This is a genomic window from Brevundimonas sp. DC300-4 (genome assembly GCF_049897365.1).
In the GTDB taxonomy this organism is placed as follows: domain Bacteria; phylum Pseudomonadota; class Alphaproteobacteria; order Caulobacterales; family Caulobacteraceae; genus Brevundimonas.
This window is the reverse complement of record NZ_JAFCWC010000002.1, coordinates 166,026-218,320: the sequence shown is the minus strand read 5'-3', so window position 1 is coordinate 218,320 and position 52,295 is coordinate 166,026. Positions and strand designations below refer to the sequence as shown.

The 52,295-nt window shown below is 66.9% G+C and carries 65 protein-coding genes, 1 tRNA gene and 2 pseudogenes (2 of these 68 cut by a window edge); 25 read left to right on the top strand and 43 right to left on the bottom strand.

Annotation, left to right across the window (positions count from 1 at the left end; translation table 11 throughout):
* The 28 genes and pseudogenes from ACP7AZ_RS04595 to ACP7AZ_RS04460 form a co-directional block, all read right to left on the bottom strand.
* Positions 1-2,342, bottom strand: partial view of a phage tail length tape measure family protein gene (locus tag ACP7AZ_RS04595; protein WP_426036511.1) — the 5' portion only. It extends 79 nt beyond the left edge of the window; the window shows 2,342 of its 2,421 coding nt (coding positions 1-2,342); its start codon is at positions 2,340-2,342; its stop codon lies beyond the left edge, outside the window.
* On the bottom strand, positions 2,329-2,565 hold the full coding sequence (locus ACP7AZ_RS04590) for a hypothetical protein (protein ID WP_426036509.1): 237 nt from the start codon (positions 2,563-2,565) through the stop codon (positions 2,329-2,331). The genes ACP7AZ_RS04595 and ACP7AZ_RS04590 overlap by 14 nt, the downstream gene beginning before the upstream one ends.
* 107 nt (positions 2,566-2,672) lie before the next feature.
* Positions 2,673-2,984: a hypothetical protein gene (locus ACP7AZ_RS04585; protein WP_426036507.1), complete on the bottom strand. Its 312-nt coding sequence runs from the start codon at positions 2,982-2,984 to the stop codon at positions 2,673-2,675.
* Positions 2,985-2,986: 2 nt separating this feature from the next.
* Entirely contained in the window at positions 2,987-3,424 is a 438-nt protein-coding gene (locus ACP7AZ_RS04580; RefSeq protein WP_426036505.1) for a phage tail tube protein, read from the bottom strand.
* A gap of 11 nt (positions 3,425-3,435) precedes the next feature.
* On the bottom strand, positions 3,436-3,831 hold the full coding sequence (gene gp17 / locus ACP7AZ_RS04575) for a tail completion protein gp17 (protein WP_426036503.1): 396 nt from the start codon (positions 3,829-3,831) through the stop codon (positions 3,436-3,438).
* On the bottom strand, positions 3,831-4,076 hold the full coding sequence (locus ACP7AZ_RS04570) for a hypothetical protein (protein WP_426036501.1): 246 nt from the start codon (positions 4,074-4,076) through the stop codon (positions 3,831-3,833). The genes gp17 and ACP7AZ_RS04570 overlap by 1 nt, the downstream gene beginning before the upstream one ends.
* 3 nt (positions 4,077-4,079) lie before the next feature.
* On the bottom strand, positions 4,080-4,502 hold the full coding sequence (locus ACP7AZ_RS04565) for an HK97-gp10 family putative phage morphogenesis protein (RefSeq protein WP_426036499.1): 423 nt from the start codon (positions 4,500-4,502) through the stop codon (positions 4,080-4,082).
* A gap of 7 nt (positions 4,503-4,509) precedes the next feature.
* On the bottom strand, positions 4,510-4,848 hold the full coding sequence (locus tag ACP7AZ_RS04560; protein WP_426036497.1) for a phage head closure protein: 339 nt from the start codon (positions 4,846-4,848) through the stop codon (positions 4,510-4,512).
* A 4-nt stretch (positions 4,849-4,852) separates the two neighbouring features.
* Positions 4,853-5,440, bottom strand: coding sequence for a head-tail connector protein (locus ACP7AZ_RS04555; RefSeq protein WP_426036495.1), 588 nt, complete (start codon positions 5,438-5,440; stop codon positions 4,853-4,855).
* A 4-nt stretch (positions 5,441-5,444) separates the two neighbouring features.
* The gene (locus ACP7AZ_RS04550; RefSeq protein ID WP_426036493.1) at positions 5,445-5,831 is read right to left on the bottom strand and encodes a hypothetical protein; all 387 of its coding nucleotides are present in this window, start codon (positions 5,829-5,831) and stop codon (positions 5,445-5,447) included.
* 92 nt (positions 5,832-5,923) lie between these two features.
* A pseudogene (locus ACP7AZ_RS04545) lies at positions 5,924-7,200 on the bottom strand (phage major capsid protein).
* Between the two features lie 13 nt (positions 7,201-7,213).
* Positions 7,214-8,071: a head maturation protease, ClpP-related gene (locus ACP7AZ_RS04540; protein WP_426036491.1), complete on the bottom strand. Its 858-nt coding sequence runs from the start codon at positions 8,069-8,071 to the stop codon at positions 7,214-7,216.
* Positions 8,049-8,864: a phage portal protein gene (locus ACP7AZ_RS04535; RefSeq protein ID WP_426036489.1), complete on the bottom strand. Its 816-nt coding sequence runs from the start codon at positions 8,862-8,864 to the stop codon at positions 8,049-8,051. The genes ACP7AZ_RS04540 and ACP7AZ_RS04535 overlap by 23 nt, the downstream gene beginning before the upstream one ends.
* Positions 8,762-9,313: a phage portal protein gene (locus tag ACP7AZ_RS04530; protein WP_426036487.1), complete on the bottom strand. Its 552-nt coding sequence runs from the start codon at positions 9,311-9,313 to the stop codon at positions 8,762-8,764. Before ACP7AZ_RS04530 ends, ACP7AZ_RS04535 begins: the two co-directional genes overlap by 103 nt.
* 10 nt (positions 9,314-9,323) lie before the next feature.
* On the bottom strand, positions 9,324-10,961 hold the full coding sequence (locus ACP7AZ_RS04525; protein ID WP_426036485.1) for a terminase large subunit: 1,638 nt from the start codon (positions 10,959-10,961) through the stop codon (positions 9,324-9,326).
* Positions 10,961-11,506 (bottom strand): phage terminase small subunit P27 family, encoded by a 546-nt coding sequence (locus tag ACP7AZ_RS04520; protein ID WP_426036483.1) that lies wholly within the window; start codon positions 11,504-11,506, stop codon positions 10,961-10,963. Before ACP7AZ_RS04520 ends, ACP7AZ_RS04525 begins: the two co-directional genes overlap by 1 nt.
* 239 nt (positions 11,507-11,745) lie before the next feature.
* Positions 11,746-12,120: a hypothetical protein gene (locus ACP7AZ_RS04515; protein WP_426036481.1), complete on the bottom strand. Its 375-nt coding sequence runs from the start codon at positions 12,118-12,120 to the stop codon at positions 11,746-11,748.
* Positions 12,121-12,206: 86 nt separating this feature from the next.
* Positions 12,207-12,761 carry a transcription termination/antitermination NusG family protein gene (locus tag ACP7AZ_RS04510; protein ID WP_426036479.1) on the bottom strand — a complete coding sequence of 185 codons (555 nt, stop codon included), beginning with the start codon at positions 12,759-12,761 and terminating at the stop codon, positions 12,207-12,209.
* The gene (locus ACP7AZ_RS04505) at positions 12,758-13,837 is read right to left on the bottom strand and encodes a helix-turn-helix domain-containing protein (RefSeq protein WP_426036477.1); all 1,080 of its coding nucleotides are present in this window, start codon (positions 13,835-13,837) and stop codon (positions 12,758-12,760) included. The genes ACP7AZ_RS04510 and ACP7AZ_RS04505 overlap by 4 nt, the downstream gene beginning before the upstream one ends.
* Positions 13,834-14,142: a hypothetical protein gene (locus tag ACP7AZ_RS04500; protein WP_426036475.1), complete on the bottom strand. Its 309-nt coding sequence runs from the start codon at positions 14,140-14,142 to the stop codon at positions 13,834-13,836. The genes ACP7AZ_RS04505 and ACP7AZ_RS04500 overlap by 4 nt, the downstream gene beginning before the upstream one ends.
* Positions 14,139-14,366: a hypothetical protein gene (locus tag ACP7AZ_RS04495; protein WP_426036473.1), complete on the bottom strand. Its 228-nt coding sequence runs from the start codon at positions 14,364-14,366 to the stop codon at positions 14,139-14,141. Before ACP7AZ_RS04495 ends, ACP7AZ_RS04500 begins: the two co-directional genes overlap by 4 nt.
* A gap of 3 nt (positions 14,367-14,369) precedes the next feature.
* Complete coding sequence (locus ACP7AZ_RS04490) at positions 14,370-14,819, bottom strand: hypothetical protein (protein WP_426036471.1); 450 nt, start codon at positions 14,817-14,819, stop codon at positions 14,370-14,372.
* The gene (locus ACP7AZ_RS04485; protein ID WP_426036469.1) at positions 14,816-15,163 is read right to left on the bottom strand and encodes a hypothetical protein; all 348 of its coding nucleotides are present in this window, start codon (positions 15,161-15,163) and stop codon (positions 14,816-14,818) included. Before ACP7AZ_RS04485 ends, ACP7AZ_RS04490 begins: the two co-directional genes overlap by 4 nt.
* Positions 15,160-15,717 carry a hypothetical protein gene (locus ACP7AZ_RS04480; RefSeq protein ID WP_426036467.1) on the bottom strand — a complete coding sequence of 186 codons (558 nt, stop codon included), beginning with the start codon at positions 15,715-15,717 and terminating at the stop codon, positions 15,160-15,162. Before ACP7AZ_RS04480 ends, ACP7AZ_RS04485 begins: the two co-directional genes overlap by 4 nt.
* Positions 15,714-16,121, bottom strand: a complete 408-nt coding sequence (locus ACP7AZ_RS04475) for a hypothetical protein (protein WP_426036465.1) — start codon at positions 16,119-16,121, stop codon at positions 15,714-15,716. The genes ACP7AZ_RS04480 and ACP7AZ_RS04475 overlap by 4 nt, the downstream gene beginning before the upstream one ends.
* Positions 16,118-16,582, bottom strand: coding sequence for a hypothetical protein (locus ACP7AZ_RS04470; RefSeq protein WP_426036463.1), 465 nt, complete (start codon positions 16,580-16,582; stop codon positions 16,118-16,120). The genes ACP7AZ_RS04475 and ACP7AZ_RS04470 overlap by 4 nt, the downstream gene beginning before the upstream one ends.
* A complete protein-coding gene (locus ACP7AZ_RS04465; protein ID WP_426036461.1) occupies positions 16,579-17,028 on the bottom strand; it encodes a hypothetical protein in 450 nt (149 codons plus the stop codon). The genes ACP7AZ_RS04470 and ACP7AZ_RS04465 overlap by 4 nt, the downstream gene beginning before the upstream one ends.
* Positions 17,025-17,324, bottom strand: coding sequence for a hypothetical protein (locus ACP7AZ_RS04460; protein ID WP_426036459.1), 300 nt, complete (start codon positions 17,322-17,324; stop codon positions 17,025-17,027). Before ACP7AZ_RS04460 ends, ACP7AZ_RS04465 begins: the two co-directional genes overlap by 4 nt.
* Before the next feature lie 89 nt (positions 17,325-17,413).
* On the opposite strand from ACP7AZ_RS04460, the gene ACP7AZ_RS04455 reads away from it, so the two are divergent.
* The gene (locus ACP7AZ_RS04455; protein ID WP_426036457.1) at positions 17,414-18,094 is read left to right on the top strand and encodes a LexA family protein; all 681 of its coding nucleotides are present in this window, start codon (positions 17,414-17,416) and stop codon (positions 18,092-18,094) included.
* Here ACP7AZ_RS04455 and ACP7AZ_RS04450 read toward each other — a convergent pair.
* Positions 18,091-19,011: an exonuclease domain-containing protein gene (locus tag ACP7AZ_RS04450; RefSeq protein ID WP_426036455.1), complete on the bottom strand. Its 921-nt coding sequence runs from the start codon at positions 19,009-19,011 to the stop codon at positions 18,091-18,093. The two genes, ACP7AZ_RS04455 and ACP7AZ_RS04450, sit on opposite strands and share 4 nt — an antisense overlap.
* A gap of 409 nt (positions 19,012-19,420) precedes the next feature.
* Here ACP7AZ_RS04450 and ACP7AZ_RS04445 point away from each other — a divergent pair, with 409 nt between their 5' ends.
* Genes ACP7AZ_RS04445 through dnaN form a run of 5 tightly spaced genes read left to right on the top strand, consistent with a single transcriptional unit; the run spans position 19,421 to position 23,778 of the window.
* On the top strand, positions 19,421-21,373 hold the full coding sequence (locus tag ACP7AZ_RS04445; RefSeq protein ID WP_426036453.1) for a hypothetical protein: 1,953 nt from the start codon (positions 19,421-19,423) through the stop codon (positions 21,371-21,373).
* Complete coding sequence (locus ACP7AZ_RS04440; RefSeq protein WP_426036451.1) at positions 21,373-21,879, top strand: hypothetical protein; 507 nt, start codon at positions 21,373-21,375, stop codon at positions 21,877-21,879. The genes ACP7AZ_RS04445 and ACP7AZ_RS04440 overlap by 1 nt, the downstream gene beginning before the upstream one ends.
* A complete protein-coding gene (locus ACP7AZ_RS04435) occupies positions 21,879-22,307 on the top strand; it encodes a hypothetical protein (protein WP_426036449.1) in 429 nt (142 codons plus the stop codon). Before ACP7AZ_RS04440 ends, ACP7AZ_RS04435 begins: the two co-directional genes overlap by 1 nt.
* Positions 22,304-22,651: a hypothetical protein gene (locus ACP7AZ_RS04430; protein ID WP_426036447.1), complete on the top strand. Its 348-nt coding sequence runs from the start codon at positions 22,304-22,306 to the stop codon at positions 22,649-22,651. The genes ACP7AZ_RS04435 and ACP7AZ_RS04430 overlap by 4 nt, the downstream gene beginning before the upstream one ends.
* Positions 22,648-23,778 carry a DNA polymerase III subunit beta gene (gene dnaN / locus ACP7AZ_RS04425; RefSeq protein ID WP_426036445.1) on the top strand — a complete coding sequence of 377 codons (1,131 nt, stop codon included), beginning with the start codon at positions 22,648-22,650 and terminating at the stop codon, positions 23,776-23,778. Before ACP7AZ_RS04430 ends, dnaN begins: the two co-directional genes overlap by 4 nt.
* 14 nt (positions 23,779-23,792) lie before the next feature.
* On the opposite strand, the gene ACP7AZ_RS04420 is transcribed toward dnaN, so the two are convergent.
* The gene (locus ACP7AZ_RS04420; protein ID WP_426036443.1) at positions 23,793-24,338 is read right to left on the bottom strand and encodes a hypothetical protein; all 546 of its coding nucleotides are present in this window, start codon (positions 24,336-24,338) and stop codon (positions 23,793-23,795) included.
* 35 nt (positions 24,339-24,373) lie between these two features.
* Between ACP7AZ_RS04420 and ACP7AZ_RS04415 the strand changes: the two genes are divergently transcribed.
* Together ACP7AZ_RS04415 and ACP7AZ_RS04410 are read left to right on the top strand one after the other, a co-directional pair.
* The gene (locus ACP7AZ_RS04415) at positions 24,374-24,565 is read left to right on the top strand and encodes a hypothetical protein (RefSeq protein WP_426036441.1); all 192 of its coding nucleotides are present in this window, start codon (positions 24,374-24,376) and stop codon (positions 24,563-24,565) included.
* A gap of 5 nt (positions 24,566-24,570) precedes the next feature.
* Positions 24,571-25,647, top strand: a complete 1,077-nt coding sequence (locus ACP7AZ_RS04410; RefSeq protein ID WP_426036439.1) for a tyrosine-type recombinase/integrase — start codon at positions 24,571-24,573, stop codon at positions 25,645-25,647.
* A 55-nt stretch (positions 25,648-25,702) separates the two neighbouring features.
* Here ACP7AZ_RS04410 and ACP7AZ_RS04405 read toward each other — a convergent pair.
* Positions 25,703-25,779: transfer RNA gene (locus ACP7AZ_RS04405), tRNA-Arg, on the bottom strand.
* Positions 25,780-26,063: 284 nt separating this feature from the next.
* Here ACP7AZ_RS04405 and ACP7AZ_RS04400 point away from each other — a divergent pair.
* The 4 genes from ACP7AZ_RS04400 to ACP7AZ_RS04385 all read left to right on the top strand — a co-directional run bounded on the left by ACP7AZ_RS04400 (position 26,064) and on the right by ACP7AZ_RS04385 (position 30,468).
* Complete coding sequence (locus ACP7AZ_RS04400; protein WP_426036437.1) at positions 26,064-26,798, top strand: SDR family NAD(P)-dependent oxidoreductase; 735 nt, start codon at positions 26,064-26,066, stop codon at positions 26,796-26,798.
* Entirely contained in the window at positions 26,795-27,394 is a 600-nt protein-coding gene (locus tag ACP7AZ_RS04395) for a 2-hydroxychromene-2-carboxylate isomerase (RefSeq protein WP_426036435.1), read from the top strand. The genes ACP7AZ_RS04400 and ACP7AZ_RS04395 overlap by 4 nt, the downstream gene beginning before the upstream one ends.
* A gap of 251 nt (positions 27,395-27,645) precedes the next feature.
* The gene (locus ACP7AZ_RS04390; protein WP_426036433.1) at positions 27,646-30,129 is read left to right on the top strand and encodes a helicase-related protein; all 2,484 of its coding nucleotides are present in this window, start codon (positions 27,646-27,648) and stop codon (positions 30,127-30,129) included.
* Between the two features lie 36 nt (positions 30,130-30,165).
* A complete protein-coding gene (locus ACP7AZ_RS04385; RefSeq protein ID WP_426036431.1) occupies positions 30,166-30,468 on the top strand; it encodes an RNA-binding S4 domain-containing protein in 303 nt (100 codons plus the stop codon).
* Here ACP7AZ_RS04385 and ACP7AZ_RS04380 read toward each other — a convergent pair.
* Positions 30,458-31,087 carry a YceI family protein gene (locus ACP7AZ_RS04380; RefSeq protein WP_426036429.1) on the bottom strand — a complete coding sequence of 210 codons (630 nt, stop codon included), beginning with the start codon at positions 31,085-31,087 and terminating at the stop codon, positions 30,458-30,460. The two genes, ACP7AZ_RS04385 and ACP7AZ_RS04380, sit on opposite strands and share 11 nt — an antisense overlap.
* Positions 31,088-31,277: 190 nt before the next feature.
* Between ACP7AZ_RS04380 and fdxA the strand changes: the two genes are divergently transcribed.
* Positions 31,278-31,619, top strand: coding sequence for a ferredoxin FdxA (gene fdxA / locus ACP7AZ_RS04375; RefSeq protein ID WP_303695112.1), 342 nt, complete (start codon positions 31,278-31,280; stop codon positions 31,617-31,619).
* Positions 31,620-31,931: 312 nt separating this feature from the next.
* On the top strand, positions 31,932-32,492 hold the full coding sequence (locus ACP7AZ_RS04370; RefSeq protein ID WP_303695111.1) for a CarD family transcriptional regulator: 561 nt from the start codon (positions 31,932-31,934) through the stop codon (positions 32,490-32,492).
* 104 nt (positions 32,493-32,596) lie between these two features.
* Here the strand turns inward: ACP7AZ_RS04370 and ACP7AZ_RS04365 are convergent, their stop codons facing one another.
* Complete coding sequence (locus ACP7AZ_RS04365) at positions 32,597-33,064, bottom strand: DUF3617 domain-containing protein (RefSeq protein WP_426036427.1); 468 nt, start codon at positions 33,062-33,064, stop codon at positions 32,597-32,599.
* Between the two features lie 240 nt (positions 33,065-33,304).
* On the opposite strand from ACP7AZ_RS04365, the gene rpmB reads away from it, so the two are divergent.
* The 3 genes from rpmB (at position 33,305) to ACP7AZ_RS04350 (ending at position 37,302) form a co-directional block, all read left to right on the top strand.
* Entirely contained in the window at positions 33,305-33,601 is a 297-nt protein-coding gene (rpmB, locus tag ACP7AZ_RS04360) for a 50S ribosomal protein L28 (protein ID WP_303695109.1), read from the top strand.
* A 222-nt stretch (positions 33,602-33,823) separates the two neighbouring features.
* On the top strand, positions 33,824-35,581 hold the full coding sequence (locus tag ACP7AZ_RS04355) for a M1 family metallopeptidase (protein ID WP_426036425.1): 1,758 nt from the start codon (positions 33,824-33,826) through the stop codon (positions 35,579-35,581).
* A gap of 8 nt (positions 35,582-35,589) precedes the next feature.
* On the top strand, positions 35,590-37,302 hold the full coding sequence (locus ACP7AZ_RS04350) for a M1 family metallopeptidase (protein WP_426036423.1): 1,713 nt from the start codon (positions 35,590-35,592) through the stop codon (positions 37,300-37,302).
* Here the strand turns inward: ACP7AZ_RS04350 and ACP7AZ_RS04345 are convergent.
* The 4 genes from ACP7AZ_RS04345 to ACP7AZ_RS04330 all read right to left on the bottom strand — a co-directional run bounded on the left by ACP7AZ_RS04345 (position 37,263) and on the right by ACP7AZ_RS04330 (position 40,227).
* Positions 37,263-38,081, bottom strand: coding sequence for a transglutaminase-like domain-containing protein (locus ACP7AZ_RS04345; protein WP_426036421.1), 819 nt, complete (start codon positions 38,079-38,081; stop codon positions 37,263-37,265). The two genes, ACP7AZ_RS04350 and ACP7AZ_RS04345, sit on opposite strands and share 40 nt — an antisense overlap.
* Positions 38,082-38,185: 104 nt before the next feature.
* Complete coding sequence (locus tag ACP7AZ_RS04340; RefSeq protein ID WP_303695104.1) at positions 38,186-38,746, bottom strand: HNH endonuclease; 561 nt, start codon at positions 38,744-38,746, stop codon at positions 38,186-38,188.
* A gap of 120 nt (positions 38,747-38,866) precedes the next feature.
* Positions 38,867-39,541, bottom strand: a complete 675-nt coding sequence (locus tag ACP7AZ_RS04335; protein ID WP_426036419.1) for a trimeric intracellular cation channel family protein — start codon at positions 39,539-39,541, stop codon at positions 38,867-38,869.
* Positions 39,538-40,227, bottom strand: a complete 690-nt coding sequence (locus tag ACP7AZ_RS04330) for a DNA-3-methyladenine glycosylase family protein (RefSeq protein ID WP_426036417.1) — start codon at positions 40,225-40,227, stop codon at positions 39,538-39,540. The genes ACP7AZ_RS04335 and ACP7AZ_RS04330 overlap by 4 nt, the downstream gene beginning before the upstream one ends.
* A gap of 45 nt (positions 40,228-40,272) precedes the next feature.
* Here ACP7AZ_RS04330 and ACP7AZ_RS04325 point away from each other — a divergent pair, with 45 nt between their 5' ends.
* The 3 genes from ACP7AZ_RS04325 to ACP7AZ_RS04315 are packed head-to-tail and all read left to right on the top strand — an operon-like array spanning position 40,273 to position 43,188.
* Positions 40,273-41,397 (top strand): JmjC domain-containing protein, encoded by a 1,125-nt coding sequence (locus tag ACP7AZ_RS04325; protein WP_426036415.1) that lies wholly within the window; start codon positions 40,273-40,275, stop codon positions 41,395-41,397.
* The gene (gluQRS, locus tag ACP7AZ_RS04320) at positions 41,394-42,239 is read left to right on the top strand and encodes a tRNA glutamyl-Q(34) synthetase GluQRS (RefSeq protein WP_426036413.1); all 846 of its coding nucleotides are present in this window, start codon (positions 41,394-41,396) and stop codon (positions 42,237-42,239) included. Before ACP7AZ_RS04325 ends, gluQRS begins: the two co-directional genes overlap by 4 nt.
* A 40-nt stretch (positions 42,240-42,279) precedes the next feature.
* Positions 42,280-43,188 (top strand): DMT family transporter, encoded by a 909-nt coding sequence (locus tag ACP7AZ_RS04315; protein WP_426036411.1) that lies wholly within the window; start codon positions 42,280-42,282, stop codon positions 43,186-43,188.
* Positions 43,189-43,218: 30 nt separating this feature from the next.
* Here the strand turns inward: ACP7AZ_RS04315 and ACP7AZ_RS04310 are convergent, their stop codons facing one another.
* Positions 43,219-43,422, bottom strand: a complete 204-nt coding sequence (locus tag ACP7AZ_RS04310; RefSeq protein WP_303695099.1) for a cold-shock protein — start codon at positions 43,420-43,422, stop codon at positions 43,219-43,221.
* A 207-nt stretch (positions 43,423-43,629) separates the two neighbouring features.
* A complete protein-coding gene (locus ACP7AZ_RS04305) occupies positions 43,630-44,391 on the bottom strand; it encodes an extensin family protein (protein ID WP_426036409.1) in 762 nt (253 codons plus the stop codon).
* Between the two features lie 121 nt (positions 44,392-44,512).
* Between ACP7AZ_RS04305 and ppk2 the strand changes: the two genes are divergently transcribed.
* From ppk2 to ACP7AZ_RS04285, 4 genes are all read left to right on the top strand, one after another.
* Positions 44,513-45,259 (top strand): polyphosphate kinase 2, encoded by a 747-nt coding sequence (gene ppk2, locus ACP7AZ_RS04300; protein WP_426036407.1) that lies wholly within the window; start codon positions 44,513-44,515, stop codon positions 45,257-45,259.
* 131 nt (positions 45,260-45,390) lie between these two features.
* A complete protein-coding gene (locus ACP7AZ_RS04295) occupies positions 45,391-45,765 on the top strand; it encodes a DUF1428 domain-containing protein (RefSeq protein WP_426036405.1) in 375 nt (124 codons plus the stop codon).
* A 134-nt stretch (positions 45,766-45,899) separates the two neighbouring features.
* Complete coding sequence (locus tag ACP7AZ_RS04290; protein WP_426036403.1) at positions 45,900-47,693, top strand: methyl-accepting chemotaxis protein; 1,794 nt, start codon at positions 45,900-45,902, stop codon at positions 47,691-47,693.
* 1 nt (position 47,694) lies between these two features.
* Positions 47,695-48,159 (top strand): chemotaxis protein CheW, encoded by a 465-nt coding sequence (locus ACP7AZ_RS04285; RefSeq protein ID WP_426036401.1) that lies wholly within the window; start codon positions 47,695-47,697, stop codon positions 48,157-48,159.
* Between the two features lie 70 nt (positions 48,160-48,229).
* Here ACP7AZ_RS04285 and ACP7AZ_RS04280 read toward each other — a convergent pair.
* Positions 48,230-48,343 (bottom strand): annotated as a pseudogene (locus tag ACP7AZ_RS04280) (sigma factor-like helix-turn-helix DNA-binding protein); the annotation flags it as partial.
* 5 nt (positions 48,344-48,348) lie between these two features.
* Between ACP7AZ_RS04280 and ACP7AZ_RS04275 the strand changes: the two are divergent.
* The gene (locus tag ACP7AZ_RS04275) at positions 48,349-48,495 is read left to right on the top strand and encodes a hypothetical protein (RefSeq protein ID WP_426036399.1); all 147 of its coding nucleotides are present in this window, start codon (positions 48,349-48,351) and stop codon (positions 48,493-48,495) included.
* 55 nt (positions 48,496-48,550) lie between these two features.
* On the opposite strand, the gene ACP7AZ_RS04270 is transcribed toward ACP7AZ_RS04275, so the two are convergent.
* The 3 genes from ACP7AZ_RS04270 to dnaG form a co-directional block, all read right to left on the bottom strand.
* Positions 48,551-49,363 carry a hypothetical protein gene (locus tag ACP7AZ_RS04270; RefSeq protein ID WP_426036397.1) on the bottom strand — a complete coding sequence of 271 codons (813 nt, stop codon included), beginning with the start codon at positions 49,361-49,363 and terminating at the stop codon, positions 48,551-48,553.
* Positions 49,364-49,576: 213 nt separating this feature from the next.
* Positions 49,577-51,544, bottom strand: coding sequence for an RNA polymerase sigma factor RpoD (rpoD, locus tag ACP7AZ_RS04265; RefSeq protein ID WP_426036396.1), 1,968 nt, complete (start codon positions 51,542-51,544; stop codon positions 49,577-49,579).
* 93 nt (positions 51,545-51,637) lie between these two features.
* Positions 51,638-52,295 carry the final stretch of a DNA primase gene (gene dnaG, locus ACP7AZ_RS04260; protein ID WP_426036394.1) on the bottom strand. The gene runs 1,214 nt beyond the window's last position, so only the last 658 of its 1,872 coding nucleotides appear in the window; its start codon lies off the right edge, out of view; it ends in the stop codon at positions 51,638-51,640.

The following is a 52,295-nucleotide window of genomic DNA, read 5'->3' as shown; positions in this document are numbered from 1 at the left end:
GCGCGGCCGTAGGTGTCGTTGTCGCGCTGCTGGATCTCGTTCCAGAACTCCGGCGTCATCAGGTTTCCACTGAAGTTGTAGGTGTTGCCGCTCCCAGCGCCTTTGCCGATTTCTGACAGGCTGACAGCGGGTGATCCCAAGGCCGCTGAACCCATCGCCTTCGATCCTGCGGCCAGCGCCGGCGCGCCTGACGGGGTGCCCATGCTGAAGACGTTGGGGATGGCGGAGACGATGCTGGACCAGCTAAATCCGCCGCCCTTCAACCCCTTGAACAAAGCTTCGCCAACGCTGGCCAGGCTCGACCGGAGCACGTCCGACAGCATGTCGAGGAAGGCGCCGCGAATGTCCCCACTCAGCGCGCGCTCCATGTCGTAGGCGAACTGGTCGCCGAACCGGCGGGCGGTATCGTCGAAAGCGTCTTGCGACTTCTGCAGGCCATCCTTCAGGGCCTTGGAGATGTCGAGGTTGTCGTGACCCAATGCCTCCCCGATGCGAATGGTCGGCGTGTTGGTCAGGTTCTCGCCCGCCGCTCCTGCAATGAGCTGATCGCCGAGGCGTCGCGAGATACCTTGTTGAGGGTCGGCAACAGCTCGGTTGATCGTCGCCACGGTATTCGCAAGGTCTCGGGCGGCTCGCTCGGAGTCCGTCAGCAGGCCCTCCATGATCCGTGCGACATCGTCTCGCAGGGCCTCGAAGGTGCTCTTGACCGCATCGGTGGCGCGCGCGGCAGGCGTGACCATGCCCGCGTCCAGCTTCGCCATCCATTCGGCGACGCCTTCGACCATGTCAGGGACGTAGGAGTGACCGACGACGGCGTCGTACATCTGGAAGAAGGCGTCGCTGACGAGACGCACCTTGCGGATGACGTTGTCGAAGACCTCGACCAGCTTGCGGCCGAGCCAGCCTTTCACCTCCTCGACCATGCGGCCGACAACGCGGCCGATGCCGGGGAAGACGGCTTCGATGATGTTTCCGATGCCGCGCACCATCGTCATGACGAGTGATCCGGCCGCGTTCCACGCTTCCGTCCAGTCGCCTTTAAAGAGCGCGGTGATGATCCGTAGGGCAGCGGCAATGATCGAGAATGCGTTGCCGACACCAGCGGCCAGGACTTGCAAGGCGCGAAGGATGATCGGGCCGAACGCGATCAGAAGCAGCTTGGCGAGCCCGGCGAGGATCGGCCCGACGACGTCAACGACGGCCTTGATGGCGGGGCCGAGAGCGGCGAACGCTTCCTTGGCGGCGGCCATGATTTTCTGGAGCGCCGGGCCGAGCGCAGCTTCAGCCGCGGCTCGGAACTCGGCGAAGACCGGGGCGAGGTCGTCGCGGAACAGATAGATCGCAGCGGCAATGGCGGCGCCGGCGGCCACGAAGGGGATGGCGGCGGCGGCGAACCCCGCCAGGCCAGCCAGAACGCCACCGGCGGCAAATGCCGTCGCGAGGGTGCCGAGCGCGCCAACGACCGCGCCGACCACGACAAGGGCGGGGCCGAGGGCAGCGGCAACGGCAAGCGCGGCGACCGCGAACATCTTGGCTGCGGGCGACAGGCCGTTGAACCGATCAGCCAGCGCGGCGACGCCGTCGAGAAGGGGCTTCAGGCGGTTGTTGATGATCGCGCCCATCGACTCCGACAGGTCGTTCAGGCTGTCGCGGATCTTGTCGTAGGGGTCTGTATTCTGGGCAGCCGCAGCGGCGCCGCCGAACTGGCGCTCCAGCTCGGCCAGCATGATGGATTGGGCCCCGGCGACATTCCCTGCAGCAACCATAGACTTGATCGTGGCCTTCTGGGCTTCGGTAAACTGGATGCCCGCCCGTCCGAGGGCAGCGAGACCCTTCACGGGCGCGTTGAGGGCCCTTCCGACCATGAGCGTGGCGCTCTGGAGGTCGGTGCCCATGCGGGTGGCCAGATCAACGGCGGCTTGCTGGGCGCGGTCGAACTGTTCCCCTGCCACATTGCCGAAGGTCAAGAGGTTCGCCGTGACCTTCCGCAGAATGTCGTCGTCGTCATAGAGGGACTGCCGCATGAGGCCGCTGGCGAGACCGGCCAGCTGCTCCTTGGTTCGGCCGGATGCGCCGCCCATGGACGTCAACGCGGCCTCGACCTGGCCCATGGCGTCGGCTGCCTCGGTGGCCGCCTTGGACGCGGCGAAGCCGGCGGCAATGAGCGGCGCAGTGATCGCCGCCGTCATCCCGGCGCCGACGACCGCCATGGTCTGGCCGACGCGCTGCATCGACCGGCCCATGTCGTTGAGGCGCTTCTGTGCGGCCTTCATGCCGTCGGCGAAGGCCCCGCTGTCGAGACCCAGAGTGACGCGAAGGGCGCCGACTTCAGCTGTTGCCACGGGGGCCTCCCATCTTCTCGCCCGCGCGCCGCCAACTGGCGAACGCGGCTCTCATCTGTTCCGGGGTCTGGATCATCGGGACCGGCTTGTTGGCCGTCAGGCTGTCCAGCGTCGGCATCTTCTTCGGACTGTGGTGGGCGAAGGCGACCAGACTTGCGGTCGTGTGCGCCAGCCAGGCGTCGCGACGATGCTGGCTTTCGGCAGCCCGGCTCTTGGCTTCCATCGCGACGCGGTAGAGGCGCGGGGTCTGAGCCCAGAAGCGATCCGGATCAAAACCCGCCTCTACCCACAGCCCTATTGCGCGGTCCCAGCTCCAGGGCTCGGCCGCGCCTACTGAGGGGACGAGGTCTTGTCGCCGCCCCCGAACGATGCAGCGAACGCCTCGGCGACGTATCCTCCAGCCTTCTCGATCCCGACGCCCTGGATCAGATTGCCCGCGTCGGTCAGCGACAGGCCCGGGTGGTGCTTGGCCAGACCGGCGGCAAACACGGCCCTGATGGCCTTCGGCGACTTTATTTCGATGGTGCCGTCCATGAGGCCCGGCATCTCGTCTTCAAGGTCGCACAGGGCATTGAAGTCGAGGACCAGCTTGTAAGGCTCCCCCTCGACCTGAAACCCGACTTCTCCCTTCACGACGGCCACGGTTAGGCGGCCGGCGTATAGGTGGGCAGGCCGGAGACCTGAATGGGGAGGGTGAAACGACGGACGCTGTCGACCTCGATAGCGTCGGACGGCTTGCCGGTGACGATGCCGCCGAACGACTCCACGCCGCCGTCGGGATATTCGATCTCGAACTCCTGCAACTCGTCCTCAAGGAACAGGCCGGACGCGATCTCATAGGCCGCGTCGGTGTGGTTGAGCGTCACCGAGGCCTCGCCGCCGGTGCGTAGCGTGCCAATGAACTCGCGCGTGCCGTTCGGCGACGCAAGGTGGGTCACGTCCGCCGTCTCGCGGGTCGGCTGCGGGGGCTGGATCGAAACCGCCTCACCGAGGATCGCGAAGACCTTGGGCGTCACGGCCAGGGCGGACGTGCGGTAACGGAAGATCGTGCCGAGGCCGATCGTGGCTTGTGAAACTGCCATGGCGGGTTCTCCTATATTGCCGAGGCGTGATGGACCGCCAGATCGAGGCTGGTCCGGAAAAGAGGCGTGCCGTTTAGGTCGTCGCTGTCGTCGCGTTCGTCGACGACGAGGATGGCGTCGAAGCGGATAGGGTCCTGAACGAAGTGCGTGCCGGAGACCGAGGCCTCGACGGCGCGGGCGGCGCGCTTGGCATCGGCGAAGGTGGCGGCCCAGCAGTCGACCTGGACGCGGCTAGCGACCAGACCGGAGGCCCCGCCAAGGTGATAGTCGCGGTTGCCGTCGATCCGATGGAGGACGATGGCGGGGAGGGTGCCGCCTTGTGCGCGACGTCCCCAGGTGATGCGGTCGGAGACCAGTGCGGTGATGCCGGCCTGACCCAGCAGGTAGGCGACGAGGGCTTCTTCCATCAGTCCGACACCCTGATCTCGTAACGACCTTTGTGGAGAAAGATCGCCACCTGATCTGGCTCGGCCGGATCGATGTAAAACCCGTTGTCGGCCGTGCGCCGGCAGGACATCAGCCAGCCTTCGGAGGCGCTGCACTCGACGACGTCCAGAACTTCGCAACCGGTGTCCAGGTCGACGACCCGGATGCAGCCGTATGGAAACGGCGAGGGAACCTCGCCGGCCAGGGCGTATGGAATCGTCTGCATCCGCTACCCCTTCGCGGCCAGACGGGCCGTCTTTCGCGCGAGCCGGTCGGCGGCCTTCTTGATCTCGTCCCAGAAGTCGGCGGCGAGACCGCTCGGCAGATCATGCTTTCCGCGATCCCATGCGGGACGGGCGAAGGGCTGCGGGCCGTGTTGGCTGGTCCCGAACTCTTGCAGGTGAGCCTGCGGCTGACGGCCGGGGCCGGCGTAGGCTTCGACTTCAGAGACCTTGCGTCGGCTCTTCGGCTTCTTCGTCGTGACCGTGATGCTTTCGCGGAGCTCGGAGAGATGAATGGGCGCGTGGGCCTTCATGTCGTCGGCAATGGGCTGCAGCCGCCTCACAGCGACCCGCCGCATCACGTTCCGGCCCGTGGCCTTCGGCAGCTGGCCCAGCGCGTCGTTGACCTCTCGGAGGCCTTCGATCTTCACCGTCCAGCTACGCGCCGCCATCGCCACGCGCCGTACAGGTGATTTCCAGAGCGACCTTCCGGCCCTCGGCCTCTTTGACGTTGAGGATGGCGTAGGTCACGCCCTTGAAGATGAGACGATCCTTCGGGTTCAGGTCGGCGACCTGGCTCGAATACCGGATGGTGAAGCGACCGCTCAGCCCTGCCGCCGTCTCGCCGGCGCGGAACTTCTCGCCGTCACGGATCGGCTCATAGGCGGCCCAGACGGTAGCGAGCAGGGTCCAGGTTTCGACATCGGTGTTGAAGTCGTCCTTCGTCGTGGTGGACCGCTCCAGCATGATGCGTCGGTCCAGTGATCCTGCGCGCATGGCTTCAGACCCCTACGCGCCGGTACGGCGCGATCAGCGCCGCCACGGTCGGGTTTTCGGCGACGATCGTGCCGGTCACCACCCCCTCGCGGCTCGCATACAGATCCCCGACCATCAGCAGGATCGCCGCCGTGATCGGGGCCGGAACAGACGAACCCGGTTCGCCGCAGGTGAAGGTCACGGACACGGTCCCGGTCTGGTCCCGCGTCGCGGGCCAGTTGACCCCGTGAACCGTCTCGACGAACGACCCCAGGGCGTCGGTCCGCAGGACATAGTCCTCATCATCGAGCGTCAAGGTCAGGCCGTCAGGATCGACACAGGTCACGCCGGTCACGGTCGCCGCCGGCATCGGCAGGCGCAGCCGGGGCTCGAACCGGTCGAACACCTGTGACCAGGTCTGGGTCACCAGGGCGCGCCCCAGAACCCCGCTCCAGCCGTCCAGATGCGCCGTCGCCGCGTCGATGAATGCCTGTATCAGGGTATCTTCGTCGCCATGGTCGACCCGCAGGTGTGTCTTGGCCTCGGTCAGGCTGACCGGGGCCGAGGTCGGCGCGACCGTCCGCACGGGACTATAGGCGAACGATCGCGCCATCGGCTCAGGCGACCGGGCCGTTCGTCGGGTGCCCCTTGAGGCACACGATGCCGGCGATGATCGAGGTGCCGCTGTTTTTCGTGATGGCGTGGCGAACGTAGCGTTTCCCGCCCTTGTAGCCGACCCGATAGACCGTATCGGCCGCAAGGCTGGCCGGCAGCGCGCCCAGCAGGTCAGCCGCCGCGCAGTCGGTGAAGTCGCCCGACGTGGTCGTGGAGGAGTGCTGCACCTTGACGGTATAGTCGCCGGCCGCGGCGATGGCGCCGGTGTTGACGATGAACTCTGCCGAGTCGAAGCCCTGCAGATCGATTGCGGCGCCGTTGGCGGTTGCAGCGATGGCCGCCGGGATAAGGGAGACGACGGGCGAGATGTTGGAGTGAAGGTCTTTCATGGACCTGCCTTTCGATGTTTGGGATTTCAGAAGGGGCAGTCCGGCGGGCGACGCTGGGTCACCCGCCGTCGGATCAGGCCGTCAGGCCCGGATCAGGCCGCGACCTTCAGCAGCTTGATCGCCTCGAAGTTGGTGACCCCGCCGCCGACACGCTTCGTGGTGTAGAAGTGGACGAAAGGCTTGTTGGTGTAGGGATCGCGCAGGACGCGGATGCCGAAGCGATCCACGATCGTATAGCCGCGCTTGAAGTCGCCGAAGGCGGCGACCAGGGCATTGGCGGCCACGGCCGGCATGTTGTCGTCGGTATAGACCGGCTTGCCGAGAACGGTCGCGACCTCAGCCGCCGCCGTCGGCGGAGCCCACAGGAAGTTTCCGTCCGCGTCCTTGAACTTGCGCACGGTCGCCATGGTTGGGTCCGACATCAGGAACGAGGCGTTGTTCCGATAGGGAGCCTTCAGGGCATAGTAGAGATCGACCAGGGCGTCGGCCTTGCTGACGGTCGCCGATGTGTCGGCGAAGTCGGCGGCCTTGCCCGTGACCACGAAGCCGAGACCGCCCCAGGCATAAGAGGCGTTGGCGGCATTGGTGTAGGACAGCAGGCCGCGCGGTTGCAGGACGCCGTCGCCGCTGATGAAGGCCTCGCCTTCCTGCTCGGCGAACTCGATCGAGACTTCGTCCGCCAGCCAGGCCGCGATGTCCACCCGGGCGTCGTCCAAAGGGTCTGGGTCGCCGCCGGATTGGCGTACAATTCCTTGGCGTTGATGACGATCTCGCGCAGCGTCGGCGAACCCGTTTCAGGGCGGGCCTGCTCTTCGCCGACCCAGCCCGAACCGGCGCCGCCCATGTTGACCAGCTTCTTGTAGGAGCCGCTGGAGATGTTGATCACGCGCGACAGGGACCGCATCGTCGAGACCGTGCCGAGGACGCGGTCGATGCCGGTCTCGACCTCTTCCGGGACCAGGTAGCCGCCGTCTGGATCGGACTGGGTCGTCAGCTTGGCGTTGACCTCCAGCTCGCGGATGTTGGCGGCGGTGTCGCCCTTGCGGAAGAAGCGATCGAACGCGGTCGCATGGGCCGCGACAGCCGGGTCGGCGGTCGAGCCGCCCCCTCCGATCCTCATCGCGGCCTGGGCGGCGTTCACATCGTCGAGCGCCTTCTGCAGCTTCGTGATCTCGGCGTTGATCCTGTCGACCTTCTCGGTCTTCACGACATCGTCCTGGCCCTTCTTCAGCTCGGCCAGCTTCTCGTTCTGTTCAGCCTTGAAAGTCTCGAAGGTCTGCGACAGGTCGGTCAGGATTTCGGCGGCAGGGCGAGCATCGGCGCGCGCGGCCACGACACCGCGAGTGCGGCGGATGGATTGTTTGGTCATGGGATGGCCCTCCTTAGGCCTTCAGCAGGTCGGTGAACCGCTTGGCAGCGGCAGCGAGTTGGCCTGCATCGCGCTCGGCCGGGGTAGGGCGACTTGCATCACGCGGGGTCGCGGTCAGTTCGGCGAGGACGTCGGAACGGTCGCCGCGAGACAGGCCGGATTTCGCCAGCGCCGCCTCGACCTTTCGCCGGGCCATGACGGCCCGGTCGGGATGGCTCGCCGCAGACGCCTCTGTCGGGGCGCTGCGGCCTTCGTCGATGGAGTCGGCGAAGCCATTCTTCACGGCCTCGGACGGACCCATGAAGGTCTCCGCATCCATCAGCTTCACGATGGCCTTGCGGTCCATGCCGGTGCGGGCTTGGTAGATGTCGGCGATGGCGCTGTCGAAGCCGTCGAACAGGTCCGCGCCGCCGCGCATGTCGTGGCGGTTGCCGACCACGACGCCCCAGGCGTTGTGAACCATCATGAAGGTGCCCAGGCCCATGCGGATGTCGTCGCCGGCCATGGCGATGATCGACGCGGCCGAGGCGGCCCAGCCCATCACCTCGACCGTCACCTTGGCGGGGTGATCCCGCAGAAGGTTGTAGATCGCGATCCCCTCGAACATGTCGCCGCCGGGCGAGTTGATCTTGACCGTCACGGGGCTGGTGCCAATCTGGCGCAGGGCCGCCCCCATGCGCTTGGCCGTGAAGCCGCCGCCGGTCCACCAGTCCTCGCCGATCACGTCATAGATCGAGACAGTGTTGGGGTCGTCGGCCTCCGCCGCCTGCGGGGTATCGGCCCACTTTGCCAGGACGTCCGACGGGGCGTCCCACTGGAAGTTGGCCGGCTTCTGGAAGGCTTTCACCTCAGGCAGTTTGCGCAGGCTCATCACGACCCCCTGTTTGGCTGTTCGCGCCGGCCGTGTTCGGCGGCGGATAAAAGATGTCGCCGCCGTCGCGAGGGTTCAGGTCCTCGAGCGCGCGGATTTCGTTCGGGCTGGAGACGCCCCACTGAAGGGCCTTCACGTGGGCTTCCCAGCGGGTCTTGATGTCGCCCTTAACTAGCGACGCCCGGTTGAACCTGGCATAGAGATCGCCTTCGTCCTCCAGGATCAGATCCCGGTTGATCGTCTCCTCCCAGGTCGTCAGGTCGTCTTCCGAGGTGAAGGTGACGAACCCCTGCGTCTGAGCGTCGATGCCGGTGCCCCAGCTCGTCGATTTCTCGGTGTCGCCGATCATGTGCGGCGGGACGCCGAAGAACATGGCGATGTCAGAGCGCGAGAACTTCCGGCTTTCGATCCACTGCGCGTCCTCGGCCGTCATGGCCATCGGCGTGTAGGTCATCCCCTCTTCGAGGATCAGGGCCTTGCCCTCCTCTTCGCCGCCGGATCGGAAGGCCTCGAGGCTGGCGCGAAGGAGCGCCTGACCGTCCGGTCCCAGCTTCCCCTGGTGCGAGAGCGCCGCACTGACGCGCGCGCCGTTGCGGAAGGTCGAAGCCCCGTGACCTTCCATCGCCAACGACAGGCCGATGGTCTCGCGGGCATAGGTGATCGCCGACACGCCATGGACTCCGTCCAGCGTCAGCCCGACCAGATGGAACATCTCGTCCTGCCGCAGGATGACCCGGCGGCCATCCTTCCGGGTGTAGGTGTAGCCCAGCGACAGATCGTCGGCCTGACGCATTCGACCCGGTCCGGGTAAAGCGGGATCAGTTCGCGAACCGCGCCCCGCGAGACCACCTTCATCGCATAGGCGTTGCCGCGCAGCAGCAGGTGCGCCTGCATCATTCGACGGAACTGGGAAGGCGTCTGCCAGCGGTTCGGGCGGCGGCGCATCAGGGTCCACAGGGGGTGATCGGAAGCGTCCTCGCGCGTCCTGTCATCGACCCTGCGCTTGATGTGCAGGGGCATGTTCGCCGGCACGCCCGACCGGATACGGATGCAGGCATAGACCGCTGCGACCCGCATCGCGCTGTCCGGAGTGACGCGCGCGCCAGAGGCCGAAACCGACCCGGTGCGCAGCGCCTCCTCCAGTTCGGCCGAGGTGTTGATGACGATGCCACCGTCCATGTGCGACACGGCGTTGCGTGGCGCTGGCGCGGACCGTGTGAACAGTTTCGACCAGAAAGCCATTCGACCTCCCTCAGAGGATCAGGAGACCACGGGACTGATATACGGACGGACCCGCGCCCGCTTCTTCCGACCCCGCCAGCGCCAGGGCCGAGACCAGGGCAGCGATGCCGTCGATTTTCTCGGTCGACTTCGACTTCGACGGCTTGATGTTGCCGGCGGCGTCGGTCTCGATCGCGACGTTGCCGGCGCACCACTCCAGGATGGGATGGCCGCCGTGTTCGAACATGTCGCTCAGCAGCAACCGCTCCAGATCCTTCGACGGGCTGGACAGGGTCAGGAACCCTTGCCGGACCTTCTCGGTCGGCAGGCCCTCGCCGGTCAGTTGGATCATCACCTGCGTGGCGTTGAACGGGTCGAAGCCGAAGCGCTCGATCCGAAAGAACTCGGCGTCGGCCAGTATCTGGGCCTTGATGAAATCGTAATCGACGACGTTGCCTTCGGTTGCGATCAGGGCGCCCTCGCGGGCCCATTTGTCATAGGGGACGCGGTCGCGGCGAACCCGGTTCGCGATGGCGGCGGCGGGGACGTAGAAGCGCGGGACGAAGCGCCAAACCTTGACCTCGTCATCCGGCGGAAACACCAGCAGTTGGGCCGCCAGATCGGTCGTGGCGGCCAGGTCGACGGCGCCGAAACAGCGGCGGCCCCGGTTGGCTTCTGCCATTTCCGACCAGTGGACCGGCCCGGCCAAGGTGCGCCACCGATCCATCGGCAGCCAGCGGACCGCCTGTTCGGTCCAGATGTTCAGGTGATAGCGTTTGAAATCGTTCTCGTGCCGGGGCGACTCCTGCGCCCGTTGGCATTCCGCCCTCAGATAGTCGGCCTTGACGCTGACCCCGTAGTTCGGATTGGCGGCGCGCCAGGTCTCCTCCGCCGTCCAGTCCGAGTCCTTTGGCGCGGCATAGATGACCACAAGGGTCTCATCGTCCTCGACGACGCCGTCCTGCACCTTGAGGCAGTATTCGAACTGTTCCCATCCGAACCCCATCCGCTGGCCGGCCGTGGAGATCAGGAACTCGAGCGGCTGGCGGCGGGCTACCGACGACTGGTGGACGAAGGTGTAGAGGTCGCCCGAGGCCCATTCGTGGATCTCGTCGCCGATCAGACCCGACATCGACAAACCGTGTTTGCCCGAGGCGTTTCCTGATAGCGGCTTGAAGCTGGCGTTCAGCTCGGCGCAGTAGATCGAGGGCTTGAAGGTCTGCAACAGGTCCGACAGCGTCGGCGACAGGTTGACCATCGCGCCCGCCTTGGCGAACACCAGCCGGGCCTGATCCTTGTCCTTCGCGATCGAATAGACCTGACCGCCCAGTTCGCCGTCGCCCAGCAGGCACAGCAGCGACACCCCGGCGGCCAGTTCCGTCTTGCCGTTCTTGCGCGGGACCCAGACGAAGGCCCGACGATACCGCCGCGTCCCATCCGCCCGCTTCCAGCCGAACAGCGGACGGATGATGTCGTGTTCCTGCCAGGCTTCCAGGATGAACGGCCGACCGGCCCATTCCCCTTCGGTGAATCTCAGGTGGGTGTGAAAGAACGCCACGGCCGCATCGGCCGCGCGCTGATCATACCAGTTCGGCCCGGCCTCCCAGCGCGTCGCGACCGGGTTCCAGTTCGCCGTCGCACCGACCGCCCTCGGCTGCTCCGGCGTCATCAGTTCAACAGCCCGACCGGGCTGGCGGGGGCTGCAGGGGCGGCAACGGCGCCCGGCGCATCGGCCTCACGCCGTACGCCGAACAGGTCACCCGCCGGATCAGGCGTCATCGTCCTGGACGCGAAGATCCGCTGGCGCTCGGCCGGGTTCAGCCCGAACACCGCTTCCTGCGACTCCAGCAGCCGGGCCAGCCGGTCGCCGATCAGGAAGGCGGGGTGCGCCCGCTTCAGTTTGCCGTGCGCGCTCTCGCTCTCATAGGTCTCACCCTCCTTGTCCAGGACGGCCTGCATCTTCAGCCAGCGCGCCAGGTTGCGGCAATACCGGGCGAAGCTCTCGGCATCGACTGGCGTCAACAGCTTCAGGCGCGCGACGTTAGGCGCGAGCCGCTTCCAGACCTTCAGACCTTCGCCCTTCAGCCACTCGGGCGCCGCGACGCCGGACGTCGCCGCCAGCGTCGCCGCCGTGTCGACGGCCAGCCTGCGCTTGCCCGGGTTGCCCTTGGCTTCCCTGATCGCGGCCGGAGCCGGCTTAGGCCCTCGCCGCATGGCTGGCCTCCAAAAAAAGTTTCGGGAAACTCGCGGGCGTAAAAATGGTGCGCCCCCGCCGGTCCGTAAGCGGCACGTCGTGGACTTTGGACCCCCCCCCCCCCCGGGTCGGGAGGGCGGCACCGGGTGTGATCGCCTTGCCCGCACTCTGGCCGAGGCCATCCGCGCAGCGGGCTGGACGCGGATCGTCGCCGCGCAGGTCGATCGGTTGGTTCGAGCCCTCGCCCGGTCAGGCCGCTCTAGGATCGCGCGGATGGGAGCGGTGGCAGTCCGAGACGGACCGCGAGGTGGTCGAGGGCCATGCGACCCTTGCGTTCGATGCCCTGCTTGAAGCCGTTGTGGCAGTCCGAGCAGCTGCTGACCCAATAGGTCTTGTTCCAGAAGACGGCCTGATCGCCCTTATGCGGATAGAGGTGGTCGACCAGATCGGCCGCCTTCACCTCATCGACCAGGGCGCAGTAACGACACAACGGGTCGCGCACCCGATGCCCGGCGGCGGCCCTGTCCCAGGAGGCGGTATAGCCCCGCGACCGCGACGATCCCCGCCTCGCGTCATAGAGCTTGTTCGCTTCTGGCCGCGACAGGTTGCCGGCGGGCCTGAAGGTAGGCGGCATGGTCGGCATATGAAAAAGCCCGCCTCGGCTCAGGACCGAAGCGGGCTCGAAATCGGGATGGTCTTAGATGGCTACCGCACCGGCCCTCACGTGATGTGGGCCAGTTGCGTAACGACGCGGTGGGCGCGTCCGAGGAGTTGGACTAGAAGCGCGACGCGATCCTTGTCAACGCGTTCTTCGAAGATTGCATCCATGTCGGCATAGCGCCCGACGCCGATCCGAACGGCATCACCGGCCTTGTGCGAACAGGGTCGATCCGGCGTCTCCGGTTCATCCAGAACGACCAACCCGTTGATTTCACGCGCTTGCAGGCTTTCGATCACCCAGTTCTCGACCGGTCGGGGCCGCGCCTCCACGCCCGATCCGATCGTCAGGACCGACGAAACTCCGATGGTCGAATAGATCGAGCGCCAGCCCGGAGCGTTCAAATCCACGCTCACAAACATCCATCTCGGGAACATCGGACGGGGTTGCGACGGCGAGGCTGCCAAAGCGCGCGTCATCGGCGCCCGCATTGGCAGGTAGGTTTCGAAGCCCTGACGCCCGAGGTGATATTTGGCCAGCTTCTCTTTCCCGGCATGGGTAACGACGGCGTACCAGCTGAACCCGCCTCTCTGCTTGGCGACCTGGGAGGCGATCATCGTTCGTTCCTATGCTGACTGGGTTGGGCCGCCGGGCCTTGGAGGGTGACGTTCAGGGTTGAGAGCGCGCGACCCGCCGCGCTGCGCAGGCGTTCTGCCCCGATGCTAGTCCGACACCGGACAGCCCGATCGGCTTCCACCCAGGACGCGGTGTCGAGATAGCTGACGGCTCCCGCCTCCCCGATCGCATCGACGACCGCCGTGCGGACTTCCGGCGGCCCGTCCCAGCGTCCGGGCGTCACCGGCCCGGCCGTCGAGCCAGCCGCCGTCAGCCAGCCCCGGAATCGATCCTGCGTCAGCCAGCGGTCGAGGTTCATCGCCTTGCCCCGACCGAAGTCCGGGTCGCGGGCCACGGCCGCCAGGACCGCCGCCAGCAGCACCGCCTCGCTTAGCGCCGCTCGCTCAAGCGCCGCGACCCATGCCTGCCAGGACAACGGCGGACTGACCCGCTCCGGAGCCTTGCCTGCCCATGCGTCGCAAGCCTGCTCGAACGCCTCGGACCGAACCTGATCCGGATTGCTCGCGCACGCGCGCACGCCCTGTGTTTGATCTTGAGTAATTCCCTTCCCTATTAGGGTGTCACCGGTGACACCCGTGGGGCGACACCGGTGACGGGGGTCGGGTGTCACCGGTGACGGGGGGCGCTCCCCGCCATGGGTGTCACCGGTGACACCCATAGACCCGGAAGCCTTGGCCAGCTGAGCCTCGCGTTCGGCGATCCGACGACGCACGGTCGAGGCGTGGCCCAGCTCCAGCGGAAGCCGATAGATCGGGATTTTTCGCCCGGCGTACAGGTGGGTTTCGGTCGTCTTGATCAGCAGCCCGGCGTCGACCAGGGCCTGCCGTCCGCGCTCGACCATGCGCGGCTGTTTGTCGATTTCCATCGCCAGGACATCGACCAACACCCACGCCCGCCCCTCGGCATCCGCATAGGAGGCCATGGCGACGAGGACGGCCTTGGCGTTGCTGTCGGCGCGGACCTTGTCCGGCCCGACGACCCCGTCAGCACCCTTCCGCCCCTTCAACACACTCATACACGTCTGGGCCTTGGCCCAGGTCACAGCAACGTCGCTCACCCGATCACCGCCCCCCTGGGAAGCTGGAATTTGCGGATCAGCGCCGTCTGACGCGGGATCTCCGGAATCGCGAACACGGGCGCGGGCGCATCCATCTCGACCAGCTCGCCGGTTTCGAGACGGGTCAGCACATCGATCGCCCGCGCCAGCTGGCCGAGCTCGAGCAGCGTCTGCGACAACAGTTGACGCCGATGCGCGGGGTCGGACGCCTTCAAGGCGTCATCGGCCAGGATCGCCTCGCGGATGTCGCGGACGGCCAGCCTTTCTTCTTTCAGCCGGTTCAGGGCCGCTTCGTACTGGTTCACATCCACCCCCGATCGCGGGCGAGCCAGACCGGCATCGTCCACACATTCTCGTCGCGGCCCTCGCCGCGCGTCGCCTTGCTGAATGGGGCCCAGGCCGCGTCCACGACCTTTCCGGTCGCGCTCAGCAGCCAAGCCTTCGCGCCTGTGCTGTGCAGCGTCAGGGCGAGCGAGACCGACCCGTCCGCAGCGGCGGCCGGCGGCTCATGACCGAACAGGTCCCGCATGCCTCAGCCCTCCCCCGTCAGTCGTTTCAAGGCGGTGGCCGAGGCTCGATCCATCGACCAGCCCATGCCCGCGTGATTGACGACCCCGCCGTCCAGGGCCCTGAACCGGTCAGGCAGCCGGCCATCCGCGCCTCTGGATCGCAGGGCGGCGCGCCCGACGCAGATCCGGACCGAGGCGTTCCGGCGGGACTGTTCAATGAAGGATGCGAACGGAGAGGCACGCATCGCCTCGTTCAACACATCGGGCGACTGCACCCGCCCAGGCCGGTCAGCCAAAGACATCAGTGTCAGCAAGGTCGCCGGGCTCAGCTCTGGTATCGCGGCCTTCCAGCGCGCCAGCCGATCGACCGCGGAGCCTCTCCGATCCTCGTCATCGTTCGCCCGCCACGCCTCGACTCCGACGCGCAGTTCGGCCGCTTCCCGGGCCAGGGCGTCGCATCGGGCGCAGCTCATGCTTCCGCCTCCCGAGGATCGAGCGCCACCTGGGCTAAGGCCAGGACCGCCACGGCCGGATCGGTAAAGGTCCGCCACGCGTGCATGACGAACGGCAGCGGCCGATGATCCACGCGGCGGAACCCGAACCGCTCGGCCCGCGACGACACGCGTTCGATGGCGATGACCTGACCATGCCGCGTCACCACGGCGCAGCAGCACCCATCGTCATCGACCGAATGCACGGGCCAGGCGCACCACAGACCCAGGGTCGCGTTCACGCAGGTCAGGATTAGGTCGCCCGCGACGAACCCCTTGACCGGCCCGACCGGCGGCGACGGAAAGGCGATGACGTCTGCGCTCAAGACAGCACCTCGCGCAGTTCGTCGGCGTCCAAGCCGAACAGTTTGGAGATCTCGCCGAAGGTCCAGGCCGGTTTCCCTTCGGCCCCGGGCGCGCGCATCCGCCGCGCCCAACCCAGCACCTCATCGCTGATCGACGTCAGCGTCTTGGGAACGAGCGAGGCTTCAGTGACCGGCGGCGCAACAGGTTTCGGATCAGGGGGCGATGGCGATGCCGGCGCAGCAACCGGGTCCGGCGTCGTGGCCTGGCGAAATCGGGCGGGCGTGCATTCGCCTCCGGGGACCAGTGCCGCTGCCACGACCGCGATCTGTTCCGCCGTCACCTTGCGCGCCGACAGGCTGGACGGGGCGAGGTTGGTCGACGTGACCCGGAACACCCGGGCCGCGTCCTTGGGCTTCCAGCCCAACCGCGCGACGCATCCGGCGGCGGCCAGTATCCGCGCCCGCCCGCATCCGGACTGGCGCTCGAACACGGTCTCGGGCTTGACCCCGACCTCGCCACAGGCGGCGACGATGGCGACCGCGATCGAGGCGGCCGAGATAGGCTGAGCGGTCAATTCCACACCTCTGGTCGCCCGGCGTGGGCGCGTTGAAAATCGGCCGTGTTCAGCGCGTGCAGCTGGTCGTCGAGGAACACGGCGGCGGCATCGACGACGGGCGCCAGGGCCCGACGGGTGGTCGGCGGTGTGGCCTGTCGTGCGAAGGCGGCCGTCAGTTTCAGGAAGGCCCGGCCCGTATCCGCAACCGTCGCCCCGGCCTCGCGATCCAGTACGGACGAGGATGCGCCGCCGACGCGCCTCGACAGGGCCATCAGCCGCAGCTCGGCGTCGACGGTGATTTGATCCGCCGCCGCGTCGACGACACAGGTCCGCGCCAGATTGATAAGTGCGCGCCAATCGGCGCGGGTGGCGACCATCGCCGGCGCTGCGCGCCTCTTGGCCTGTCCCCAGCGCCCCGTCATGGCCGCCCTCTCGGGATGCCTGCCGCCCGGCTCAGGGCAACGACGTCGGCGGCGTCGATCCGATAGCCCAGGGTTCCGACGCTACGGACCGCTCTGATCCCCGTCCGCACCGCCAGCATCCGTCGGGCGCCGCCGATCGCGTCCGTCATCGCGCCGCCGCCGGCAATGCCTCTTGCAAGATCGACGTTCGACACATCCGCGCCGTTCGCCAGCCACAGCCGGCGCACGATCAACGCCTCATCCGTGCCGAAGCCCAGGGACTTCAGATGCCGTTCCACAATCTCGCCCGGCGATAGCGGCCGGGCTGTCATCGTCAGGATCTCGGCCGATACCGTCGGATCGAAGATGCGGCGCAGGTCCGCTTCGTTCGCTCCAGTCATCCGACTGATCGCCGACCAGCCGATGCCGGCGTTTCGCTTCGTCTCGATGAAGCTGCGCTCGACGTCCTGCGCCCGGGTCATGGCCGCGCCTCGGGCTCAGCGATCAGCGCCGCCTGGGCCTGACGGATTTCCTCGACCAGATCATCCAGGGCGACGGAGAAGTCGGCACGCTCGCGGGCGTCTAACCGGCGGTCTGCCATCACCGCTCGGTACCGGCCCAGCAACGGCGCGCCGCCTTCGACCACATCCGACAGCTCGTCCCGGAGGTTCCCGGCCACGACCGCGCTGGGCCGCGCCTCACACATCGCGCCGGTGACGATCGGCTCGCCGCAATAGGCTTCAAGACACAGCACGATGTCGATCGGCAGATAGTCGGGCGCGGTCGCGACCTGGCATCGCGACAGGTGCGGCACGGAATAGGGCCGGCACGACTCGGCGCAGGCGCGCGAGGCTTCCTCGAGCCCGCCGCACGCCTTGATCAGCTGCTTGGTCTTAAGCTTCAGCCAGCGGTTCGGGGCGGCACTCATACGACCACCTCCGTTCGCGAGATGTTCGCATCGGATTTCTCGGCGCCATGATCGGGGGCGGGGGCCATCAAAGGCGGGCCTTCAGGAGATTGCCCGCCATGAACCGAGCCGAAATCACGCTTCAGACCTTCCAAAGCTGCTCGCGCGGCGTCGAACGAACGCAAGGTCGGGGACGACTCACCCGACCGCCATCGCGGCCAGTTGGACGGATTGAGCCCGGCGCGGCGCAGAACGGAGGCGGGCGTCACACCCGCGCCGTCGCAATCGCGCTCGAAATCGGAGATGGCGGATGACATGGGCCGTAGGTGACGCATTAATGCAATCGCCGTCAAGCGCATTCATGCGTGTCGATAACTTGCACGCAAGTTTGCGAGAATGCGAGTCGATGGATACGGCCGCGACAATCAGAGATTGGCTTCGCGTAGTGCTTGCGAGCCGGCCCGACCTGACCGTGAAGCGGTGGGCCTCGGAAGCGCGCGTCGCACCATCGACGATCCATAGGGCGATGGGCCCAAACTATCAGTTCGTCACATCCAGCAAGACGCTGGCGAAGCTGGCGACGGCCGCTGGCGTTGCCCCACCCGATGCGACTTCAACCGAGCCCCAGATCGTCGAAGCCGACTTCTTGCCCATCCGGTACGAGGTTGGGGCCGGCAGCTGGCAGGAGATTACCGACACCCAGACCTTCTTCGGGGTCGGCACGGTCGCTCCCGACCCCGCTTTCAATGGCTTTGCCCAATGGCTCGAGCGCGTGCAGGGCGATTCCATGGATCGCGAGTATCGCCAGGGTGACCTTGTCCATGTCGTGGATGCCATCGGGCTGGGGTATGCGCCCCGGCATGGGGATCATGTCGTCCTGGTCAGACGGAGGATGGACGGGGGCGAGATGGAGCGGACGATCAAGGAGGTCGTGCGCCGCAAGGATGGCGCGACCGAATTCTGGCCCCGTTCGACTAACCCCCGCTGGAACAGCCCGATTACGCTGATTGACGGGCTGGCGACAGACGATACGACTGAGGTCGAGGTCGAGGGCCTGGTGATAGGCAGCTACCGCCCACGTCGCTAACCGATCATCGTCCTCAGCTCGACTTCCGTGACGATGCGTAGCAGCTGTCCAGCAGCGGCCAGTTCCTCGGCTTTCAAGTGTTTGGCGCTTTTATCCTTGCCCGCAAACGTCGTCGAATCCTGGACGCCCAGCACCAGCATCGTCGTCTTTCGTGAAACGGTCGATGTCACTGCGCCACCGGCCGCCGCTATCAGATCCGCCATGGCTGACTTCGGCACCGTGAAGTCGCCAGTCATCACGATGCACTGATCTGTGAGCGGCCCTTCAGCACCGCCCTGACGGGCAACCGGCCCCGAAGACCTTGGCTGCCGGGCAACAGGGGCGGCCAGTTCATCCAGGCTCAGGCCGGTGACCTCCAATGCCCGTACGACCACCATCCCCGCCGCACGCGCGTCGCTTAGGGCGTCGTGGTGGGTGTGCGGGATACCAAGATGCCGGGTCAGCAAGTTCAGTTTGTGACTGCCAAGATCGGGCCAGGCCCGACGCGCCATCTGCACGCTGTCGACCCATCGCGTGGAGATGTCTGATCGCCCGTGCTTCAGGCAGGCTGCCGAAAGCGCCCGCCTGTCGAATGAGGAATGCGCCACCGTGACTCTGCCGGAAAGATAGCCCTCCACGACGGAGTGCAGGGCTCCAAAGTGCGGCCGGTCCCGAACATGACGATCGGTGATCCCATGGATCGAGATGTTGAAATCATCGAACTCGTCCCGTGGATCGATCAGCGTCTCGAACTCTAAGGTCGGCGCGCCATGTCGAAACGCGACAATCCCGATCTGGCAGATGCTGCTCACCCGCGAACATGCCGTTTCAACGTCCACGACCACGAAGTCGGCCTCGAACGGGGCGACGGCCTCAATCGGCGCGGCCGAAGGGATGGAACCAAATACCGCTTTTGCCAGCCTGTCAGCCCAACCCATATGCAACTCCCCCGCGCGGGCGAACGGTAGCGCAGGCGTAAGGGCGAGGCGACGCGCATAAATGCGCTTGACGCAGATGTTGCATTAATGCGAGCGTGAGGTCGTCCGCACCGGAGGGCCGGTTCGCCCCCTAGCTCCAAGGCCCAGCCGATCGCTCCCCGGATCGGTTCCGGTGCGGACACCCGTTTGTCATCCCGGCGCAGGCCGGGACCGGAGTGTCAGATGCTCAACCCTTCGACCCGCCCCCGTCGCAGTCTGATCGGTGAAGTCCTCGCCATGGCGATGGTTATCCTGCCGCTCGCGGCCCTGATCGCGTGGCGCGGCTGATGCCTGACATCAACGGCCTCCAACTCGCCGTCGTCGTGATCGGCCTCTTCATCATCCTTTCCATCCCCATCCGGAGACGCAAATGACCGCGCTCAATCCACTCGCCGTCCAGAACGCCCTACTCTTGCGAGAGCTCGCCAAGGACGGCCCGGCCGAGCCGGTGACGGCGATCGCCAAGCGCATCGGCCGCGACGAATCGAACGTCCGCAAGACCATCAAGGCCCTGATCGCCGAGGGTCTCGCCTGCGAACCGATGACCCTGACGCACGAGGGCCAAGCCCAGCTGGCGGCCATCGACCGGGCCGAAAACAGGACGGACAAACCCGGTTTGTCGGAGGCCGCGGAGGGGTCGATCAGCCTCGTTCACGCGCAGATTCTGCCCGACGTCCAGAACGCGCGGCGCGACTGGGACAGCGCCGAGGCCCAGGCCGAGCTCGGCGCGCTCAAGGAAGACATCGTCGCCCACGGCCTGCTTCAGAACCTGGTCGTGCGCGGCCCGGAAGCGGCCAGCGACGACTTCGCGATCAGTGGCCCGGACGGTGTTGCCCTCCCCCTCTACACCCTCGTCGGCGGCGAGCGTCGCTGGCGCGCGATCGGCAAGGCCATCGCCGACGGCGGCTGGCCGGCGGACCGTCGCATCGCCTGCCGCGTCCTCGACACAGACAACCTCGGCCATCGCCTCGCCGCCCTGTCCGAGAACCTCCAGCGCCGCAACCTGAACCCGCTTGAAAAGGCCAAGGCCTTCGACGGGCTGGCCCAAGCCTTCGCCGACAACGGCGTCGCCGACGACAAGATCAACCGCGAGATCGCGGACAGGGTCGGCGTCACGATCGAACACGTCCAGCAGACCCGCAGCCTGCTGAAACTGGATGAGGCCGATCAGGCTCGGCTCGCCCTGCCGAAGGACGATCCCAAGCGCCTCACGGTCTCCGACGCCCGCAAGAAGGTCAGCGTCAAGGCAGAGAAGGAAGCGGCCTGGAAGCCGACAGATCAGTCGCCGGAGGAACAACTGGTCATCGCCGAGCTGGCCTTCATCGCGCGCAAGACGTCCAGTTATCTCGGCAGCAGCTTCATGGTCGGGCCAGAATCCCGCACCGATCCGGTCGCCGTTCGACTGGCCGAGCTCAACATCATCGACCTGCCCGAGGAGCTTGCCCAATGGGGCGACGACACGGGCCAGCACAAGGCCTCATTCCGTGGCTGGACCCTGACCGACGCCATCCGGTCGGTCTGGCCGGCGGTCCTTCACGACGATGCGGAGAAGCGCTCCGAGGGCCTGCTCGCGCTGCAAATCGAACTGACCGGAGCCGGCCCGACCGGGGGCCGAACTTTCCTGACCGACTGGCTGAACGGCCCCTTCGGACTGACGGAGGCGGGTAAGGCCATCGTTGCGGAGCGGCAGGCGGCGGATGAAAAGCGCCTTCGCGAGGATCAGGCGCGCGCCGATGCTCGAGCCGCGACATTGACCCGCTGGGGTGAAGCGCGCACCCGTCACCTCGCCATCCTGAACGCCGCAGCCGAGAAGGCCGAGGCCGGATCGCCCGAGGACAATCAGGCGATCGCCGCCGACCTCGACCGACCCTTGCCCTGGTCTCTGACGGCAGAGGCCATTGTCGCGGCCAACGGTGAAACCGTCCGGCGCATTGGCAACCACTACACCCCGACCGAACACGAGCTGGCTCTCGCCCAGATGATGGTCGTCGCAGTCAATGCCGCTGGTGGTCAGGTCACGCCCCCGCCCCCCGTCGAAGAGGAAGAGGACGACGCCCCGCTCGAGGAAACCGTCTTCGTTCAAGAGATCACCGACAGCCTGCAGGACCAAACGGACCTGTCAGACGACGGCGCCCGGGCCCAGGCCGAGGAAATCCTGCACGAGTTCCTGACCGACAACAGCGTCGTGTTCGGCGACTTGGGCTTCGACTGGACCGCCGGCGGCGCCCAGACGCTGACCGATGAGTGGGTTGCGGAAAGCAGTGAGGCCGGGACCTTCGAGGGTGAAGCGGACGCCTCGGCCGACACCAAGGAGGCCGCGTGATGAGGGGCGATGGAAACTTCAAATGGTGGTGGTGCGGCTTCGAGGAGATGGAGGTCTGCAACGGCCCCCACGACACCCGGGAGGCCGCGATCGCATCGGCTGCCGAGGAGCGAGAAGCGGACGAGTTCGAGGACGACGAGACGCCGCATTGCTGGATCGTCGAGGCGGACAAGATGGTCATCGTCGCGGACGCCCTGTTCGACGAGGACGACGTCGACGCCGACAGCACCTTCTCGGGCGACCGGCTGATCGAACTGATCACCGAGGCCAACGAGGAGGCATGGGGCGAGGACGGGTTCGAAGGCCTGGTCGGACCTGGTGACGAGGCGGCGATCAACGAGCTCGAGGCCGCCGCCCACGAGGCGCAGCTGACCAGCGGTGGACAGGCCGCCTGCGTCAACGCCGTCATCGCGGACTGGCTCAACCGCCACCAGCGCCAGTTCCGCGTCTTCACCTTCGGCGTCCAGCGCAACTTCGAACGCGTCGAGCTGGAGCTCGTCGCCTGATGCCGCGCCCCTGGATCGAGTCCGCCGCCGTGCTGGCCTTCGCCCCGGCGGGCGAGGCCGCACCCCCCCGCCGCAACGTCCCTTACCGGAGACCCGCCATGTCCGATGACATCCGCTACGCCCTGTTCAGGAAACTGGACGCCTTCGCCAAACCGACGGCGGCCCCGGACCTCCACGCTCTCGCCCGTCTGATCGAACGCGAGCGGGGCGAACACGCGATCCAGCTGGTCGAGATCGAGGACTTCGAGTTTGCAGGCGACCGTCTGATGCACACCGCCGTCGAGGTCTGGACCCTCGACATGGCTGGCGATCGCGACAACCGCATCGGCGTCGCCTGGCTGAACGAGGACGGTCGCGACCGCCTCGAGCCCGCCCTCCGCGCCGTCCGCATGAACCGGCCCCGCGCCGAACGTCGGAGGGCGGCGTGAGAGGGCTCATCATCCCCTCCGCCGTCGACATGACGAACAGCGCCAATGTCGTTCAGGCCCGCCACGAGCTGCATCGCGCGATCGACTTCGGCGGCGTTCCCGAACAAGCGGCTTGGTCCCGCAAATGGGGCGAGGCGGCCGTGGAGGCCGGCGACAAGGCTGCGGCGCACTTCGACGACTATGACGGTATCGGCCTCCCTCGCGCCCTCGACAAGGCGAACGAGCTCCACACGAACCTCCAGACGGAGATCGTCAAGGACGCGCCCGACATCGCGAAATGCCGGCGGCTGGTCCGCGAAATCCGGACCTATCTCAACTCCCTGGTCGAGGCTTACGACGAATGAAGATCTTCGCTGAACAGGCGGGCCTCGCCCGCGTCACCGCCCGGATCGCCAACGTCGCCGAACGCAAGGCGACCATCCCGATCCTGAACAACATGCTGATCGACGCCCAGTCCGAAGCGGGCGCCGTCTGGTTCCACGGCACCGATCTCGACATGGAGATCCGTGAGCGGCTCGAGGCGCGCATCGAGACGCCGGGCCAGATCACCCTGCCGGCGTCCAGCCTGGCCGAGATCGCCCGGGGCGCGCCGGCCGGAGCCGAGGTCATGATCGGCACGATGGACGACGACCCGCGCGCGGCGGTGAAGTTCGGCCGGTCGCGCTACCTGCTGCCGATCCTGCCGGCGGGCGACTTCCCTACCCGCAGCACCCTGACCGGGGACACCCTGACCATGCCGGCGGCGGACCTTTTGTCCCTGCTGGATCACGTCCACTTCGCCCAGTCGACCGAAGAGACCCGCTACTACCTGTGCGGCACCCACCTCACGACCGTGTCCGACGAGGGGCGTCCGGTGTTCCGCGTGGTCGCCACGGACGGCAATCGGATGGTGCTGGATCAGCGGCCGATCGACGCCGGCGTATCGATCCCGGGCGTCATCGTCCCGCGCGCCGCGATCGCGGAGTTTCGCCGCATCCTGGCCGGCTCGAAAGCTGACGTTCAGATCACCGTCACGGCGGCGGGCGTCGCGCTCGAGCTCGATGATGTCCGCCTCACGACCAAGACGATCGACGGCGCCTATCCGGATTACCTGCGCGTCCTGCCGCGCCAGTGGGATCGCGAGATCACCATCGACCGCGCCGTCCTGCACAGTGCCATCAAGCGCGTCGCGGTCATCAGCGCCGATAAGTCGCGGTCGACCAAGTTGTCGATCGAGGACGAGGTTCTGACCCTGACCGTCCGCAATATGGAGGCGGGCATGGCGGACGAGCAGATCGAGGTCCAGGGCGAAGGTCTACTGTTCGAAACCGGCTTCAACGCCAAGTTCCTTCTGGACGTCCTCGAACAGACCGACGCCGATCAGATGATCCTACGCGTGACCGACGGAGTGTCACCCGCCCGTCTCGACCCCCACCCGGGAACCGCCGGAGCTGCGAACATCGTCAACGTCATCATGCCGCTGAGGGTGTGATGGCTTGCGAAGTTTCAGCCCTTGTTCGCGTCACCTCGCCGCTCACGATACCAGCCAGTTATCGGAAATCGCTTGCGCAAACAGGCGACGCGGAGGGCTTCACTCGCCGCCCCGACGGTTTCTATCGCCGTCTGAAGGATCAAGGCATAGCTTTCCTCCGCAACGATTCCGTCGTGCGCTCGCTTGGCGGTCGCCTCCACCATGGCGATCTGAGATCGAACGATCAGAAGTTGGTCCATGACCGCGCGTTCGGACAAGCGAGCGATGTCGAAGTTTGCGAGAGTGCTGCTCGCCATCTGCATCGGCGCAAACTCACTGAAAAGTCGAGCTTCATGGGCAATGCCGGTGATGCCCAGGCGCGTCCGACTACCCATGAGCAGGTCTTCCACGCCGTTAGCGACGGAAGAGACGGCAACCATGGCAGAGATATCTCGCTGCCTCGCCTCTCGAGCGCCGTGGTTGCTCGACCACAGAGCGACGATGACCGCACCCAGCGTGCCGATCGCACTCCAGCCCTCCCAGCCTGGCTTTGCGAGCCAGCAAATAAGTTCTTCGACCATGCGGCGAAGGCTCTCACGATCCTCAGATTCTAGCCATGCCCGCCGCCGCCTTCACACATTCCGACATCCAGCGCGCGGTGAAGGCAGCCAAGCAGGCCGGCCTGCCGATCGCCGGCATTGACTTCCCAAGGGCAGGCGGCTTCCGTCTGCTGATTGGCGAGCCGGTGCGGCTCGAGAGCGCGGAGACAGCCGGTCGGAACGAATGGGATTCGGTACTGACGCAGTGAAACCCATGGCCAGGATCGAAATCGCCTACGTCAAGGCGTACAAGGATCGCCACGGGCGGATGCGCTACTACTATCGGCGCAAGGGCCTGACGTCACTCGCCCTGCCGGGCGCGCCCGGGACGGCCGAGTTCATGGCCGCCTATGCGGAGGCTGACGCCCGTGCTCCGCGGTCGACCGCCGACCAGGTCAAGGCCGCTGCCGCCGCCCGCGTCCAGCCGCGATCCATCAACGCCCTGATCATCGAGTACTACCGGACGCCCGAGTTCATCCAGCTCGCCGACAGCACCCGCCGGGCCTATCGCGGCCAGCTCGATCGCTTCCGCGCCAGGCATGGCGACAAGGGCGCCCTCAGCATCCAGACGAACCATATCGAGGCGATCTTCAACACCATGGCGACGACGCCCGAGGCCGCCTTCAATCTGCGCAAGCGCCTGCGTCGCGTATTCCGCCTCGCCGTCCGCCTGGGCTGGCGCAAGGACAACCCCGTCACCGAGACGGAGATCACCCGCCGGAAGGATCGCGGGATCAAGGGTTGGGACGACGACCAGATCGCCCGGTGCGAGGCGCACTGGGCCTCGGGCTCAAGGGAGCGCCTCGCCTTAGCCCTGTGCCTCTACACGGGCCAGCGCCGCAGCGACGTCGTCCGTATGGGTCGTCAGCACATCCGGGGCGGCCGGATCAGCGTGGTTCAGCAGAAGACGGCGCACCGCCTCAGCATCAAGATCCACCCGAAGCTCGCCCAGGAGATCGCGCTCCACGCCGCCGCCGGCGAAGCCGACGGCCAGCTGACCCTGCTGCGCACCCTCTACGGCAAGCCATTCTCGGTCGCTGGATTCGGGACTTGGTTCGGCATCACCTGCGATCAGGCGGGCCTTAAGGGCAAGTCGGCCCATGGTCTGCGCAAGTCCGCCGGCCGGCGCCTCGCCGAGGCCGGTTGCACCGAGAAACAGATCGCCGCCGTGCTGGGCCACACCAGCCTTGGCGAGGTCGCCCGTTACACGGCCGAGGCCAACCAGGTAGGCCTCGCCGACGACGCCATGGACACGCTCGAAAAGTCCGAAACCAGAACGACCGGTGTCTAACCGGTTAGACACTTCGGTGTTAGCGGACTGACTTGGTTGAAGAAACGAAGGGGAGTGGCGACCCCGGAGGGACTCGAACCCCCGACCTCTGCTTTAGGAAAGCCTTGCTCTATCCGGCTGAGCTACGGGGCCACGCGCGCTGTCCCTAGCGGGTTGCGCCCCGCTCCGTAAACCCGTGGGGCAACAGTCGCCGCGTCCTCGCGAAATCAGTTTGTGGTTAATCGGTCTTAAGATACAATATCTTGGGGTGAACAAACCCCGAATCTGGCCGTGTCGCTGATTCGGTCCTGATTCGTTTCGCGCCTGTTCCGCCCCAGTGTCGTCTGCCGTTAAGCGCCACCATGCCCGGACCGCCTCATGGCGCGTTGACGACTTAGTTTCGATATGAAACGGTCTTCTCCTCTCGGGAGATCGTCATGTCGTCCACCCCGTCCTGTCTGATCGTCGGCGCCGGAGATGGCGTCGGAGCGGCCATCGCGCGCGCCTTTGCCAGGGAAGGCCTCGCGGTCTGCGTCACCCGTCGCCCGCGGCATCTGGAACAGCTGGAGGCGCTCGCCGACTCGATCCGCGCCGGGGGCGGTCAGGCCCACGCCTTAGGCGTCGACGCCCGGAACGAGGCCGAAATGATCGCCCTGGTCGACCGGATCGAGGCCGACATCGGCCCGCTCCAGGTCGTCGTCTTCAACATCGGCGCCAACGTCCGCTTCCCGGTCGTCGAGACCACCGCCCAGGTCTATTCCAAGGTCTGGGAGATGGCCGCCTTCGCCGGGTTCTTCACGGGGCGGGAGGCGGCCCGCGTCATGGGCCCGCTCGGCAAGGGATCGATCCTGTTCACCGGCGCCACGGCCTCGACCCGGGGCGGCGCAGGCTTCTCCGCCTTCGCGGGGGCCAAGGCGGCTCTGCGCCAATTGGCCCAGAGCCTGGCTCGCGAGATGGGACCCGAGGGTCTCCACATCGCCCACGTCGTCGTCGATGGCATGATCGACGGGACCTTCGCCCGCTCCGTCGCCCCCGACATCCAGACCCTGCTGGACGAGGACGCGATCCTGAAGCCCGACGAGATCGCAAAAAACTACGTCTGGCTGCACAACCAGCAACGCAGCGCCTGGACCTTCGAACTCGACCTGCGCCCATGGAAGGAAAACTGGTGACCAGAACCATCGACTTCATCTTCGACTTCGCCAGCCTCAACGCCTATCTCGCCGAGCGCGCCCTGCCGGATCTGGTCGGGCGCACGGGTGCGACGATCAATGTCATCCCCTGTCTTCTGGGCGGCATCTTCAAGGCCACAGGCAACCAGGCGCCGTTCAGCGCCTATGCCGGGATCAAGGGCAAGCTCGACTATGAGATGCTGGAGATTCGCCGCTTCGTGAAGGCGCACGGGCTGGAGGATTTCCAGATGAACCCGCATTTCCCGGTCAACAGTTTGCTGGCCATGCGCGGCCTTTGCGCCTGCGCGCCCGGCGACGAGTTCGACCGCTATCTCGACGCGGTCCTCGCCGGCTTCTGGGAGCGCGGCCTGCTCATGTCCGACCCGGAGGTCCTGTCCTCGGTCCTGGTAGAAGCCGGTCTCGACGCCGGACGCCTGATCGCCCTGGCCCAGACCGATGCGGTGAAGGCGAAACTGGCGGACAACACGGCCGCCGCGGTCGAACGCGGCGCCTTCGGAGCCCCCACCTTCTTCGTCGGCGACGAGATGTTCTTCGGCAAGGAACGGCTGGGCCAGATCGAGGCGATGCTTTCCTAGCCCTCTCCCCTTGCGGGAGAGGGAGGCGGCGCACGAGAGCGCAGCGATCGTCCTTGCGCCCGCGGGTGAGGGGTCACGCAGGGCCTCACCGATTGGGGCCAGTCAGAACGCACTTCGAAGCCGGGTGTCACCCCTCACCCGATCGCTCCAGAACCCCGGCTATCGCCGCCGTGCGCGAGCTCCCTCTCCTGCAAGGGGAGAGGGAAGAACGTCTTGAGAAAGACCCACCGAATCGCCACCTTATCAAGACCATGAGCGACCGCCCCACCGGCCTCGCCCCATCCCGCGTCGTCGCGGTGCTGGGGCCGACCAATACCGGCAAGACCCATCTGGCGGTCGAACGGATGCTGGGTCATGCGTCGGGCATGATCGGCCTGCCGCTGCGGCTGCTGGCGCGCGAGATCTATGAACGGATCGTCAAACAGCGCGGCGCCAATGCCGTCGCCCTGATCACCGGCGAAGAGAAGATCATCCCGGCCCGGCCCCATTTCTGGGTCTGCACGGTCGAGGCCATGCCGCTGGAGCGCGAGGTCGAGTTCCTGGCCATCGACGAGATCCAGCTGGCCGCCGACCCGGAGCGCGGCCACGTCTTCACCCAGCGCCTGCTTCATGCGCGGGGCCGGTTCGAGACCATGTTCCTGGGCGCCTCCACCATGGCGCCCCTGATGCGCAGGCTGATCCCCGATCTGGAGATCGTCACCCGCGAGCGGCTGTCCAACCTGACCTATGCGGGGTCCAAGAAGCTGACCCGCCTGCCCCGGCGCAGCGCGATCGTCGCCTTCAGCACCGAGCAGGTCTACGCCATCGCCGAACTGATCCGGCGCCAGCGCGGCGGCGCGGCCGTGGTCATGGGCTCGCTCAGCCCCCGCACCCGCAACGCCCAGGTCGGCCTGTTCCAGTCGGGCGAGGTCGACTTCCTGGTCGCCACCGACGCCATCGGCATGGGGCTGAACATGGACGTCGACCATGTCGCCTTCGCCGGGATGCGCAAATTCGACGGCCGCCGCACCCGCTGGCTGCATGCCCACGAGATCGCCCAGATCGCGGGCCGCGCCGGCCGCCACATCCGCGACGGCACCTTCGGCGTCACCGGCGAGGCCGAGGAGCTGGACGAGGATCTGGTCGAACAGGTCGTCGAGCACCGCTTCGACCCCATCCAGGCGATCGAGTGGCGCAACGCCCGCCTCGACTTCGACACCCTGCCCGATCTCCTGCGCTCGCTGGTCCAGCCGCCGAATGTCTCCGGCCTGAAGCTGACCGGTCAGGCTCTGGACGAGACTCTTCTGCGTCGCGCCCTGCAGGACGATGAGGTCAAGCGGATCAGCCGTTCGCGCGGGACCATCATGCGGCTCTGGGAAGCCTGCCAGCTGCCCGACTTCCAGAAGACGACGCTGGACGAACACGCCCGCCTGTCGCGCGACGTCTTCCATGCCCTGACCGGCAAGCGCGGCCGATTGACCGACGACTGGTTCGCGCCTCGCTTAGCCGAGGTCGACCGCGACGACGGCCAGATCGACCAGCTGTCGGCCCGGCTCGCAGGCGTCCGCACCCTGTCCTACATCGCAAACCGGCCGGACTGGCTGGACGGGATGAAGGGCTGGCGCGAGCGCACGAGGGCGCTGGAGGACCGGCTGTCGGATGTCCTGCACGAAAGGCTGACCGCCCGTTTCGTGGACCGCAAGACGACGGCCCTCATGCGGTCGCTGCACGACCACGCCCAGACCATGGCCGAGGTCGCCGACGACGGCGTGGTCACCGTCGACGGAGAGGCGGTCGGCCATCTGGACGGCGTGCGGTTCGCCATTGCCTCGGGCGGCTCGGCCCTGGCCGACCGCACCCTTAAGACCGCCGCCCTGCGCGCCGTCGGCCCCGAGATCGCCCGTCGTCTCGGCGCGCTGGCCGGCGATGGCGACGACGCCTTCTCGGTCACGCCGGAAGGCGATGTCCTGTGGTCGGGCGCGCTCGCCGCGAAGATCATCAACACAGAGCCGTTCAGTCCCCGCGTGCGCCTGATGGGCGACCTCGGTCCCCAGGCCGCCCGCGACCGGGCCCAGCGCCGCATCGAGGCCTGGCTGGCATCCGAAGCCGGACGGGCGCTGCGAGACCTGCGGCGCCTCAAACAGGCCGTCGAATCCGGCGCCCTGAAAGGCCTCCCGCGCGGCATAGCCTTCCGCCTGCTGGAGGCCGGGGGCGTCATCGACCGGCGCGACGTCGAACGGGATCTCGCCGCCCTCAGCCAGGTCGAGCGCCGCACGATCAAGGCCTTCGCCATTCGCGTCGGGACCCATTCCGTCTGGCTGCCCGGCACCCTGAAGCCGCGAGCTAGGATCCTGTCCCAGGCCTTTGCCGCCGCCGAACCGTTCCGCGCCAGGCCCGAGGGCCTGACCCTCTTGCCCGGCGCCGCCCCGTCGCCCCGCGCCCTCTCCGCCTTCGGCGTCCGCGCGGCCGGCCGCTGGGCTGTCCCGGTCGACGATCTCGAACGCGCCTCGGACCTCCGCCGCGAGACCAGGGGGAACCTGTCCGACGAGGCCCTGAAATCGCTCGGCTGGACGATCGGCGACGCCAAGGCCATCTGGACCGCTCTCAAGACCGTCCGCGCCCGGATGCCAGACCGCGAGGGCCAGACCCCCGTCGTGATCAAGGACTCGCCCTTCGCCAAACTGGCCGAGTTGACCGCGCCCGCTCAGCCCGCCCGCCGCAAGCGGCCGAGGCGAAAGAAGGCCGCGGCCTCGTGATTTCAGACTTCCAGGCATCCCCGCGAAGGCGTGGATATGAGTGACAGCGACGACAGCGTCCGCGTCGATCTCTGGCTGTGGCGCGCCCGGTTCGCCAGGACTCGCGGTCTGGCCGCCGATCTGGTCGAGCGGGGCGCCGTGCGGCTGACCCATCACGGCAAACAGGTCCGGCTCGACAAACCGAGCCGCCTCGTCCACCCGGGCGACGAATTGACCTTCGCCCTCGACGGCCGGGTCACGGCCGTCCGGATCGAGGCCCTGGGCGAACGGCGCGGACCTCCGGCGGAAGCCCGCGCCCTCTACGTCCCTCTCGGAGAGGAAACCTCGTCTACTGCTTGACGAACTCGCCTTCGATGTGGAGTTCGACCTCGTCGCCCAGGGCGGGCAGATAGGTAGTGATGCCGAATTGGGAGCGCTTGATCGTGGCCTCGCCGTCGAAGCCGACCTTGTAGACGCCGCCCATGGCCGGGCCGGCCTGGTTAAACTTGACCTCCAGCGTCACCGGACGCGTCACGCCGTGCAGGGTCAGGTTGCCCGTGACGTCGGCTTCGGTCGCATCATCGGAATCCACCACGACCGAGGTGGCGACGAAGGTCGCGGTCGGAAACTCGGCCGTGTTGAAGAAATCCGGTGTCTGCAGGTGGGCCTTCAGCGCGTCGTCAGCCGGGTCGACGTCGGCCAGTGGAACGCTCGCTGTCAGGGTCGAGGCCGACGGATTGGCCGGGTCGATGGTCAGGTCGGCGACGACGTTGGTGAACTGGCCCCGGTAGGTCGAGAAGCCGAGGTGATTGATCGACCAGGTGATCTTCCCGTGGCTCGGATCCAGCTTGTAGGTCCCGGCCTGGACCTCGGCGGGTACGCGCGTCGCGGCGGTCTGGGCGGTGACGACCCCGCCGACAAGGCTGAGCACCAGAGCTCCGGCGACGGCGGTGCGGGCGAGCAGGCGGCGGTTCAACATGAGGACGGGCGCCGGAGGATCAGCGGTGGCGACGGCTTATCTGCAATCGATACTGATACAAATAAGGCCTCCTGGCGCAGAAGCAAGCGATAGAGCCGCCAAACCGTCGCTCCGGTTGACAGCGGACCCTCGCGGGGTCATCTGCCGGGCCTCTCCCGCCCAACCCGAAGAACGTCAGCCCCGCCCGCCCATGACCTACATCGTCACCGACGCCTGCGTGAAATGTAAGTTCATGGACTGCATCGAGGTCTGCCCCGTCGACTGCTTCTATGAAGGCGAGAATTTCCTCGTCATCGCGCCCGACGAATGCATCGACTGTGGCGTCTGTGAACCGGAGTGCCCGGTCGACGCCATCGTGCCCGACACCGAGGACGAACCCGACGGCAAGTGGCTTCAGGTCAACGCCGAATACGCCAAGGTCTGGCCCAATATCACGGTCAAGGGCACGCCCCCCGCGGACAAGGAACAGTTCGAACGCGAGACCGGCAAGTTCGAGAAATATTTCTCGCCCAAGCCCGGCAAGGGTTCCTGAACGCTCCCGACCGCCGATAAAGCTCCGGGTCAGGAATAGCGCCGGTTTCGCAAGGGACGCTTGCGACGTTTTGAAATTGCCTCGTTTTGTGATATCTTCCTTCACATTGGGTCGGGCGGTCTGCGTTTCATGCGCGCCGCCCGCGTTTGCGACAGAACCTCGTCCATGAAGACGGGGTCGGCCAGAGGTTGGGTGATCCGTTTCCACGACTGACGACTGCATCATTCCGATCGGCGACCCCCGTCGCCGGTCCGGGAGCAATTGTCCGTCGTGCCTTCGATGCCCTGTCCCTGCGTCCGGGAAAGGAATGACATGACCACCAAGAGCGTTCTGGAATTCAAGGTTGGCGATGCAGTCGTCTATCCGGCGCACGGCGTCGGCAAGGTCGCGGCGGTCGAGGTCCAGGAAATCGCCGGCATGTCGCTGGAGGTCTATGTCGTGACCTTCGACCACGAGAAGATGACCCTGCGCGTCCCGACCAAGAAGGCCAAGACCGCCGGCCTGCGCTCGCTGGCCACCGACGACGTGGTCACAAAGGCCCTGACGACGCTGAAGGGCCGCGCGCGCATCAAGCGCACTATGTGGAGCCGCCGCGCCCAGGAATACGAAGCCAAGATCAACTCCGGCGACCTGGTCTCCATCGCCGAAGTGGTCCGCGACCTGCACCGCGCCGACAGCCAGCCGGAACAGTCGTACTCGGAGCGCCAGCTCTATGAGTCCGCCCTGGACCGGATGGCTCGCGAAGTCGCCGCCGCCAACCGCATCGACAAGGACGCCGCCGTCCAGCTGCTGTCCAAGTCGCTGAGCGCCAAGAAGGCCGTCATCGCTGCTGCTGAAGCCGCGGAAGCCGAGGAAGAGGCTGAAGCCGCATAATCCCTCGGGGAATTTGCTGAATGTGAGAAAGGCCCGGTGGAAACACCGGGCCTTTCTTCTTTCGTCTCCCTTCCCCGAGAGGGAGGGAAAGGCCGCGTCTCTGCTCAGAAATACTCAGCGTCCGCCGGGCAGACCGCCGCCACGCGGCGCGCCGTGATCGAGGCCGGCAGATAGGGCGTGCCGCGCGCGAGCTGGGCGCCGCCGGTGAAGCGGAAATTCTCCTGCTGGTACGAACCGCCGAGGCGGACGTTTACCCGCCGTCCGCGCGGGTCGGTACAGGTCCCCTCGAACCGCGCCGTGCCGCCGCCGACGACGCGGGTCGGATAGACGCACTGCCAGCGGCGCGTCGACAGGCCGCCGAAAAAGCGGTTGATCTCCGACGGCCGCACGCATTTGGTTTCGGTGCTGCGGATACCCACGGCGCTGGTCGTATACTCCCAGTAGCCCGGCAGGACCTCGCTGACGGCCCCCTGGGCCTGCGACGGAGACGAAGGCGCGGCCAGCAGGACGGCCCCTGCGATCGCAGGGGCGGCAACGGCGACAGTGCGCCTCAGAAGGGAAGGCAGGGTCATCGTGGATCTCATCCTCGGGACAGTCCCGAATAACCTAAGCTTTGAAACGCGGCGATTGAACGACGCATGAACGTCCCGGCGCGAAGACTCGGCCCGGGAGTCCAATCTGGCCCTCGAAGCCTTGACGGCGCGGGATCGGTTCCTCTATACGGCCCCCTCTCGCGCGGGGGTCCTCCCTCGCGCGCATTTGTTTCATGCGCCCTCTCTCCTTTGGAGCGGCGCCACCTCAAGGATAAGACGATGTCGCGTCGTTGCGAACTTACCGGTGTCGGGCCGATGGTCGGCCACTCGGTCAGCCACTCGAACATCAAGACCAAGCGCCGCTTCCTGCCGTCGCTCAAGAAGGTCAAGCTGGCGTCGGAGGCCCTGGGCCAGTCGTACAGCCTGCGCATCTCGAACGCCGCGCTGCGCACGCTCGACTTCAAGGGCGGCCTCGACCCCTTCATCGTCAAGGCCAAGGACGAACAGCTGTCGATCACGGCACAGCGCATCAAGCGTCAGATCAAGGCCAAGCTGGCTGAACAAGCCGCCGCCTGAGTCCTGACGGACCACGAATTCTGAACGAGGCCGGTGGAAACACCGGCCTTTTTCTTTGCCGCATATCTCCCCGTGCACCCCGGCAAAGGCCGGGGTCCAGATCGCGGACGCCGTCGGCCGGGATCAAAGACCATCCGCAACCCGGAGATCGCTTTTTCCATCTGGACCCCGGCCTTCGCCGGGGTGCACGGTGAACAGGAATTCTGACGGGGATAGACGCTGATGGCCGGATCGAGTCTGCGTACGGCGAGCATGGCCGTCCTGGCCTGCATGCTGTCGGTTCCCGCGACGGCCCAGGACGCCCCCGCCCGCCAGCCGACCGCCTTCACGCTCGAAACCGACAATCCCCGCACGCCGGAGCAGGAGGCCGTCCGCTTCGACAAGGCCGATCTGTCGATCAAGATCCTGCCCGAGGACAAGGCGATCGACGGCGTGGCCGTGCTGGACTTCACCGTGCTTCAGCCGATCCAGCGTCTGGCGGTCGAGCTGGACACCCTCTTCACCATCTCCGAGATCCGGCTGGACGGCGAGATCGTGCCCGCCGATCGCTGGTCCAACCCCGAAGGCCGTCTGACCGTAGAGGTTCCGGCGGGTCTGGCCGAGGGCGCCACCCCCACCCTGACCATCGCCTATGCCGGCCAGCCCCGTGTCGCGCCACGTGCGCCCTGGAACGGCGGCTGGGTCTGGGCCACGGCCCCGACGGGCGAGCCCTGGATCGGGTCAGCCGTCCAGCTCAACGGCTGTGACCTGGTCTGGCCCTGTATCGACAACTCCAACGCCGAGCCCGGCCAGCTGGACATGCACATCACCACGCCGGGCAATGTCTCGGCGCCGGGACCCGGCGTGTTCAAGGGCGTGACCGGGAACGCCGACGGCACGAAGACCTGGAGCTGGAGCATCGCCCATCCGAACATCTATGCCGGGATGATCAACGTCGGCCCCTATGAGGAGGTCACCGCCCCGTACCAGAGCCGGTTCGGCAACACGATCCCGATGCACTACTGGCACCTGCGGTCCGACGATCCGGCGAAGGTCGCGAGACTGTTCGCCGAGTTCGCGCCCATGCTGGATTTCTTCGAATCGACCATCGGCCCCTACCCGTTCGGCGACTCCAAGATGGGGGTGGTCGAGACGCCCTATCTCGGCATGGAACACCAGACGATCAACGCCTACGGCAATGCCTACAAGATCGAGACGCGCGGCTACGACACCCTGCTGCAGCACGAGTTCAGCCACGAGTGGTTCGCCAACCAGCTGACCAACCGTAACGCCGACGACATGTGGCTGCACGAAGGGCTGGGCAGCTATATGCAGCCGCTCTACGCCCGATATCTGCATGGCGAGCGGTTCATGCAGTCCGAGCTGCAGCGCCAGCGCGAGGGTCTGGTCAACGCCTTCCCGGTCGTCTCGCAGACCAACCGCACGGTCAACCAGGTCTATGGCGGCTCTGAGGGCCCCGGCGGCGACATCTATTCCAAGGGTTCGCTGATCGCCCACACCCTGCGGATGACGATCGGCGACGACGACTTCTACGAGGTCATCCGCCGTCTGGTGTACGGCCGCCCCGATCCGCGACCCGGCAACTTCGCGCCCCGGACCAGTTCGACGCGCGAGATGAACGCCATCGTCAACCAGGTGACGGGTCAGGACTACGACTGGTTCTTCGACGCCTATCTGTATCAGGCGGCCCTGCCGGTCCTGTCGCAGGTCCGGGAGGGCGACCGGCTGACCCTGTCCTGGACCACCGGGAGCGGCTCGGGCTTCCCGATGCCGGTGGAGATCGAGGTCGACGGCGTGACCCAGACCGTGCCGATGCGGGATGGCCGCGCGACGATCGCCGTACCCTCGGGCGCGACCCTGCTGGTCGATCCACAGAACAAGCTGCTGCGCCAGCTCGACGTGGTCGACGACTGGCAGGCCTGGAACCGCGCCGAACGCGAGCGGGCCGCGGCCGAACGGCTTGCGCGGTCGGCCAGCTGAGACCCCTGATGCGAAACGCCCTCGCCGCCCTCGCCGCCGCTTCTCTGCTGGCGGGTCCTGCCCTCGCCCAGGACCCGGCGCCGCGCGAGTCCACCGCCTTCACCCTGATGACCGATCAGCCGCGCACGCCGGAACAGGCGGCCATGCGCATCGACCTCGTCGATCTGGCGATTAAGGTCCTCCCCGACGACAGGGCCATCGACGCGACGGCGACCCTGACCTTGACCGCCACGGCGCCCGTCGCCCGGCTGGTGGTCGAACTGGACACCGTGTTCGACGTCTCCGCCGTGTCGGTGGACGGACGGGCGGTGAGCGACTGGTCCAATCCCGAGGGGCGGATGACCATCCCCCTGCCTCGGCCGCTGGCTGCGGGTCAGACGACGACCCTGCGCATCGCCTATTCCGGCCATCCCCGCGTGGCGCCGCGCGCGCCCTGGTCCGGCGGCTTCGTCTGGGCGAGCGCGCCCGGCGGTGAGCCGTGGATCGCTACGGCCGTCCAGGGCGAAGGCTGCGACCTGTTCTGGCCCTGTATCGACAGCCCCGTGGCCGAGCCCGGGCGGGTCGACCTGCACATCACCGTCCCGACCGGCCTGTCCGCGCCCTCCAACGGCCGCTTCCTCGGCACGGAAGATCACGGCGACGGCTGGACCACCTGGAACTGGTCGGCACGCACGCCCAACACCTACGCCATAGCCCTGAACGTCGGCCCCTATACGGAGCTGAAGACCGGCTACCGCAGCCGGTTCGGCAACAGTTTCCCGATGTCCTTCTGGCATCTGAGCTCCGATGATCCAGGGCGCGCCGCCGCCCTGTTCGCCGAATTCCCCACCCAGATGGACTTCTACGAAGCCACCGTCGGCCCCTTCCCCTTCTCCGACGAGAAAATGGGCGTCGTGGAGACCCCGCACCTGGGCATGGAGCACCAGACCATCAACGCCTACGGCAACCAGTATCGGCTGGACGGCAAGGGCTACGACTGGCTGCTGCAGCACGAGCTGGCCCACGAATGGTTCGGCAACCAGATGACCAATGCCAACGCCGACGACATGTGGCTGCACGAAGGGCTGGGGAGCTATATGCAGCCCCTCTACGGCGCCTGGCTGCACGGCGACCGCTACATGCAGACCGAACTGGCCGAGCAGCAGCAGGGCCTGATCAACCGCTTCCCCGTCGTCTCGGGCGAACTCAGGAGCGAGGGCGAGGTCTATGACGGCGCGGTCGGGCCGGGCAACGACATCTATTCCAAGGGTTCGCTGATCGCCCATTCGCTGCGGATGCTGATCGGCGACGAGGCCTTCTTCCGCGCCGTCACCACCCTGGTCTATGGCCGCCCCGATCCGCGCCCGGGCAATTTCGAGCCGATCTACCGCTCGACGCCGGACTTCCTGCGGATCGTCAATGACATCACCGGCAGGGACTACGGCTGGTTCTTCCGCGGCTATCTCTATCAGGCCGCCTTGCCGGTCCTGAACGAGACGCGCGAGGACGGGACCCTCAACCTGTCATGGACGACCGGCGACGGCGCGGCCTTTCCGATGCCGGTCGAGGTGTCCGTGGACGGCCGGGTCGAAACGTTGGCCATGACCGACGGCCGGGGCTCGATCCCCGTCCCCGCCGCGGCTCACATCGTGATCGATCCGCAGAACAAGGTCCTGCGCCGGCTCGACTTCATCGACGTCTATCAGGCGCGCATAAGGTCCGATCGCGCCTCGACGGAATAGGCGTCCGCAGCCTCGGCGGTGATCGACTGGCTGACCATCTCGCAGGTTCCCTGGGTCGACAGGAAGGCGATGTCGGCGGCGTCGCGCCCGCAGGCGATCCGCACCAGTCCCTCGATCGGCGCCAGCCCGGTCGGATCGACCAGCCACCAGCCGTTCGACAGCCAGATCTCGAAGATGGCGTGGAAGTCCGGCGGGTTCAGCTGATGCGCATAGGCGCTGACCGCGCGCGCAGGAATGCCCGACGCCCGGCACAGGGTGATGCCCATATGGGTGAAGTCGCGGCACACGCCCGCCCGATCGATGAAGGTCCGCGCGGCCGTCGTCTCGGAGTCCGACACGCCGCGCTCATAATCGATGTTCTCGGTGATCCAGTTCAGGATCGCGAGCACCCGCTCGCCGCCCGATGTCTCTCCGAACTGACGCTCCACGAACCGGCCGAACTGGTCCGAGGGGCAATAGCGGCTGGGCCACAGATAGGTCAGCACCTCGGCCGGCAGGTCGTTCCAGTCGTGCTGGGTCACGCCCGGCGGCAGGCCCAGCAGCGAGCCGTTGTCGACCACCGCCTCGTAGGACACAGCCACGTCGCCGCTGAGGCGCGCACGCAGGGTGCGGGCGCCGAACTCCTCGTCCTCGTCCTGATGGAAGGCCTGGGGCGGCGTAATCGTCAGCCGCTCCTCCAGGATGTCCTGACCCGGCCAGTGCGCGACCTGAATCTTGTAGATCGCGTCGGTCGGGGGATCGAAGCGATAGACGAGCTCGGCGCGGACGCGAATTTTCATGGACGACCTGATGTGAGGGGCGAACCGTTAACGTCGCGCATCGGCGGCCGTTCCGGGTCATGCAGTGCTCTAGCAGGTCATGCGGCGCAGGATAGTGGCGCCGTCTACGGCTCCAGCTCGATGTCCCAGTACAGATAGTCGAGCCAGCTCTGGTGCAGGTAGTGGGGCGGGAACCGTCGGCCCGCGTCCTGGAGCTGGAAGGCGTTCGGCCGGTTGGGCGCGCGTCGGATCGGCATGTGCGCCTGCTGCGGCGTCCGTCCGCCCTTCCTCAGATTGCAGGGCGAACAGGCGGCGACGATGTTCTCCCACGTCGTGCGTCCGCCCCGGCTGCGCGGAATGACGTGGTCGAAGGTCAGTTCGGCGGTGTCGCCGCAGTACTGGCAGGTGAAGCCGTCGCGCAGGAAGACGTTGAAGCGGGTGAAGGCCGGGCTGCGATTCTGGTCGACATAGCTCTTCAGCGCGATGACGCTGGGGATCTGCATCTCCATCGACGGACTGCGCACGACCCTGTCATAGGTCGAAACGACGTCCACGCGCTCTTGATAGACCGCCTTCACCGCCTCCTCCCACGGCCAGAGCGACAGCGGATAGTAGGACAGCGGACGGAAATCGGCGTTCAGCACCAGGGCTGGAAAGCCGGAAGGCGGCTTGTGAAGGACCTGCATCAGACCCTCCCGCTCACGCCGGATATCGAGGAAATCGGACTGAAAACGTCTCTCCTTCTCTCTAGTGAAGCCAGCCTATTCCCGATTCGCACGCACCGCCATGACGACGATGCAGCGGTTTCATGACGCGCCCTTTCTGAGGAGGCCGCCAGGGAAGGCTGGAAGGCTCCAGCCCCAGACCAGGGCGCCGGCCCGGAGCGCGAACCCGATCGGCGCTGCGATCGCCGCAGCGGGCCAGTGATCGATGCCGAACTGTCGCGCCACGACATAGATGGTCGCCGCAACAAGGGCCGCCGAGATGATGATCTCTCGCCGCAGAAGGATTGACGGCTGCCCCGCCAGGATGTCGCGCACAATGCCGCCGAAGCAGGCTGTCAGCGCCCCCATGACGATGCAGATCAGGGGCGGCGCCCCGTACGCCTCGGCCTTGGCGGCGCCGAGCACCCCATAGGCGCCGAGCCCGAGCGCATCGAGCCACAGCAGGGCCCTGAATCGCCAGGCCCCCGCCCCGACCAGCCAGACCGCCAGGGCCGCGCAGAGGCAGACGGCGATATAGCGCCAGTCCTGCACCCAGAAGACCGGGGCATCGATGAGCAGGTCCCGCAGGGTCCCGCCCCCCACGCCGGTGATGGCGGCAAAAAAGGCGAAGGTGACAAGGTCGTGCTTCTCGCGCGCTGCGGCCAGCGCTCCCGTCGCGGCGAACACGGCCACGCCCGCGAAATCGAGCGCGCCCAGCACCGTCTCGGGGTCGGCGAGCACAGGGCTCAGAAGGGTGGGGTCTACGAGCGCGTTCACGGCTGTCTGCGTTCCCTGGCTCTCGGCTTGGCGGCCGCCGGGTTGAGGGGATGATCTAGCACGATCTCGCCCGTCTTCACCCCGACGTACCAGGCCCAGAGCAGATGAACCGCCACGCCCCGGTTCGGCCGCCACATCTCGGCCCGGGCATAGGCGGCCTTCGTATCGGGCCGATGCTCAAGCAGGTCGGCCCATTTGATCGCCTCCTGCAGCGCGATGTCGCCGCCCGGGAAGACATCCAGCCGTCCGTCACAGATCAGCAGATAGGCCTCAGCGGTCCACGGCCCGACGCCCTTCAGCGAGACGAGGGCCGCGATCGCCGCGTCGTCATCGAGCGTCGACAGATGCTCCAGATCGACCGTCCCATCCAGCTGGGCCCGCGCGATGCCCTGACCATAGGTCACCTTCTGACGGGACAGGCCCATGCCGCGCAGGCTGTCGAGGTCGTGGGCCAGCAGGGTCTCCGGCGTGATCTCCCCCAGCCCCGCCTGCAGCCGCGCCCAGACAGACGCCGCAGAAGCCAGCGAGACCTGCTGATCCACGATCATTCTGAACAGGCCGGGAAACCCCCGGTCCCCGACCCGCCACTCGAACGGCGGCGTCTGGGCATGGGCCCGGGCCAGAGCTGGGTCGATACAGACCAGGTCCTCGCGGGCGACGACCAATTGTTCGGGTGTCAGAGGCATTCCGGTCCAGTCGACAAACGGCGGGCCGGACCCTAGCGTCCGACCATGCTCAGTCTGGACGATCTCCTGGCCCCGATCACCCCCGAGGTGTTCCACGCGGACTATGACGACCGGAAACCGCTGCATATCCCGGCCGCGCCCGGCGCTGCCAAACAGACTCTGCTCGACTGGGACCGCTTCAACGCCCTGCTCGACCAGACCTCGATCTGGCGCTCCCAGAGCCTGAAGGTCCTCTACAATGGCCAGCGCGTCCCGCCGCCCCGGTACTGTCATGACGCCGCGACGGGTTCCGGGACCGCCAACCGCCCCTCCCCCGCCAAGGTCAAGGTCCTGCTGGGCCAGGGCGCCAGCCTCGTGCTCGACGAGGTTCAGGATCTGGTCCCGTCGATCCGCGCCCTGACCCCGGCGCTGGGCCGCGCCTTCGCCGGCCAGGTCAGCGCCAACCTCTACTGCTCCTTTGGCGGGGTGAAGGCGTTCGGGACCCACTTCGACCTGCACCACGTTTTCGCGGTCCAGTGCGAGGGCGAGAAGGTCTGGACCCTGTATTCCAACCGCGCAGACGCACCGACCACCTTCCCGATCGACAACGAGGAAACCCGCGCCTGGCTGGCGGCCCAGCGCGGCCCGGTCATGACCCAGGTGCACATGCGGCCCGGCGACGTCCTTTATCTTCCACGCGGCTGGTATCACGACGCCCTCGCGACTGATGGCGCGTCCCTGCACGTCACCTATTCGATCACTCCGGCGGACGGGCGCACCGTCTTCGACATCCTGAAGCGGCTGACACAGGACGAGGCCACCTTCCGCCACTTCCTGCGTCCTGCGGGATCCGAAATCCTGAAGGCCCAACTCGCCGACCTGGGCCGACGCCTGTCCGCCCTGGCCGTCAGCGACGTCTTCGCCGACGAGATCGCCATGGCCCAGGAACGGCTGATTCCGCGCGAACCCGGCTACGCCCTGCCTCATCGTCCGACACTGACCCTCTATGGTCGCGGCCAGGGCCCGGCGCCCGCCGTCGCCGGCCCCGCCGCCGGGGCGCTGGACTGGGCCCTGTCGCAGCCGCGTCTGGCCCTTGAGGACATGATCGCCCAGTTCGACTTCGTGCCCGAGGCGGACCTCCGCGCCATGATCGACGCGGCCGTCAGGACGGGCGCCCTGGTCCGCCTTTGACCTTCGTGACCCGCTTCGCGCCGTCGCCGACCGGCCTGCTCCATCGCGGCCACGCCTTCTCCGCCCTGACCGCCTGGACGGCGGCAAGGCGCGCGAAGGGTCGCTTCGTGCTGCGGATCGAGGACACCGACTTCACCCGCTGCCGCCCGGAGTATGAGGCCGCGATTGTCGACGACCTCGCCTGGCTGGGTCTCGATTGGGAGCCCCCCGTCCGTCGCCAGTCCGAACACCGCGCCGACTACGACGCCGCACTGGACCGCCTGCGGGACATGGGCGTCCTCTACCGCTGCTTCCGCACCCGAAAGGAACTCATGGCCCTGGCCGGGATGGCGCCTCATGCCGACGACCCGACCGACGCCCAGGCCTTCGCAGGCGGCCCACTGTCCCCGGACGAGGAAGCCGAAAAGCTTGCCTCCGGCCAACCCTTCGCCTGGCGTCTGTCGCTCGCAGCGGCGCGCGAAAGTCTCGGCGATTTCCAGCCACTGACCTGGGTCGAGGAGACGGAGAGCCCGGCCGTCAGGACCGCGCGGCCCGAGGGCCTCGGCGACATGGTGCTGGGGCGGAAGGACATCGGCGCGGGCTATGTCATCGCCTCGGTCGTCGACGATGCCTTGCAGGGCGTGACCCACGTCATCCGCGGCAAGGACCTGATCGAGACCACCTCGGTTCAGCGCCTGCTCCAGGCCCTGCTGGACCTGCCCACGCCGGTCTATCGACACCACCGGCTGCTGCTCGGCCCCGACGGCAAACGCTATGCCAAGCGCGACGGGGCGGTGACGCTGAAGGCGTTGCGTGAGGCGGGGATGACGGCGAAGGCGTTGCGGACCGACCTCGGCTTCTGACCCCTCTCCCTATGGGCGAGGGTAAGAGGTATGCGACACCATGCCTCCCTCCCCGTCCCGCCTGATCCCCCTGCTGGTCGTGCTGGCCTCCGCCAGCATCCTCGGCCTCGCTCCGATCCTGGTCCGCCTGACCGAGACCGGTCCGGCGGCCGCCGGCTTCTGGCGGCTCCTGTTCGCCCTGCCCCTGCTGCTCATCCTCGTCGGTCGTCTTGGCGCAGAAGGCGTCGGGCGGCCGTCGAAATGGATGCTGCTGGCCGGCCTGTTCTTCGCCTTGGACCTCAGCTTCTGGCACTACGGCATCGTCATGACCTCGGTCGCCAATGCGACGGTGCTGTGCAACCTGACGCCGGTCGTGGTCACCCTGGTGGGCTGGTTCCTGTTCAAGGAACGGCCGGCGCGGCTGTTCATCCTGGCCCTGGCCCTGGCCATGGGCGGAGCCTTCGCCATGGCCGCCGGGGCGGCGCCGGGTCAGGGGACCAACCCGGTGCTGGGCGACATCTTCTCCCTGTCCGTGGCCCTCTGGTACTCCGCCTATTTCCTGGCGGTAAAGCAGGCGCGCACCACGGCGGGCGCCCTGCGGGTCACCCTCTGGGTGACCCTGGCGGGGATCCCCGTCATGGCGGGGACGGCGCTGCTGCTGGGCGAGGACATGATCCCCGCCACCGCCGCCGGCTGGGCCGCCTGCGCCGGCATGGGCGTCATGCATGTGGCGGGACAGGGCGGCGTCGCCTGGGCCCTGGGCAAGCTACCGGCCTCCATCACCGCCGTGACCATCCTGATCCAGCCGATCGTGGCCGCCGCCCTCGGCTGGATGATCTTCGGCGAGACCCTCGCCCCGGTGCAGGCCCTGGGCGGCGCCCTCGTCCTGGCGGCGATCGTCCTGGCCCAGTGGTCGACCCGGGCGAAAACGAAAACGGGCGCGGCTCCCGAAGGAACCGCGCCCGCCTAGATCACGTCAGCGATCCCGATCCGGTTTGGATCAGAGAAGCTTCAGGTCCACGGCCGAGGTCTTGCCGCGCTGGGATTCCAGCTCGTACTGAACCTTGGCGTTCTCATCGAGGCCCGTCAGGCCAGCCTTCTGCACGGCGGTGATGTGAACGAACACATCGGCGCCGCCGCTTTCGGGCTGGATGAAGCCGAAGCCCTTCGTGGGGTTGAACCACTTGACCGTACCGGTCGCCATTGTTGCGTCTCCATAAACGCGCTTTTCCAGGCGGACGCCCTGTCGAGGGGGTCCGACAATCCATCTGGACAGCTCGTTCAGGCGAAGGAGCGAAACGCAGGTTTGGACCCCACGCGAAATCCGGATTGCGCGGATGTTTTCTCTCAGCCGCAAAGCCCGGTCAACCGGAAACGATTCGTGCGTCAGGCGGGCCTGTGCGGAAGGATTTTACGCGCACAGCCCTCGGGGCGCCCCATCAAGGTGAAGATGATCCTTGTGCGCATCATTATAGTCGGGGCTGAGCACCGTCGAAAACACCCGGCAGGCGCCTTCGCGGATGCGTCTCAATAGACCGGAACCTCCTGTTCCGTTTGGACCTTGTCCGTCCCAGTCGTTGAGAACCGACACCGTCCGACCGTCCGCAAGGGTCACCGAGGCGACGTCGAGCGCATTGGCCCTGGCGTGCTCGCTGGGCCGGTCCGAGACCTCGGTCGAGCCGTAGATCCGGCGGCAGGAATAGGTCCCGTAGTTGTTCACCGCGACGGCGCGGGAACCGTAGATCGCCTCCGCCGCCGGCTGCAGCACCTGCCGGTCCCAGATGACGTAGCGAACAGCCAGCGGGCATTGCATGGTCAGGCCGCCCGGCTTCAGCGGCGTCACCGCGCCGCCGGTGATGGTGATCGCGCCGCGCACCTGGCAGAAGCCGCCGTCGTCCCTGTCCTCGGCCCGCCGCACCTCGACCCCTGCGTCGCGCAGGGTCTGGATACAGGCCTCGGTCGCGCCCCGCACCTCCTCGGGCGACGCCGCAAACGGAACCTCGAAGTCCGCGACCTTGGCCTCCGTCGCCTGGCCGAGCGGATGGTTGAGATCCAGCGGCTTCCACGGCAGATCCTGCGGCGGGGCGAAGGCGTTCATCAGCGCGAAGGCCGCGCAGACGCCCAGCGCCAGCTCCCACATCAGGTTCCAGAAATCGGCGAAATCGCGCTTCATGCCCGATGACAATGGACGGACGGGCGAAAGGTAACAATCACGCGCGCGCGTTTCCCATGTCCCCATCTCGACGCGCGGGCGCAAACCGCTCAAACCTGCGGCCGAACACGGAGCGATCACGATGGCCAAGGCCAAGGACTACGACAAGACGCTGGAGGCCCTGCAGGTGGAGCTCGTCGACACCCAGCACTGGGCCATCGAACAGGGGCTGAAGGTGCTGGTCGTGTTCGAGGGCCGCGACACCGCCGGCAAGGACGGCGCCATAAAGCGGATCACCGAATACGCCTCGCCCCGCCAGACCCGCATCGTCGCCCTGCCCAAGCCGACCGAGCGAGAATCCACACAATGGTATTTCCAGCGCTATGTCTCCCATCTGCCGGCGGCAGGCGAAATGGTCCTGCTGAACCGGTCCTGGTACAATCGCGGCGGCGTCGAGCCGGTCATGGGCTTCTGCACCCCGGAGCAGCATGAGGCCTTCCTCGACGACGCGCCGCGTTTCGAGCGGCTGCTGACCGGATCGGGCGTCATCCTGATCAAGCTGTGGCTCGACATCTCGAAGGACGAACAGGCCAAACGCCTCGCCGAGCGGATGGAAGACCCGCTGAAAAAGTTCAAGGTCTCGTCCCTCGACGCGGAGGCCCAGATCCGCTGGGACGCCTATACCGCCGCCCGCGACCGCATGCTGGCCGAGACCCACCATCGCGACGCGCCCTGGACCATCGTCGCCACCGACGACAAGAAGACGGCCCGGCTGAACATCATCCGCCACATCCTGCATCGGCTGGGGCGGCCGGGCGCAAGGATCGGCCATGTCGACAAGGGCGTGATCCTCGACGCCAGCCGCGCGAAGGGCAGGCTGAACGCCTAGATGTGACGCCTTCATACAAGACGCCTGCCTGTGTCATCATCCACATCCGGGGCTCAGGCAGCGAGCGTCGGCCTTCCCGCGCAGGCGGGACGGCCGACGCCGGCGGCAGCCCCCTCAGAAGGAGAAGAACGATGTCCTACATCACCGGCTTCCTGACCCCCGTGAAGGCCGCGGACAGGGACCGCTACATCCGGTCCGCCGAGTTCAGCGCCCCCCTGTTCAAGGAGTTCGGCGCCCTCGAACACGTCGAGACCTGGGGTGTCGACGTCCCGGCCGGCAAGGTCACCGGCTTCGACCTGGCCGTGAAGCTGGAAGAGGGCGAGGTCGTCGTCTTCTCGTGGCTGAAGTGGCCCGACAAGGCGACCGCCGACGCCGCCTGGGCCAGAATGATGGAAGATCCCCGCTTCGCCGACATGGACATGCCCTTCGACGGCAAGCGCATGATGTGGGGCGGCTTCGAGGTCGTGTTCGAGGCCCTGTCGGGGAACATGCGGAATACTACGTAACCCCGGGTTCAGTCGGCCTTCATCGGCGGGTGTAATCTCTTTCCAGCGCGCCGCCGCGTTGACCAGTCTGGTCAGACGGTCGGCAGCGATGACGCATTGCCATCCAGGCAATGCTTCTGGAGGGGAAGGCTAACATGTTCGGTATTTCGAGCTCTTCTGACGCGGTCTTGAGGGCACTCGACAAGTCACTCGCCATTATCGAATTCGACCCGACGGGACAGATTCTCACGGCGAACCCGCATTTCTGCGACGCCATGGGCTACAGCCTTTCGGAGATCAAGGGACAGCATCACAGCCTGTTCGTGGATCCGGTCGATGTCCGGGCCCCCGAGTACAAGACCTTCTGGGCCAAGCTGGGCCGAGGAGACTTCGATGCCAGCGAATACCGGCGCCTGGGCAAGGGCGGCCGGGAGGTCTGGATCCAGGCTTCCTATAATCCGGTCAAGGATTCCCGCGGCAAGGTGGTCAAGGTCGTCAAGGTCGCGACCGACATCACCCAGGAGAAGCTGAAGAACGCCGAGTTCGAAGGCAAGCTGAACGCCATCTCGCGGGTTCAGGCCATGATCGAGTTCACGCCCACCGGCGAGATCATCACTGCGAATGAGAACTTCCTGGCCACGCTGGGCTATCGCCTCGATGAGATCCGCGGAAAACAGCACAGCCTGTTCGTCGAGCCCGCCTACGCGCGCTCGAGCGAGTATCAGGACTTCTGGCGCAAGCTTAATGGCGGCGAATTCGTCGCCGCCGAGTTCAAGCGGATTGGCAAGGCCGGCAACGAGGTCTGGATCCAGGCCTCCTACAATCCGATCTTCGACATGAACAACAAAGTGATGAAGGTGGTGAAGTTCGCCACCGACGTCACGGAGCGGGTTCGCGCGGTCAATGAAATCGGCGAGGGCCTGTCACAGTTGGCCGACAACAACCTCCAGTGCCGCCTGCCCAACGCCTTTGCACCAGAGTTCGAGACCGTTCGCAACGACTTCAACCGCTCGCTCGAGAGTCTGGAATCCGCCATGCAGGGCGTCACCCAGAGCGCCAGCGTCATCCAGTCGGGAACGGCCGAGATCTCGGCGGCGTCCGACGATCTGTCGCGGCGAACCGAACAGCAGGCGGCGAGTCTGGAGGAGACGGCTGCCGCGCTCGACCAGATCACCGCCACGGTCACACGCAGCGCCGAGGGGGCAAAGCAGGCCAGCGAAGCCGCGTCCGGCGCCAAGGCCGACGTAGTCACCTCCGGGCGGGTGATGGACGAGGCCGTCTCCGCCATGGGGGAGATCGAGCAGAGCTCTGGTCAGATCACCCAGATCATCGGCGTGATCGACGAGATCGCCTTCCAGACCAATCTGCTGGCCCTGAACGCCGGGGTCGAGGCCGCGCGCGCGGGTGATGCCGGCCGTGGCTTCGCCGTCGTCGCCCAGGAAGTCCGTGCCCTGGCCCAGCGGTCCGCCGAGGCGGCCAAGGAGATCAAGGCGTTGATCGCGTCGAGCTCCGACCAGGTCAAACGCGGCGTTAAACTGGTGGGCGACACCGGACAGGCGCTCAACGGCATCTCCGCCAAGGTGACGTCGATGCACACCCTGGTCTCCGAGATGGCCAAGGCCTCGCAGGAACAGTCGACGGCGCTCCTTCAGGTCAACAGCGCGATTAACCAGATGGACCAGGTGACGCAGCAGAACGCCGCCATGGTGGAAGAAGCGACCGCAGCCGCGACCAGCCTGTCGGGCGAAGCGGATCAAATGGCCACCCTGATGCGGCAGTTCCGGCTGGGAACGGGCTCGGTCGTCGTCGTCGCCGACCGCGGGCGGCCAACGGCCGGGGCTTCATCGGCGCGACCCATCAATCCGGTCGGACGGGCCCAGGCCAAGCTGGCGACAGCCATGAAGGGGGGCGGCGCCCAGCCGGTCGCCGACGAGTGGGAGGAATTCTAGGATGGACGATCACGTCCGCACCCCCGAATCCCGGCTGGAATTGATCTCGTTCGAGATCGCGGAACAGGAATTCTGCATCGATATCCGCAGCGTCCGGGAGATCCGGGGCTGGACCCCCGCGACCCCTGTTCCGCAGGCTCCCGACTATATCAGCGGCATGATCAATCTGCGGGGCGCCGTGATCCCCGTGGTCGATCTGCGCAGTCGCCTCGGGCTGGGGCGCACGGAGCCCTCATCCCGGCACGTCATTGTTGTCATCCACGATGAAACCCGTATCGCCGGCCTTCTGGTCGACGGGGTGCAGGAAACCTTCCAGGTCGACCCCGGCCTCATGCAGCCGCCGCCCAACGTGGATGCGCCGGAGGCCGAACGGTTTGTCGATGCCATCCTACCCCTGGACGGCCGCATGCTGAGCCGGCTCGTCGTCGGCTCCCTGCTTCCGCAGACGATGAAGGTGGCGGCCTGATCTGAACCCGGCCCCACCTCCAGGGAGGTGGCCGGACGCCCCTCCTCCCTGCGGGAGGAGGGGCGCGGGATCAGCTGTCCAGGAAGGTCCACAGCTTCCGTGACCGGCTCGGGTGCTTCAGCTTCCTCAGCGCCTTCGTCTCGATCTGGCGGATGCGTTCGCGGGTCACGCTGAACTTCCGGCCGCCCCATGGATGCCGCCGCCGTCTCGCGTGCCTTCAAGCGCAGCGGCAAGACGATCAAGCAGCGCGTCGTCCAGGCCCTCAACACCCTGGTCCGCTACGCAGAGATCACCCCCCTGCCCAACGGGCCCTTCGCCGCCAGGCGCGCGGCGTGATCGAATAACCCTCTCCCGCCGGGAGCGGGGTCCCCTCTACGATGTGAAGCCGGGCTCACCCCAGACGCACCCTCGGCCCCCGCGCCGCGGGCGCGTCATCCTCGGCCCGCACGGCCGGCTCTACCGGGCGCTCCCTGTTCCAGGGCCAGTCTTCCATGTCGGCCTCGGGCGAGTGGCGCAGGTGCTGGCGGACCATGGCGCCGTCCGGTTCGGGGATGTCCCCGGACAGCGGCTTCAGATTGCCGACCGCGTCCCAGTAATGGCCGGCCCAGCCGCCGTTCACCCCGGCGGCGAAGTCCGCCAGGGCGATCTCGGGCCCCAGGTGTATGGCCCGCCAGTGATAGGCCGCGTGGCCGAAACTGGAGGTGATGCCATGGCCGGTGTCGCCCAGCATGGCCTCGGCGTTCTTGACCGCCATCTCGAGCGACAGCGTCTCAAGCGCCCTGAAATCGAAGGCGTCGGGTTCAGGCTCCCCATCGTAAGGCGCCGCCGTGGCCTCCAGCGTCTGCGCCAGACCCTGAACGGCCTTGAGCAGGCTCAGCGCCTCCGCGCCCCGCCCGGCGGCGATCAGGGCGGCAGCGTGGCGGATGCCCGCCGCGCTCGCCTCGTCCGGGTCGATCTCGGCCAGACGGTTGCCCGGCGCGGATGCGATCGGGTCCACGCGCCCGGCCAGCCGGACCTCTTCGGCCGCCGCGTCCTCGTCCGCCTCCGCCAGGGCCGCCTTGCGGGTCCAGCCCTCCGCATGCGCCCGGTATCTGAGGTTGCCGTAGCCGACGTCGAACCGACGCGCGACCGAGGCCGCCGTCTCACCGGCCAGATAGGCTTCCCTGACCCTGGCCCACACCGCAGGGGACCGCTGCCTGATCACGCGTCGCTCTGTCATCCGCGCACCATGGACCGCCGCTACGCCAGAATCGGTCGGAACGGACTGGCGAGGTTGGTCGAACTGGCGTTCGCGATTGGTCAGTTTGGTCACGCGCGCCGGCGGAACGCTTTACCTGCGCAATACTTGTCCCTCTCCCACCGGGAGAGGGAAGAAAAAGGGCCGCCTCCTTACGGAAGCGGCCCTGATCCTTAAGCCTCAGCTGTCGAGGAAGCTCCGCAGCTTCCGTGACCGGCTCGGGTGCTTCAGCTTGCGCAGCGCCTTGGCCTCGATCTGGCGGATGCGTTCGCGGGTGACCGAGAATTGCTGGCCGACTTCTTCCAGCGTGTGGTCGGTGTTCATGCCGATGCCGAAACGCATGCGCAGGACCCGCTCCTCGCGCGGCGTCAGCGACGCCAGCACGCGGGTGGTGGTCTCGCGCAGGTTCGACTGGATGGCCGCGTCGATCGGCAGGATGGCGTTCTTGTCCTCGATGAAGTCGCCCAGGTGCGAGTCTTCCTCGTCGCCGATCGGGGTCTCGAGGCTGATCGGCTCCTTGGCGATCTTCAGGACCTTGCGGACCTTCTCCAGCGGCATGGCCAGTTTTTCGGCCAGCTCTTCCGGGGTCGGCTCGCGACCGATCTCGTGCAGCATCTGGCGGCTGGTGCGGACGATCTTGTTGATCGTCTCGATCATGTGGACCGGGATGCGGATGGTCCGCGCCTGGTCGGCGATCGAGCGCGTGATGGCCTGACGGATCCACCAGGTCGCATAGGTGCTGAACTTGTAGCCGCGGCGGTACTCGAACTTGTCGACCGCCTTCATCAGGCCGATGTTGCCTTCCTGAATGAGATCAAGGAATTGCAGGCCGCGGTTGGTGTATTTCTTGGCGATGGAGATGACCAGACGCAGGTTGGCCTCGACCATTTCCTTCTTGGCCTGACGGGCCTCGCGCTCGCCCTTCTGCACCGTCTGGACGATGCGGCGATAGTCGTCGATCGGCAGGCCGGCCTCGGTCGCCACGGCGGCGACATCGCCCCGGATGGTGGCGATCTGGGTCGACTGGTCGTCGCTGAACTTGGTCCAGCGAACGCCCATCGCCTTGACCGTTTCCGACCAGTTGGGGTCGAGTTCGCGGGTGAAATAGGCCTTGAGGAACTCGGGGCGCGAGATGCCGTAGCTGTCGGCCAGGCGGAGCAGCCGGCCTTCCAGACCGATCAGCCGCTTGTTGATCGCATAGAGCTGCTCGACCAGGGCCTCGATCCGGTTGTTGTTCAGCTTCAGCGTCTTCAGCCGGCCCGAGATCGCCGCCGACAATGTGTCATAGGCCTTGCGGTCCTTGACGCTGAGGTCCTCGCCCTTCAGCCGGGTGTCGACCAGCTTCTCCTGCAGTTTGCGGAAGGCGTCGAAGTCCGAGGCGATGGCGTCCAGGGTCTCCATGACGCCGTCGCGCAACTCCGCCTCCAGCGCCGAGATCGACATCCCGCCGCCGTCGTCGAAGTCTTCGTCCTCCTCGTCCTGCTCGGCCTTCTCGGCCTCGGCAGCGGCGTCCGAGCCCGGTTCCAGCTCGGGCTTGGGCGGGACCGGCTGGCCAGGGATCGGGGGCTGGGGCTGGTTGTGCGGCAGGGACGCGGGGTTGAGCACGCCATAGGTGGCGTCCAGGTCGATGACCTCACGCAGCAGGATGCGGTTGTTGGCCAGTTCGTCGCGCCAGACCATGATGGCCTCGAACGTCAGGGCGCTCTCGCACAGGCCCGAGATCATGGCGTCGCGCCCGGCCTCGATCCGCTTGGCGATGGCGATCTCGCCCTCGCGGCTCAGCAGCTCGACCGAGCCCATCTCGCGCAGATACATCCGTACGGGATCGTCGGTGCGGTCATAGGTCGGCTTGGCATCGCCTTCGGTGACCGAAGTCTCGGCGCGCTCGGCGACTTCGCCGCCCGTCGTCTCGGCGGCGTCTTCCTCCGCCTCGACAACATTGACGCCCATCTCGGACAGCATCGCGAGCGTATCTTCAATCGCGTCCGGCGTGACTTCTTCCGACGGCAGAACCTTGTTCAGCTCCTCCATCGTCACATAGCCACGCGCCTTGGCCTGCTTGATGAACTTCTTGACGCCAGCATCTGTGAGATCGAGCAAAGGCCCGTCGGTGGATGTGGACTCAGGCGGTTCCTGCGTATCAGTCATTCAGTTCAATTCTCCGCACCGTCAGGACCCCGCCGGCCCGTCGGCAAAAATGCAACATTCGTTCCGAAATAGAACGCATGCGGGCCGAGTTCGTTACGAACCAGCCTCATCGTCCCAGATCATTCCGGTCTTGATGGCTCGTCGCAATGCATCGCGTTCCGCCTTCAGACGACTGAAGGCGGATGCGTCGAAAGCGTGATCCGCCCCCGACTTCGCTGACGCCAGCGCCGCGTCCAGTCCCGCAACGCGGGTCAGGGCGTCGAAGCCTTGCGACCACCGGACCCTTGCTTCGGCGAGGGGCGCATTTGCGGCCAGGAAAGGCGCGCCGGACTTTGCCGCCGCCTTCTCGACCTCGCGCACTAAAGCATCGTGTCCGGAGGTCGCGAGATGGCGACGCAAGGCCGCGCTGTCAAGCGTTTGGCCCCCGAAACGCAACCTGACCAGCTCCTGCGCCAGCCCGTCCAGAGCCGGATCGCCGAAGCCATGCGAGGCGATTGCCTCCAGATGGTCGTCCATCCGCTCCGGATCCTCGATGGCGCCATGGGCCAAGGCCGCTGCGATCGGCTCGATCGATCGGGTCAGGGCGTGCATCGCCGAGGCGCCCTCCGCCGTCTGGCCGAGCTTCGGCGGCGCACCCTGCTTCCAGCGTCCACCCGGTTGCTGGGCGCGTGGCTGGGGCGCCGACCGGCCGGGGAACAGGGCATCGAAGCGGTCGAACAGCTCGCGGCGATACTGTTCGGCCAGATCCTTG

What these genes read in the sequence shown, in the direction of transcription:
- ACP7AZ_RS04590 (WP_426036509.1), bottom strand. Translation starts at nt 2,565, where the DNA reads ATGGAAGCCAAGAGCCGGGCTGCCGAAAGCCAGCATCGTCGCGACGCC.
- ACP7AZ_RS04580 (WP_426036505.1), bottom strand. Translation starts at nt 3,424, where the DNA reads ATGGCAGTTTCACAAGCCACGATCGGCCTCGGCACGATCTTCCGTTAC.
- gp17 (WP_426036503.1), bottom strand. Translation starts at nt 3,831, where the DNA reads ATGGAAGAAGCCCTCGTCGCCTACCTGCTGGGTCAGGCCGGCATCACC.
- ACP7AZ_RS04570 (WP_426036501.1), bottom strand. Translation starts at nt 4,076, where the DNA reads ATGCAGACGATTCCATACGCCCTGGCCGGCGAGGTTCCCTCGCCGTTT.
- ACP7AZ_RS04560 (WP_426036497.1), bottom strand. Translation starts at nt 4,848, where the DNA reads ATGCGCGCAGGATCACTGGACCGACGCATCATGCTGGAGCGGTCCACC.
- ACP7AZ_RS04555 (WP_426036495.1), bottom strand. Translation starts at nt 5,440, where the DNA reads ATGGCGCGATCGTTCGCCTATAGTCCCGTGCGGACGGTCGCGCCGACC.
- ACP7AZ_RS04550 (WP_426036493.1), bottom strand. Translation starts at nt 5,831, where the DNA reads ATGAAAGACCTTCACTCCAACATCTCGCCCGTCGTCTCCCTTATCCCG.
- ACP7AZ_RS04540 (WP_426036491.1), bottom strand. Translation starts at nt 8,071, where the DNA reads ATGAGCCTGCGCAAACTGCCTGAGGTGAAAGCCTTCCAGAAGCCGGCC.
- ACP7AZ_RS04535 (WP_426036489.1), bottom strand. Translation starts at nt 8,864, where the DNA reads ATGCGTCAGGCCGACGATCTGTCGCTGGGCTACACCTACACCCGGAAG.
- ACP7AZ_RS04530 (WP_426036487.1), bottom strand. Translation starts at nt 9,313, where the DNA reads ATGGCTTTCTGGTCGAAACTGTTCACACGGTCCGCGCCAGCGCCACGC.
- ACP7AZ_RS04525 (WP_426036485.1), bottom strand. Translation starts at nt 10,961, where the DNA reads ATGACGCCGGAGCAGCCGAGGGCGGTCGGTGCGACGGCGAACTGGAAC.
- ACP7AZ_RS04520 (WP_426036483.1), bottom strand. Translation starts at nt 11,506, where the DNA reads ATGCGGCGAGGGCCTAAGCCGGCTCCGGCCGCGATCAGGGAAGCCAAG.
- ACP7AZ_RS04515 (WP_426036481.1), bottom strand. Translation starts at nt 12,120, where the DNA reads ATGCCGCCTACCTTCAGGCCCGCCGGCAACCTGTCGCGGCCAGAAGCG.
- ACP7AZ_RS04510 (WP_426036479.1), bottom strand. Translation starts at nt 12,761, where the DNA reads ATGATCGCCTCCCAGGTCGCCAAGCAGAGAGGCGGGTTCAGCTGGTAC.
- ACP7AZ_RS04495 (WP_426036473.1), bottom strand. Translation starts at nt 14,366, where the DNA reads ATGCGGGACCTGTTCGGTCATGAGCCGCCGGCCGCCGCTGCGGACGGG.
- ACP7AZ_RS04490 (WP_426036471.1), bottom strand. Translation starts at nt 14,819, where the DNA reads ATGAGCTGCGCCCGATGCGACGCCCTGGCCCGGGAAGCGGCCGAACTG.
- ACP7AZ_RS04475 (WP_426036465.1), bottom strand. Translation starts at nt 16,121, where the DNA reads ATGACGGGGCGCTGGGGACAGGCCAAGAGGCGCGCAGCGCCGGCGATG.
- ACP7AZ_RS04470 (WP_426036463.1), bottom strand. Translation starts at nt 16,582, where the DNA reads ATGACCCGGGCGCAGGACGTCGAGCGCAGCTTCATCGAGACGAAGCGA.
- ACP7AZ_RS04465 (WP_426036461.1), bottom strand. Translation starts at nt 17,028, where the DNA reads ATGAGTGCCGCCCCGAACCGCTGGCTGAAGCTTAAGACCAAGCAGCTG.
- ACP7AZ_RS04460 (WP_426036459.1), bottom strand. Translation starts at nt 17,324, where the DNA reads ATGTCATCCGCCATCTCCGATTTCGAGCGCGATTGCGACGGCGCGGGT.
- ACP7AZ_RS04455 (WP_426036457.1), top strand. Translation starts at nt 17,414, where the DNA reads ATGGATACGGCCGCGACAATCAGAGATTGGCTTCGCGTAGTGCTTGCG.
- ACP7AZ_RS04450 (WP_426036455.1), bottom strand. Translation starts at nt 19,011, where the DNA reads ATGGGTTGGGCTGACAGGCTGGCAAAAGCGGTATTTGGTTCCATCCCT.
- ACP7AZ_RS04445 (WP_426036453.1), top strand. Translation starts at nt 19,421, where the DNA reads ATGACCGCGCTCAATCCACTCGCCGTCCAGAACGCCCTACTCTTGCGA.
- ACP7AZ_RS04440 (WP_426036451.1), top strand. Translation starts at nt 21,373, where the DNA reads ATGAGGGGCGATGGAAACTTCAAATGGTGGTGGTGCGGCTTCGAGGAG.
- ACP7AZ_RS04435 (WP_426036449.1), top strand. Translation starts at nt 21,879, where the DNA reads ATGCCGCGCCCCTGGATCGAGTCCGCCGCCGTGCTGGCCTTCGCCCCG.
- dnaN (WP_426036445.1), top strand. Translation starts at nt 22,648, where the DNA reads ATGAAGATCTTCGCTGAACAGGCGGGCCTCGCCCGCGTCACCGCCCGG.
- ACP7AZ_RS04420 (WP_426036443.1), bottom strand. Translation starts at nt 24,338, where the DNA reads ATGGTCGAAGAACTTATTTGCTGGCTCGCAAAGCCAGGCTGGGAGGGC.
- ACP7AZ_RS04415 (WP_426036441.1), top strand. Translation starts at nt 24,374, where the DNA reads ATGCCCGCCGCCGCCTTCACACATTCCGACATCCAGCGCGCGGTGAAG.
- ACP7AZ_RS04410 (WP_426036439.1), top strand. Translation starts at nt 24,571, where the DNA reads ATGGCCAGGATCGAAATCGCCTACGTCAAGGCGTACAAGGATCGCCAC.
- ACP7AZ_RS04400 (WP_426036437.1), top strand. Translation starts at nt 26,064, where the DNA reads ATGTCGTCCACCCCGTCCTGTCTGATCGTCGGCGCCGGAGATGGCGTC.
- ACP7AZ_RS04390 (WP_426036433.1), top strand. Translation starts at nt 27,646, where the DNA reads ATGAGCGACCGCCCCACCGGCCTCGCCCCATCCCGCGTCGTCGCGGTG.
- ACP7AZ_RS04385 (WP_426036431.1), top strand. Translation starts at nt 30,166, where the DNA reads ATGAGTGACAGCGACGACAGCGTCCGCGTCGATCTCTGGCTGTGGCGC.
- ACP7AZ_RS04380 (WP_426036429.1), bottom strand. Translation starts at nt 31,087, where the DNA reads ATGTTGAACCGCCGCCTGCTCGCCCGCACCGCCGTCGCCGGAGCTCTG.
- fdxA (WP_303695112.1), top strand. Translation starts at nt 31,278, where the DNA reads ATGACCTACATCGTCACCGACGCCTGCGTGAAATGTAAGTTCATGGAC.
- ACP7AZ_RS04370 (WP_303695111.1), top strand. Translation starts at nt 31,932, where the DNA reads ATGACCACCAAGAGCGTTCTGGAATTCAAGGTTGGCGATGCAGTCGTC.
- ACP7AZ_RS04365 (WP_426036427.1), bottom strand. Translation starts at nt 33,064, where the DNA reads ATGACCCTGCCTTCCCTTCTGAGGCGCACTGTCGCCGTTGCCGCCCCT.
- rpmB (WP_303695109.1), top strand. Translation starts at nt 33,305, where the DNA reads ATGTCGCGTCGTTGCGAACTTACCGGTGTCGGGCCGATGGTCGGCCAC.
- ACP7AZ_RS04355 (WP_426036425.1), top strand. Translation starts at nt 33,824, where the DNA reads ATGGCCGGATCGAGTCTGCGTACGGCGAGCATGGCCGTCCTGGCCTGC.
- ACP7AZ_RS04350 (WP_426036423.1), top strand. Translation starts at nt 35,590, where the DNA reads ATGCGAAACGCCCTCGCCGCCCTCGCCGCCGCTTCTCTGCTGGCGGGT.
- ACP7AZ_RS04345 (WP_426036421.1), bottom strand. Translation starts at nt 38,081, where the DNA reads ATGAAAATTCGCGTCCGCGCCGAGCTCGTCTATCGCTTCGATCCCCCG.
- ACP7AZ_RS04340 (WP_303695104.1), bottom strand. Translation starts at nt 38,746, where the DNA reads ATGCAGGTCCTTCACAAGCCGCCTTCCGGCTTTCCAGCCCTGGTGCTG.
- ACP7AZ_RS04330 (WP_426036417.1), bottom strand. Translation starts at nt 40,227, where the DNA reads ATGCCTCTGACACCCGAACAATTGGTCGTCGCCCGCGAGGACCTGGTC.
- ACP7AZ_RS04325 (WP_426036415.1), top strand. Translation starts at nt 40,273, where the DNA reads ATGCTCAGTCTGGACGATCTCCTGGCCCCGATCACCCCCGAGGTGTTC.
- ACP7AZ_RS04315 (WP_426036411.1), top strand. Translation starts at nt 42,280, where the DNA reads ATGCCTCCCTCCCCGTCCCGCCTGATCCCCCTGCTGGTCGTGCTGGCC.
- ACP7AZ_RS04310 (WP_303695099.1), bottom strand. Translation starts at nt 43,422, where the DNA reads ATGGCGACCGGTACGGTCAAGTGGTTCAACCCCACGAAGGGCTTCGGC.
- ACP7AZ_RS04305 (WP_426036409.1), bottom strand. Translation starts at nt 44,391, where the DNA reads ATGAAGCGCGATTTCGCCGATTTCTGGAACCTGATGTGGGAGCTGGCG.
- ppk2 (WP_426036407.1), top strand. Translation starts at nt 44,513, where the DNA reads ATGGCCAAGGCCAAGGACTACGACAAGACGCTGGAGGCCCTGCAGGTG.
- ACP7AZ_RS04295 (WP_426036405.1), top strand. Translation starts at nt 45,391, where the DNA reads ATGTCCTACATCACCGGCTTCCTGACCCCCGTGAAGGCCGCGGACAGG.
- ACP7AZ_RS04290 (WP_426036403.1), top strand. Translation starts at nt 45,900, where the DNA reads ATGTTCGGTATTTCGAGCTCTTCTGACGCGGTCTTGAGGGCACTCGAC.
- ACP7AZ_RS04285 (WP_426036401.1), top strand. Translation starts at nt 47,695, where the DNA reads ATGGACGATCACGTCCGCACCCCCGAATCCCGGCTGGAATTGATCTCG.
- ACP7AZ_RS04275 (WP_426036399.1), top strand. Translation starts at nt 48,349, where the DNA reads ATGGATGCCGCCGCCGTCTCGCGTGCCTTCAAGCGCAGCGGCAAGACG.
- rpoD (WP_426036396.1), bottom strand. Translation starts at nt 51,544, where the DNA reads ATGACTGATACGCAGGAACCGCCTGAGTCCACATCCACCGACGGGCCT.